Genomic DNA, 55,405 nt, shown 5'->3' on the forward strand with positions numbered 1-55,405 from the left:
CATCGGCCTGTCGGCCTCGCCCTGTGCCGAGCGCGTCAAGCGCATGGAGCGCGACGGCGTCATCACCGGCTACCACGCCCACGTCTCGCCCGAGGCGCTGGGCCGCACGCTGCTGGTGTTCGTGGAAATCAAGCTCTCGGCCAAGTCTGGCGACGTGTTCGACAAGGTCCGCAAGGAGCTGCTGCACATGCCCGAGGTGCTCGAATGCCATCTGGTGTCGGGCAGCTTCGACTACCTCGTGAAGGCGCGGCTGAGCGGCATGAGCGAATACCGGCACCTGCTGGGCGACATCCTCAAGAAGCTGCCGGTGGCGGCGGAGTCGCACAGCTACGTGGTGATGGAGGAAATCAAGGAAACGCTGATGCTGGCCGTGGACCGCTGAACCGATGAGAACCAACAACGACGTTCCCGACGTCACGATCCGGCCGTGGCGCCTCGAAGACTTCGACGCGGTGAAGGCCATCCTCGACGACACCTTCGCCGGCACCTGGCTGCCGCAGCTCACGCCGGATGCCGCAAAGGCCTACCGGGAGAGCGGTGCCCCCGTCGGCTACATCGACGAGAAGGGCCCGGACTTCTTCGTGGCCGAGATCGACGGCGAGGTGGTCGGCATGGTGCACTGGGAGCACGACTTCGTGCACGCCCTGCACGTACCGGCCAGACACCAGCGCAAGGGCATCGCGAGGGCGCTGATGGCCTTCGCGGAAGACTGCATGCGCGCCGATGGCGTGCAGCTCGCGCGGCTCGAGACCGACACCTTCAACATGCAGAGCCAGGGCTTCTACCTCGCGCTCGGCTACCGCGAGGCTGGCCGCTACCCCGACCTCGAATGGCACAGCGGCTTCACCACCATCCTTTACGTGAAGACGCTTTCTCCCCTCACCGCAACCACCTCCGCGAGGAAACACGCATGAGCATCACGATCCGCCGCGACGGCATTACCGGCACCCGCCACATCCTGAAGATCCGCAACCACGAGATCCCGGTCGATGCCTCGCCCGCCGGCGGCGGCAGCGACGCCGGTCCCGAGCCGCACGACCTGTACGACGCGTCGCTCGCAGCCTGCAAGGCGCTCACCGTGCTGATCTACGCGCGCCGCAAGGGCATCCCGGTGGAAGACATCGAGGTGGTGGTCGACCGTGACGACAGCGAGGAGCGCAAGGGCGTCTACCGCCTCAAGTCGGGCCTGCGCGTGAGCGGCAACCTGAGCGAGGCGCAGCGCGACGAACTTCTTCGCGTGGCCGGCAAGTGCCCGGTGCACAAGCTCATGACCGAGGTGAAGACCGAGATCGAGACCGGCTGGGCGGAGTGAGCCGGCTTCGGCCGGCCCATTACTTTGCGGACCCTGTCCGCGTGCGCGCGGCCTCCACGCGCTTCGCATGGCGGTCGCCCCAGTCGGCCAGCGGCGCGAGCGACGCACTGAGCGTGGCGCCCAGCTTCGTTTCCGAGTACTCCACGCGCGGCGGCACCTCGTGGAACACCTCGCGGTGGACGATGCCGTCGGTCTCCATCTCGCGCAGCTGCTGGATCAGCATCTTCTCGCTGATGTCGGGGAGCGCCCGCTTCAGCTCGCCGAAGCGCAGCGGCTGCACGTGCAGCTCCCAAAGGATGACGGCTTTCCACTTGCCGCCGATCACGTCGAAGGCGGCGCAGATGCCGCTTCCGTTGGTCTTCTTCGATTTCATCTCGATTCGCTGGTGAATGCTTTTGTTCGGGCAGGCGGGTGGCCGCGCGCCCGCCATCGATCACGGCTCAGGCCCATGTCATGAACTGGATGGCGCGAAGCACCTCGGCTTCGCGTTCCATGATGAAGTCGCCGTGGCTGGCGTGGTCCAGGGTCAGGCGGTTCGGCGTGTCGAGCGCCGCCACGAGCTGGTTCGAATTCGTGATGGCCACGCGGCGGAACATGCGCAGGTAGTCGGCAGCGTCTTTCTGTGTCTTCGCGTCGAGCGGCAGCTCCAGCCACGGGAACATGTCGCGGTTGTCGGCGGCAAGGGCGGTCACGACCAGCGATGGCGCGCGCACGGCCTTGTAGTCGGGTGAGAACGAATGTGCAGCTGTATCCACGGCGGTCTCCACTTCATCGGGGGTATTGAGGCGCACGCTCCCGTCGGTGCGTATGTCGATGGCGTCGCGCAGGTTCGCTTCCAGCGCAGGCCACCAGTTCTTCGAGTTGCGCCGGAAGAAGGCGATGGCGGCATGCAGGGACCGGCCGTCGTCCGGCATCGGCCTGGGTTCGTGGAGCAGGCGGTTGTCCGGCACGGTCTCGCCTTCGCTGTCGCCTTCGACGGTGTAGTCGAAGGTGGTGTCCAGGTAGACGAGGCCCTGCGTCCGTTCCGGATGCAGTCCCGCGAATCTGGTGAGCTCGTTGCCCGCGATCGAATGACCGGCCAGCACCGCGCGCTGCACGCCCAGCGCATCGAGCACCGCCTTCAGGTCCGCGACCAGCGTGTCTACCTCGTAGTACTGCGTGGCGGTCTTCACCGGCAGGGGCTTGTCCGAAAGCCCGTAGCCGCGCCGGCTGATGGCGATCACGCGTGATCTCGCCGCCAGTGCGGGCGCGAGGCTGTCGAAGTAGCGTGCGTTGCCGCCCAGCCCGGCCAGCAGCACGATGACGGGGCCGGTGCTCCCGGGTGGCTGCCAGTCGCGCACCTGCAGCGAGACCTCGGGCGAGGCAGAGACCTTGACCCGGCGATCGATGACGATGGGCTTGCCGCCGCCGTTGCCCGCCCCACCGACCTCGCCGGCCCGGACGCCGCCACGGTTGCCGCCGCAGGCTGCAAGGCCCGCGGCGCCGGTCAGTGCCATGGCATGGAGGACATCGCGTCGGCGCAGGCCGTAGTCGTCTGTTCGGGCAGTACGTGCGTCGAGCGAGGGCAGGCCATTCACCGGGTTGTTCCGTTTCCGTTTGCAGGGATGGCGCCAGTGTCCCGGCCGCACCTGAAGGCCTGCTTCGGTGTTCATGAAGATTTCCTGAAGTGCGCCCTGGGCGCTTGGCAGATACTTCCGCCACATTCCGGGGACGGAGTGTTCAGTTCACGTGGAGGCTCATGAATCTCTTGCTTGTTGAGGACGACCTTGACCTCGGCAACGGCGTGCGCATCGCGCTGGCCAATCAAGGCATGGACGTGGTGTGGGTGCGCAGGCTCGAGGACGCTCTGCGCACGCTCGAAGGCGGCACCTTCGACATGGTGCTGCTCGATCTCGGCCTTCCCGACGGCGACGGGCTCGACCTGCTGTTCCGCCTGCGCCGCGACCGCCAGATGCTGCCGGTGCTGGTGCTCAGCGCGCGCGATGCGCTCAACGACAGGCTGCGCAGCCTGGACGACGGGGCCGACGACTACCTGGTGAAGCCCTTCGCGCTGGCCGAGCTGCTGTCGCGTGTGCGTGCGCTCGCGCGCCGCAGCTACGGCTTCAACGACGAGACCATCCGCATGCGCGGCCTGGCGCTGCACGAGCCCACGCGCGGCGTGATCGTCGACGGCGAGCCCGTCGAGCTCTCGCGCTGCGAGTTCGACCTGCTCGCGCTCCTGCTCAAGCGCACCGGCCGCGTGGTCACGCGCCGCGTGATGGAAGAGCAGGTGCTGCCCGGCGGGCAGGCCAACGGCAGCAACTCGCTCGAGGTGCACATCTCCAACCTGCGCAAGAAGATCGGCCAGGGCTACATCCGCACGGTGCGCGGCATCGGCTACGTGATCGACGTGCAATCGCTAGCGCGGAGCACGCAGAAATGATCGAGGCGCTGGCGCGGCGCTGGAAGAACTGGAAACAACCTTCCCTGATGCGGCGCCTGCTGCTTGCGCAGATGGGCGTGGTCGCGCTGCTGTGGACCATGGCCATCGCGCTGCTGCTGTACGACTCCTACGAAGACCCCGAGCTGCTGAAGTTCGACAAGATCTTCCAGACGGTGATGGCCATCGCGAAGAACACGGCCGATCGGCCGGACAAGCAGCAGGAGACCATCGCGGCCTTCGATGCCGCACTGCTGGAGGCCATCGGCGACGGCGACGGGAGCTCCGACGGTTCGCCGGTCCTGCAGGTCTGGCAGGCCGACAGGCTGGTCTATCGCTCGACGGCCGGTACGCCCGTCATCCTCAATACCCAGCCGAATCGCATCGAAACCGTGAAGGCAGGAGGCCGCGAATGGCGCGCACGCACGCTGGCCTCGCCTGAAGGCGATATCCGCGTCATGCTGGCCGAGCCCAGCGTCTGGCGGCTCACTGTGACGGTGGTGTCCCGCGGCTACTACCTGCTGCCGTTGGTCATCAGCCTGCCGTTCCTGGTGTTTCCGGCCTGGCTTTCGGTGCGTCTCGCGCTGCGGCCATGGCGGCGGGTGAGCCAGGAGACCGCCGAGCGCGGGCCGGCCGACCTCACGCCGCTGTCGTACATGCCGCCGCACAAGGAGCTGCAGCCGCTGGTGCAGAGCATCAACAGCCTGCTGCAGCGCGTGCGCGACAGCACCTCGCGCGAGCGCAGCCTGATCGCCGATGCCGCGCACGAGCTGCGCACGCCGCTGGCCGCGATGCGGGTGAACGTGGAGGCGCTGAAGGAGCAGAGCACCGACGAGCGCCAGCGCGAGCTCATGGGCAACCTGCTGCGCAGCAACGACCGCGCGGCGCGGCTGGTCGGGCAGCTGCTGCAGCTGATGCGCAGCGACGCGGTGTCCGACAGCGCGCTGCCCATCATGCTGTCGCTCGACGGACTGGTGCAGGACCGCTTGGCCATGATCGAGAGCCTGGCCAGTGCCCGCGGTATAGAGCTGGAACTCGAGTGCGAGGACCGCGTGCCGGTGCTCGGCGAGCGCGAGAGCCTGGTCTCGATGATCGACAACCTCATCAACAACGCGATCAAGTACAGCCCGCCCGGCGGCACGGTGGCCGTGCACGTGTCGCGCGACGGCACGCACGCCGTGCTGACCGTGGCGGACCAGGGCCCCGGCGTGCCGGCGGCGCTGCGCGAGCGGGTGTTCGACCGCTTCTTCCGCAATCCCGACCAGAGCCAGAGCGGCAGCGGGCTGGGGCTGGCCATCGTCAAGTCCGTGGTCGACCGGCATGGCGGGGAGGTGAGGCTCGGCGCGACCGCGAGCGGCGGCCTGCTGGCCACCGTGCGCCTGCCGCTGGCCGCGGCCGATGTGCCGCAGCCGATGCTGTGCAGCTGAGGAAACCTCGTCGGACGCACGGCCAAAGGGCGAAATGGCCTGGTCAGGTCCGGATCGGGGCTACGAATTACACTATCCGGCGCTGTTTACAGGACTCTTTCCCATGAAGTGGGTCATTCTTGCCATCTTCGCGCTCAGCGCGCTCTACGTTCATTTCCGCGGCCAGGTTCGGCACCGTTTCTTCAGGCAGCTCTCGGATCACTCGACCTTCCTGGCGCCGCTGAACGTCTTCATGTACCTCTTCTCGAAGGTACCGAGCACGCCCTACCTGTCGCCTGCCGAGTTCCCCGAGATGCGCGTGCTCGAGGAAAACTGGGAAGTGATCCGCGAGGAAGCCCTGGCCATGCGCAACGGCGGCAGCATCAAGGCCTCCAGCCAGTTCAACGACGTGGGCTTCAACTCCTTCTTCAAGAGCGGCTGGAAGCGCTTCTACCTGAAGTGGTACGATGATGCGCATCCCTCGGCCGCCGTGCTGTGCCCGCGCACCACCGAGCTGCTGAAGGGCATCGGCACCATCAAGGCCGCGATGTTCGCCGAGCTGCCGCCGGGCAGCCGCCTCGTGCGCCACCGCGACCCCTTCGCCGGCTCGCTGCGCTACCACCTGGGCCTGTGGACGCCGGGCGTCGAGGGCTGCTACATCGACGTGGACGGCCAGCGCTACCACTGGCGCGACGGCGAGGCCGTGGTGTTCGACGAAACCTACATCCACTACGCCGAGAACACGACCGACCACGACCGCGTGATCCTGTTCTGTGACATCGAACGCCCGCTGAAGTACCGCTGGGCCAGCGCTGTGAACCGCTGGTTCGCGAAGAACCTGCTGGCCGCGGCCGCATCGCCCAACGATGCCGGCGACAAGACCGGCGGCATCAACCGCGCCTTCAAGTACATCTACCAGATCCGCGTGGTCGGCAAGCGCCTCAAGGCCTGGGACAAGCGGGTGTACTACCTCGTGAAGTGGGCCATCTTCGGCGGCCTGGCGCTCTGGATCTTCTGGTAGCCGCCCGAAGAGCGGCGCGCCACGCCGCTGCCTTCAGCGCAGGCGCCCGGCGCTGTCGCCGACCATCTCCGCCAGCGCGTCGGCCACGGCCCTGACGCGCGGCGAGCGCCTCACGTCGGGGTGCACCACGCTCCACACTTCTCGCATCACGGGCCTGCCTTCGCCGGGCACTTCGACGAGCGCGGCGTCGCCGCGCGCCATGAAGTCCGGCAGCATCGCGAGGCCCAGCCCTCCACGGCAGGCGTTGTGCAAGGCAGCCAGGTCGTTGCTGCGCAGCACGAAGGGGCGTGCGCCGGCGATGTCCGCAAGCAGCTGCTGGTGCGGCACGTTGCCAGGCGGATCGCTGTAGCCGAGAAACCGCCAGTCGGCCTGAGGGCGTGCGAGCCACGCCGGCGCGGCATAGAGGCGAAAGGCCAGTTCGCCGAGCTTGCGGGCAGCAAGGCCCGGCTCGGTGGGGCGCATGAAGCGGATGGCGATGTCCGCGTCGCGCCTTTGCAGGTTGGCGCTGCGCAGTTCGCCGACGATGTCCAGCTCGATGCCCGGCCATCGATGGGCGTTCGCAGTCCACAGCGGCACGATGAAGTGGCTCGCGAAGGCCGGTGGCGCCGATACGCGGACCGTTCCCTGGCTCGCGGTGTTCGCGGCGGCGGCGCGTGCGAAGGCCAGCACCTCCTGCTCCATCCGTTCGGCGGGCACGAGCAGCGCCTCGCCTTCGGGTGTCAGCGTCCAGCTTCGCGGCAGGCGGTCGAAAAGACGCACGCCGATGTGCGACTCCAGCGCGCCCACCCGTCTTGCGACCGTCGAATGCTCCACGCGCAGCTGCCGCGCCGCACCCGAGAGACTGCCCCCGCGCGCGACGGCCACGAAGAAGCGGACGTCGTCCCAGGAGAGGGAAGCGTGCCCGCCGGGGCAGGGAGCTGGCGATTCATGCACAACGGATGCGAATTTCTGGGGAATGGGCAGGCATTCTGCCCGCCACTATCGTCCGGTGCATCGTTCATCACTTCAAGGAATTCGCACCATGAGCACCCCGTCGATCCCGCAGCAGCACCCCGTCATCGCCTACGGGCCACCCGTCTCGCTCGAAGTCGCGCGCCGTGTGGCGGCCGCCGCCGAGGCCGAGGCCCGGGCCCACGGCTGGCCGATGGTCATCGCGGTGATGGACAGCGCGGCCAACCTCGTGGTGCTGCACAAGATGGATGACGCGCAGACCGGCAGCGTCGAGATCGCGCAGGCCAAGGCGCGCAGCACCGTGCGCTTCAAGCGGCCGACGCGCGTGTTCGAGGAGGCGCTGGCCGCGGGCGGCCTGAACCTGCGCCTGCTGGCCACCGAAGGCGCATGCCCGCTCGAGGGTGGCCTGCCGTTGATGCACGAGGGCCGCCTGGTCGGCGCCATCGGCGTGTCGGGCATGCAGTCGACGCAGGACGCCCAGGTGGCTGCCGCGGGCGCGCAAGCCGCCTGACTCGACCCGCTGCCTCTCAGGCCCCGGCCAGCACCAGCCGTTCGCGCGTGCTGCGGGCCCAGCAGACGAGCGCCGCGAGCAGCGTGCCGCCGGCCACGTCGATCAGCACATGCTGTCGCGTGGCCAGCGTCGAATAGACGATGCCGAAGGCCCACAGCAGATTGAGCATGCGCACCCATGCCGGGGCACGCACCTCGCGCAACTGGCGCTCCATCAGCACGGCGGTGAAGACGGCGAACGCGACGTGCAGCGAGGGGAAGGCATTGCCGCCCGCGTCGGCGGTCTTCAGGAACTGCAGCGACGGGTACTGGCTCCAGTCGACCGAGAACGCGGGCACCGTCGTCGGGAAGAGCCAGAACACGGCGAGGCCTGCGCCTGCAATCAGAGCGGCATCGCGAGCGCAGGTCCACAGCTGCGCCTTGTCCTTCGCGAGGGCCGGCGCGAGCGAGATGTAGAACCACAGCGAGCCATAGAGCAGCATCGCGTCGTCGCTCACGCCCACCCAGTGGTCGAGCATCGTGAGCGGCATCACGGTCGGCTCCGAAGACGGGTTGTGCATCACCCAGAAGTAGATGGCGAAGAAGCCCGAGATGCCGACGGTGGTGCCGATCATCTTGACCACCCAGAGCGTGGCGATGCGCCGGCCCAAAGCCTGATACCAGGGAATGCAAGTTGCGGGGGAGGTAGTCGCCGTGCGGGAGTTCATTGGCGTCCCAGCTTATGCAACTGCATTGCGTGAACATTGCGACGCCCGCGAGGGGGCCTCTCCTAGAATGGCCGGCCTTGCTTTCCTCCGCACCCCCATGAGAATCCTGCTCGTCGAAGACGAAGTCGACCTCGCGCAAGCCCTGGCCTCGGCGTTGCGGCAGAACCAGGCGGTGGTCGACGTGGCGGGCTCGCTGCGCGAGGCCGAGGACGCGGCGCTGTCGGCGCAGCACGACGTGATCGTGCTCGACCGTGGCCTGCCCGACGGCGACGGCCTTTCGCTGGTGGCCTTCCTGCGCCAGAACGACATTCCCGCCGCGGTGCTGGTGCTCACCGCGATGACCGACGTGGCCGAGCGCGTGCTGAGCCTGGACGGCGGCGCGGACGACTATCTCGCCAAGCCCTTCTCCATGGACGAGCTCATGGCACGCGTGCGTGCGCTGGCACGGCGTCCCGCGGTGCGCGCGAACCTCGTCATGACGCTGGGGCAGCTGCGCTTCGACCATCACACGCGGCAGGTCCACGTGGGCGACGAGTGCCTCACGCTGCCGCGCCGCGAACTGCTGGTGCTGGAGACATTGCTCGAGCACCGCGGCCGCACCGTGCTGCGCGAGGCCATGCAGGACCGCGTCTACGGCCACGCGGACGACATCCAGTCGAACGCGCTCGACACGCACATCTCGCGGCTGCGCTCCAAGCTCGACAAGGCCGGCGCGCAGGTCGAGATCCACGCCATCCGCGGCGTGGGCTACCTGATCTGCGCGGCGCGTCCGGCGGCATGACGACCGCATGAAACAGGGCCGTCTCTCGCTGCTCTCGCTGCGCTGGCAGCTGATCTGGAGCCTGATCCTGCTGCAGGTGGTGGTCGGTGCGCTGGTGATGGGCGGTTTTCTGGGGCTCGCCTGGGTGCTGGGACGCGTGGTCGACGAGACCGGGCAGGAGACCATCAAGGCCATCCAGCGCGCACTGGTGCATGCGCCCGACGGCAAGCTGGCGATAGAGCCCACGCCGGAAGTGCAGCGCCTGCGCGAGGCCGACCCGCCGTTCTGGTTCGTCGCGCGTGACGCGAAGGGCTCCGAGGTGCGCAACGGCGAGGTGCCGGCCATCTACGCCAGGCTCTTCGATTCTCTCGACGGCATGGAGCGCATGGCCGTCGACCCCGAGAGCGACAACACGCGCCCCAAGGCCCGCTTCGAGCGCGTGGAGACGCGAGCGGGCATGGTGGCCGTGATGACGCAGACCGGCAGCCCGCTGACCGTGAAGAACACGCTCAAGGGCACCGCCATCGCCTTCCTGTTCCTGGTGGCGCCGATGGCGCTGGTGACCTGCCTCGGCGTGATCCTGGCCACGCCTTTCGTCGTCAAGCGCGGCCTCAAGGGCGTGGTGGCCACCGCCGAGCATGCCGAGAGCATCGACGTGCACGAGCGCACCACGCGGCTGCCGCTGGCCAACGTGGCCAGCGAGATCCGTCCGCTGGTCAACGCGGTGAACCGCGCCTTCGACCGGCTCAACGAAGGCTACGACCGGCAGGAGCGCTTCCTGGCCGATGCTGCGCACGAGCTGCGCACGCCCATCACCACGCTGCAGATCCATCTCGAGGGCCTGCAGGAGGGGCCGCTCAAGGTCAAGCTCATGCAGGCCTCGGCGCGCCTGGCCACGCTGGCCGAGCAGCTGCTCGACCTGCAGCGGCTGGACCACGTCGCGGTGCACGACCGGCAGCAGGTCGACCTGAAGGCGCTGTGCGAACGCGTGGCAGGCGACATCGCGCCGCTGGCCATCATGAACCGCTGCACGCTGTCGGTGGAGGCGCCCAAGCCGCTGTGGGTGCGCGGCGATGCGCCTTCGCTGGAGCGCGCGCTGAGCAACCTGATCCAGAACGCCATCGAGCACGGCGGGCAGGGCTGCGACATCCAGGTGCGGCTGTGGGAGCCTTCGGGCTTCGAGGTGCTCGACTCCGGCCCCGGCATTCCCGAGGCCGACCGCGAGCGCGTGGTGGCACCGTTCCACCGGCTGGTGCCGCGCGGGCGCGGCGCTGGGCTGGGCCTGCATCTGGTGGCCGAAGTGGCGCGCCTGCATGGCGGCCAGCTCACCATCGGGTCGAGCGAGTCGGGCGGGGCGAAGATGCGGCTCGAACTGAACCTGCTGGCCTGACGACCTCTGCACCATGAACCCCATCGACCAGCTCCCGGAACCCTCCAACCTCGCCGGCGCGCAAGCGCTGATCGTGCGTGTGCAGGCCCTGCTCGACGCCCAAGGCCTCAGGCTGCGCCCACCTCCGCCCGAGCCCACCACCTGCTGCGGCCGCGGCTGCAATGGCTGCGTGTGGGAGGGGTGGCTGGCGGCGGTGAACTACTGGCGCGACGAAGCGTCCCTGATGCTCGACGACGGCGTGCCCGAAGCCGAGGCACGCCGCGCCGACTTGCGGTGAGCGAGCTCCGCCGCCTGAGCCCCGATCAGCCGCGCTCTTTCATGCATCTGCGCCACGACGGTCTCGACCCGCGCATCGGGCAGGCGCTCGGTGATGGTCGCGATGGCCAGACCGGCCACGGTGCGGCCGTCGGCCAGGCGGACAGGCACCGCCACAGCGCGCGAGCCGGGCACCACGCCCACGGGCGCATAGGCATAACCGTCGCGGCTCACGCGTACGGCCCGCGCCAGCAGTTCCGCGGGATCGATGCGCAGCGCTTCGAGTCGCCGCACGTTGCGTTCCACCACCTCGGCGGCCTCGGCGGGCGGCAGCGACGCGAGCAGCACGAGGCCACTCACACCCACGCCCAGCGGGCGCCGGGCGCCGATCTCGATCGACAGCACCTTCACCGGAAAGCTGCCTGCCCGCCGGTCGATGCACACCGAGTCGGTGCCGTTGCGGATGGTGAGGAAGGCCGTGTCGCCCAGGCTTTCGCTCAGGTGGCGAAGGTGCGGCTCGGCGATCGCGCGGATGGGAAAGCGGCTCGAGCGCGCCAGCCCCAGCAGCGAGACCTCGCCGCCGACCAGGTAGCGGCGCGTGGCGGGGTCCTGCTCGACAGCGCCTTCTTCCACCAGCACGCGCAGGATGCGGTGCACTGTCGGCCGGTTGAGGCCGGTGTGCGCCACCACGTCGGTCAGGCGCACGCCGCGCTCCTGGCCGGTAGCCAGCACGCGCAGCACCGCGAGCGCGCGGCGCACGCTCTGCGCGCCGGCCGTGCCGGCGTCGGTGCCGTCGATCGAGCTAGACGGCGCCGCCATCCATGACCGCCTTGGGCGTCTGCTGCATGCCGCGCAGCGTGACGATCTCGCCCAGCGTGGCGTAGTTCGGGCCGCCGATGCGGCACACCGGGTCGAGGGCGCGGGTGTCGACCTTGCCGTCGTGCAGCAGGCCGTCGCGGATGTGGAAGGCCGTGACCTCGCCGACGATGAACTCCGCGCCGGTCCGGCCGAAGGAGATCACCTGCTCCAGCCGGCATTCCATGCTGATGGGCGCATCGGCCAGGCGCGGCACCCGCACCGTGGTGCACGGCAGCGTGCCTAGGCCGAGCAGTTCGGTTTCGCTCACGTCGGGCGCGTGCTCCGCGCTGCTCTCGTGGATGGCGACCATCTGCGAGGCGTCTCCGATGTTCACCACGAACTCGCCCAGCGCGTGGATGTTGGCGCCGGTGTCCTTGCGCCGGCCGGCCTTGCGGCCGACGTTCACGCCCAGCATCGGCGGCTTGTTCGACACGAAGGTGAAGCATGAGAACGGTGCGAGGTTGACCACGCCGGCGTCCGACAGCGTGGTGATCCAGGCGATGGGACGCGGCACGACGATGCCGCTCATCAGGCGGTAGGTGGCTTCGGGCGACAGGTCGCCGGCATCGAGAAACATGAGGGAGGCCTTCCTTGGTGGCTGAGGCTGCATTGTCCGCAGCGCGTCGAAGCCGGCGGGCGCGGACTTCTCGAAAACGTCCATCATATGGAACAACGAGGACATATTGCGTTGCAGCATCCGCACCCGGATTCTTAGAGTGCATGGGTGGCCGGTGCACAGCGCAACACACTTGCGGGGCCGGCACGCAAGCAGGAGACAAGACCTTGAAAGAACTCATCGCCACCGCAGCCGTGGCCGTGTGCGCGGCCTTCGCGCCCGCAATCGCATCGGCTCAGGCCGGCTGGCCCGACAAACCCGTGAAGCTGGTGTTGCCCTACCCGCCGGGAGGCAACGTCGATGGCGCCGCGCGCATCATCAGCGAGCAGCTGCAGGCTGCGTTCAAGCAGCCTTTCATCGTGGACAACCGACCGGGTGCGGGCGGCATGATCGCCGCCGAGTACGTGGCCAAGTCCGCGCCCGACGGCTACACCTTCTTCATGGGCGCGAACGGCCCGATCCTGTTCTCGCCGACCATCTTCAAGCGCAACGCCTACGACTGGAAGAAGGATTTCACGCCGGTCAGCTCTGTGTCGTTCACGCCGCTGGTGCTGCAGGTGCATCCCTCGACCCCCTACAAGACGGTGGCCGATCTGGTCGCGGAAGGGAAGAAGCCCGGCAACACGCTGACCATGGCTTCGCCCGGCGCCGGCACGCAGAACCATCTGGTGAGCGAGTACCTGCAGCGCGAAAGCGGCGCGCACTGGACCACCGTGCACTACAAGGGCAATGCGCCCGCCACCACCGACCTGCTGGGCGGGCAGGTGCAGTTCAACTTCGACCAGATCTCGGTGGCCGGCCCGTTCATCCAGCAGGGCCGCACGCGCGCGCTCGCGGTGACGTCGCCCAAGCGGCTGCCGCAGCTGCCCGACGTGCCGACGCTGCAGGAGGCCGGCTTCAAGGACTTCAGCACCGAAACTTTTACCGGCGTTCTCGCGCCGCAGGGCACGCCGAAGGAGATCGTCGCGCGGCTGTCGGCCGCGCTGCAGAAGATCCTGGCCGACGAGGCTGTGCGCGCGCGCTTCCAGACGCTTGGCTCCGAGGCCCGCGGCAGTTCGCCCGAGCAGTTCGCGCGCTTCCTGGCCAAGGAAGACGCGCGCTGGATGCCGGTCATCAAGCAATCCAACATTTCCGCCGAATGAGCACGCCCAACTCACCCACCGCCGCCCTCGGGCGCGCCGCCCCCGCCGCGCGCACCAGCGTGTATGTCGACGGCTTCGGCCACAAGAACCCGATTCCCGCGGCCTGCCGCGTGGGGCCGCTGCTCGAGAGCGGCAGCATCCAGGGCAACGACCCGGCCACCGGCAAGCCCGCCGAGACCATCGAGGCGCAGTGCCGCTTCATGCTCGACAACGTCCGCCGCATCGTGGAGGCGGCCGGCGGCGGCACGCAGGACATCGTCAAGCTCACCGTGTGGATGAAGGACCGCAGCCAGCGGCCCGCACTCAACGTGCCCTGGCTCGAGATGTTCCCCGATGCCGCCTCGCGGCCGGCGCGCCACGCCATCGTCGCGCCCGAGCTCGACATGGGCAAGCTCATCGAATGCAGCTTCACCGCCTGGATCGCCTGAGCGCCTGCCTCTCCTGTTTCCACGCCCCGAAGAACCATGCCCGACTACCTTCCTTTCGACCCCCATCCGCGCGCGCCCGTGCCGCTGCCGCCGCCGCTGGCATGCGACAGCCAGTTCCACGTCTTCGGCTCGCGCGAGCAATATCCGGTGCGGCCCAATGCCGCCTATGAAATGCCCACCGCCACCTGGCAGGTGGCGCAGCGGCTGCACGCCACGCTCGGCATCGCACGTGGCGTGATCGTGCAGGCCACCACCTATGGCGCCGACCACACGGTGGTGCTCGATGCGCTCGAGGGCCTCAACGCCGGCGGCCCGCGCCGCTACATGGGCTGTGCCAACGCGGCAGTGCTGACCGAGCGCGACGACGCCTACCTGCAGAAGCTGCACGACACCGGCGTGCGCGGCGCGCGCTTCACCCGCGGCGGCCTCGGCATCAGCCTGAGCGCGGCCGAGCAGGCGCGTGCCTTCGCCCGAGTCAAGGAGCTCGGCTGGTATGTCAAGGTGCAGCCCGAGCCCGACGGCATCGCGGCACAGCTCGCGACCTTCGAGGCGCTCGACGTGCCGGTGCTGCTCGACCACATGGGCCGCGCCGACCCTTCGCGCGGCGACGGCGACCCGAGCCTCGCGCGCATGCTCGAGCTTTTCGAGCGCGGCAACTTCTGGGTGATGCTGTCGCTGTCCGAGAAGATCTCCAAGACCGGCGCGCCCTGGGACGACGTGGTGCCGCTGGCGCGCCGCCTGATCGAGGCCGCGCCCGATCGCTGCGTCTGGGGCAGCGACTGGCCGCACCCCGTGTCGATGAAGCAGCCGCCCAACGAGGGCGCGCTGCTCGAGCTGCTCTACCGCTTCACGCCCGACGCCGCCACGCGGCAGAAGGTTCTTGTCGACAACCCCGCCCGCTTCTTCGGATTCGAGACCGCATGAAACTCATCAGCTATCTGCACGGCGGCTCTTCCCGCTGGGGCTGCGTCGTCGGCGACGGCGTGATCGACCTGGGCCGGCGCCTGCCGGCCTTCGCGTCGGTATCCGCGCTGCTGGCCGGCGGCGAAGCCGCGCTGGCCCAGGCCCGCGCCGCGGTCGAAGGAGCCATGGCCGACCACGCGCTGGCCGACGTGCGCTTCGAACTGCCCATCGCCCGGCCGCGCCGCGTGTTCTGCATCGGCGTGAACTACGCGCACCGCAACGCCGAATACAAGGACGGCAGCGACTTGCCGAAGTACCCCAGCATCTTCATGCGCGTGGCCGAATCCTTCGCGGGCCACGGCGAGCCGCTGCTGCAGCCGCTCGAATCGACGCAGCTCGACTACGAGGGCGAGATCGCCATCGTCATCGGCCGCCGCGCGCGCCGCGTGAACGGCGACGAGGCCCTCGCCTGCATCGCCGGTGTGACCTGCATGAACGAAGGCACCATCCGCGACTGGGTGCACCACGCCAAGTTCAACGTGACGCAAGGCAAGAACTTCAACGCCTCCGGCAGCATCGGCCCCTGGATCGTCACCGCCGACGAATTCCCGCAGGGCTTCGGCGCGCTGCGCGTGAGCACACGCGTCAACGGCGAGCAGCGCCAGGACGACACCACCGAGAACCTGATGTTCGACTTCGCCTACCTGGTGCACTACCTGTCGACCTTCACCACCCTGGAGCCCGGCGACATCATCGCCACCGGCACGCCGACCGGTGCGGGCATCCGCTTCGACCCACCCCGGTTCCTCAAGCCGGGCGACGTGGTCGAGGTCGAAGTCAGCGGCGTGGGCGTGCTGCGCAACGTGGTGCGCGCAGAGGAGGCGGTGCAATGAGCCTCGATGCCACCACCCTGTCTCAGGCCGCCGAGCGGCTGGAGCAGGCGCAACTCTCGCGCCGGGCTTGCCGCCAGTTCTCGCTCGACCACCCAGACATGACCATCGACGACGCCTACGCCATCCAGCACGCATGGATGCAGCTCAAGCTGCGCAATGGCCGCACGCTCAAGGGCCACAAGATCGGACTCACCTCCAAGGCCATGCAGCGCGCGGTGAACATCGCCGAGCCCGACTACGGCGCGCTGCTCGACGACATGTTCTACCGCGACGGCGCGGTGATCCCGACCGAGCGCTTCCTGCAGCTGAAGATCGAGGCCGAGCTGGCCTTCGTGCTGGCGCGTCCGCTGACGGGGCCCGACTGCACGCTGTTCGACGTGCTCGACGCCACGGCCTACGTGACGCCCGCCCTGGAGATCCTCGACGCGCGCATCCAGCGCGTCGACCCCGACACCGGGCGCACGCGCAACGTGCTCGACACCATTTCCGACAACGCCGCCAATGCCGCGCTGGTGCTGGGCGGGCGGCCGTTCAAGCCCGCGCTGGTCGATGCCGACATGCGGCGCATCGGCGCCATCGTGAGCCGCAATGGCGAGGTGGAGGAGACCGGCCTGGCCGCCGGCGTGCTCAACCATCCAGCCCACGGCGTCGCATGGCTGGCCAATCGGCTGCATCGCTTCGGCGTGTCGCTGGAAGCGGGCCAGGTGATCCTGGCGGGCTCTTTCATCCGGCCGATCGAGGTCGGCAAGGGCGATACGGTGGTGGCCGACTATGGCGAATTCGGCACCGTGTCGTGCCACTTCGGATGAACGCCATGCCGGTGCTTCCCAATCACTTCAAGCGCGCGCTCGCGGCCGGCGTGCCGCAGATCGGGCTGTGGTCCACGCTGCCCGACCCGTACGTATCGGAGATCGTCGCGGGCGCGGGCTTCGACTGGGTGCTGCTCGACACCGAGCACACGCCCACCGACGTGCCCCACATGCTGCACCAGCTGCAGGCGGTGAGCGCCGCGGTGCCGGCCGACGCCGCGCGGCGCACGTCGGCGGTGGTGCGGCCCGACTGGAACGACACCGTGCTCATCAAGCGCTACCTCGACATCGGCGCGCAGAGCCTGCTGCTGCCCTTCGTGCAGGACGCGGAGCAGGCGCGCTCGGCGGTGCGCGCCACGCGCTATGCCCCGGGCGGCGTGCGCGGCATGGGCGGCTCGACGCGGGCGTCGAACTTCGGGCGCATCGGCGACTATGTGAAGACCGCGCAGGACGAACTGTGCGTGCTGGTGCAGGTGGAAACCGGCGAGGCGCTCGATCAGTTGGACGCGATCCTCGAGGTCGAAGGCATCGACGGCGTCTTCATCGGGCCGGCCGACCTGTCGGCGAGCCTGGGCCACCCAGGCGACCCCGGCCATCCGACGGTGAAGCGCGCCATCGACGATGCGATCCGCCGCATCCGTGCCGCCGGCAAGGCGCCCGGCATCCTGATGCTCGACGACGCGCGGGCGCGCGAGTGCCTGGACCTGGGCGCGCTCTTCGTGGCGGTGGCTATGGACCTGCAGATCCTGGCGCGCGGCGCCGAAGGGGCGGCCGCGCGTTTCCGCGACGGCGCGCAGGCGGCACGCGCGGCGCGGCCGGCATACTGAAGGCGCGGCGGCACGGGGCCGCCCGCCGCTCACTGGTTCTGCGACCCGCGGTGCGCCCAGCCGGTGGTGTGCTTCTCGACCACGCTGAAGAGTTCATACATCAGCATCGCCATCGCGCCCACCACCATCAGGCCCGCGAATGCCAGGCCCATCTGCATGGCCGAGCCGGCCGAGATCAGCAGGTAGCCGATGCCTTCGTTGGCCGCCGTCATCTCGCTGACGGTGGTGCCCACGAAAGCCAGCGTGATCGCCACCTTCAGCGAGCCGAAGAAGTAGGGCATGGAGCGCGGCAGGCCGATCTTCATGAGCACGTCCCAGCGCTTCGCGCCGAGCACGCGCAGCACGTCTTCGAGCTCAGGCTCGAGCGTGGCGAGGCCGGTCGCGATGTTGACCATGATGGGGAAGAAGCTGATCAGGAAGGCCGTGAGGATCGCCGGCCCGATGCCGATGCCGAACCAGACGACCAGGATCGGCACGAAGGCCGCCTTGGGCAGCGCGTTGAAGGCCGTCATCAGCGGGTAGATCGCCGCGTACGCGATGCGCGAGCTGCCGATCACGAAGCCCAGCAGCACACCCACCACGATCGCGAGGCCGAAGCCCGCCATGGTGACCCAGAAGGTGCGCCACGCGTGGCCGGCGATGACTTCCTTGAATTCCCAGAACTGGTTCCAGATGCGCCACGGGCTCGGGAAGATGAAGTCCGAGACCTCGAAGGCCGAGCAGATGATCTGCCACAGCAGGATCACCGCCACGAGCAGCAGCCAGGGCGACCAGCGTTCGATTTGCTTGGTGTTTCTCATGTGGTCCCGTGCGCCCTCAGTGGGAAACAGCCGCGGCCGACTGGGCGGCGCTCGCGCCGGTGTTCCGGATCGCGCCGATGTGCCCGCGCAGCTCCAGCACGATGTCGGTGAACTCCTTCGTGTAGGTGAGTTCGAGCTCGCGCGGGCGCGGCAGGTCGATCTCGCGCTTGACAACGAAGCGACCCGGGCTCTTGCTCATCACGTACACCGTGTCGGCCAGGAACACCGATTCGCGCAGGTCGTGCGTGACCAGGATCACGTTGAACTGCTGCTCGGTCCAGAGGTCGCGCAGGATGCACCACAGCTCCTCGCGCGTGAAGGCGTCGAGCGCGCCGAAGGGCTCGTCGAGCAGCAGCATCTTGGGCTCGTGGATGAGCGCGCGGCAGATGCTCGCGCGCTGCTGCATGCCGCCCGAGAGCTGCCACGGGAACTTGTCCTCGTAGCCGCCCAGGCCCACCTTCTGCAGCAGGCGGCGGGCGCGCTCCTCGTATTCCTTGCGCCTGGCCTTGAAGCTGGAACGGTAGGGCTCGACGATCTCCAGCGGCAGCAGCACGTTGTCGACCGTGGTGCGCCACGGCAGCAGCGAGGGCGCCTGGAAGGCCATGCCCGAGATCTTCAGCGGCCCCGTCACCGGCTGGCCGTCGATGCGGATCTTGCCCATCGACGGCATCTTCAGCCCGGTGGTGAGCTTCATGAAGGTCGACTTGCCGCAGCCCGAAGGCCCGACGATGGCAATGAATTCGCCGCGCTTCACCTTGAGGTCGATGGCCTCGACCGCGAAGTGGTTGGCGCGCAGCAGCTCCTCGTTGTAGGCGAGCCAGACGTCCTGGAAGTCGACGAAGGGTGCGACGAAGGGAGCTGCGGCCGCGTCCTGCGATGCGGCTGCCATCACTTCTTCAGGATGTTCAGTTCGGCCGCGGGCGGCAGCAGCGCGGCGGTCCACACCGCGTCGGGGCTCACGCGCGTCTTGGTGTTGAAGGCGTCCGACACCTGCGAGGCCATCAGCGACATGCGGCCCGCGTTGACCGCGCCGAAGCCCTCGGCGCGCGCGTCGGCGCTGTTGATGACGGTGTCGATGGCCAGCTGCAGGCGGCGCGTCTCGAGCTTGCTGTCGATGATGCCGTCGCGCGCCTTCACCGACTCGATGGCCACCGCGGGGTTGGCGATGACTTCCTTCGCGCCCTTGGCGAAGGCCGAGAGGAATTTCTTCACCGCCTCGGGGTTCTCCTTGATGAGCTTGGGCGAGGCGATGATGACGTTGCCGTACAGCTTCACGCCGTAGTCGGGATAGGGGAGGATCACCACGTCGGCCGTCTTGGCGCCGCGTGCTTCCAGGTTGAGCAGCGAGGTGAAGGTGAAGCCGGTGATGGCGTCGATGTCGCCGCGCATCAGCATGGTCTCGCGCAGCGTCGGGTCCATGGCGGTCCAGTTGACGGCGCCGATGTTGTTGGCCTTGGCGAAGATCGGGAAGGCGCGGCGGCCCGCGTCGAACACCGGCGCGCCGAGCTTCTTGCCGGTGAGGTCGGAAGGCTTGGTGATGCCGCTCTTCTTGAGCGTCATGACCGAGGCCGGCGTGTTGTTGTAGACCATCATCACCGCGACCGGCTTGTTGGGGCTGTCGGGGTTGTTGGCGTGGAACTCCATCAGCGCCGCGAGGTCGGCGAAGCCCATGTCGTAGGCGCCCGAGGCCACGCGCGTGACCGTGCCGCCCGAGCCGTTGCCCGCGTCGATGGTCACGTCGAGGCCCGCGGCCTTGAAGTAGCCCTTGGCGGCTGGATGCAGGAACAGCGCCGCCGGTCCCTCGAAGCGCCAGTCGAGCTGGAACTTGATCGGCGTCGGGCTCTGTGCAAAGGCCGGTGCGAGGCTGAAGCTGATGGCCGAGGCGGCGAGGAAGGACTGGAGCAGTTGGCGCTTGTTCATGCGGAGATCGATCCGTTGGATGAAAGGGGATTGAATGCTTCTGCATTCAAGCAAAAACGGTGCCCGCACGTGATTGGTGCGAACCCTTCCTGTGGATCAAGCTGGTGCGTCGCGCCTGAATTCCGCACCGTCAGAGGGAAATCCCTTCGCTTTCAGGGGACGCTTGCACCGAATGCGAGCCAGTACGGATCGCCGACACGCTTGCCGACACTCGCGGCGGCGTCGCGCACGACGGTGCCGAAGCGCTCGACCAGCGCGTCCGTCAGCAGCTCCGAGGGCAGCGCGATGCCGAAGGCGTAGGCCTGCCGCGTGGCCGGGTCGAACACGGCGGCAGAGATGCCCGCCACGTTGGTCACGTACTCGCCGCGCGAGAGGGCCCAGCCGGTTTCGCGGATGACGGCAAGGCGCGCGAGCAGGTCCTTGCGCGTGCGCGGCGCGTCGCCGCGTCCCTGGTCGAGCCGGCCGCCGAGCAGCGCCGTCACTTCGGCGTCGCTCATGCGCGCCAGAAGGGCGCGGCCCATGGCGCTCGAGTAGGCAGGTGCGCGGCTGCCAGGCGGCGTGTAGATCTGCAGCGCGCCTGCGCCCGCGCGCATCTGGATCACCAGCGTGTCGGTGCCGTCGAGCACGTTGATGTAGCCGGTGAAGCGGGTCTCGGCCACCAGCGAATCGAGTGCATCCTCCACCAGCGAGGCGGCGTTGCGCGAGGCGCGGAAGTGGTACGAGGCTTCCATGATCACGCCGCCCGGCCGGTAGGCGCGCGTGGCCGCATCGCGGTCCAGAAAGCCGTAGCTCGCCATCATGCTGAGGGTGCGCGAGGCCGAGCTCTTCGGCAGTCCCAGTTCCGTCACCACATCCGTCACCGTGATGTCGCGGCGCAGCCGCGCGATCAGCTTCAGGACGTCCATGGCGTTGGCAAGGGTGCTCATAGTTCAGATGGGTTGGCGGGTGGGAATCATAGGTTCGGCGCGCAACGCGTCCGCCGGCTCGGGTGAACCAGCCTTGACAGCGATCCGGCCGGTTCTATCATTCAGTTCAATTTTATTGGACTAAGTTCCAAAAAATGGAACTTCAAGAGATGACCATGAACCACGACGCAACCGCGGCGATGCCGCTGGAGGAGGGCGCAGCCGCCCACTCGTCACCGCAGCTGCACCCGAAGGCACTGGCTCCGGCCAACCTGATCCTCACGGTGGTGCTGAGCGTGTTCGGCGCCATCGTCGGCATCCAGATGCTGGCGAGCCTGGGCATCACGCCGAGCACCTCGCTGATCGGCGCGCTCGCAGCCATGACGCTGGCGCGTGTGCCGCTGGCCGTGTTCCGGGGCTTTCGCTCGGTGCATGCGCAGAACCTCGCGCAGACCAGCATCTCGTCGGCCACCTTCGGCGCCGCCAACAGCCTGTTCCTGCCGATCGGCATCCCTTTCCTGTTCGGGCTGCCCGACATGGTGGTGCCGATGCTCGTCGGCGTGAGCCTGGCGATGCTGCTCGATGCATGGTTGCTCTATCGCATGTTCGACACGCCCGCGTTCCCGGCGAAGAACCCCTGGCCGCTGGGCATCGCCGCCGCCGAGGCCATCAAGGCGGGCGACGGCGGCGGCAAGCAGGCCTGGCTGCTGCTGGGCGGGCTGGCGACCGGCGTGGCGGGCGCGGTGTTCAAGCTGCCGATGTCGGCATTCGGCGTGGCGCTGATCGGCGGGCTCGGCGCGATGATCGCCTTCGGCGTCGGCCTGCTGGTGCGCGGCTACTCGATGCCGCTCTTCGGGCTGGATATCGGCGCGCTTTACGTGCCCCACGGAATGATGATCGGCGCCGGCATCGTGGCGCTGGGGCAGGTGGGCCGCGTGGTGCTCGGCAGGCGCCGGGCCCCGTCCGGCGCTTCCGCCCCGCAGAAGGAAGAAGACGTGCGCGGCGCCAGCACGCTCGGCCGCTCGCTGCGCCTGGGCGGCGCCGGCTATCTCGCCATCATGGTGGTGCTGGCCGCGGGCACGGGCGTGTACACCGGCATGTCGCCGGGCATGCTCGTGTGCTTCGTCGTCTACGGCACCTTCGCGGCTTTCGTGCACGAGCTGATCGTGGGCATCGCGGCCATGCACTCGGGCTGGTTCCCGGCTTTCGCGGTGGCGCTGATCTCGCTGCTGATCGGCATCCTCATCGGCTTTCCGCCCGAGGCACTGGTGGTGCTGGCTGGCTTCTCGGCGGCCACCGGGCCGGCCTTCGCCGACATGGGCTACGACCTCAAGGCCGGGCACCTGCTGCGCGGCGAGACATCGGGCACGCCCTTCGAGATGGCCGGCCGGCGCGAACAGATGATCGCGGGCATGGTGGGCTTCGCCGTGGCCATCGTGGTCGTGGCCTGCAGCTACAGACTGTTCTTTGCCAACCATCAGACGGCACCCATCAACGCGGCCTACGTGGCGGCCATCAAGGCCGGCATCTCGGGCGACACGGCGCGCAACCTTGCGCTGTGGGCGCTGCCCGGTGCGCTGCTGCAGATCCTGGGCGGCGCGCGGCAGCAGCTCGGGGTGCTGTTCGCCACGGGCCTGCTCATCGCGAGCCCGATGGCGGGCTGGATGGTCGCTGCCGGCATCGCCTGTCGGCTGGTCGTGCATCGCGTTCTCGGTGCCTCGGCGCGCGAGCGGCTCGAAGTGTTCGCGGGCGGCGTCATCGCGGGTGACGCGCTCTACAGCTTCTTCTCCGGCGCGGTGAAGAGCCTGCGCAGGTAGCGACTGCGTCACGCCTTCTCTCTTTCCTCCCTTCTTCCCTTCACCACACAGGAACCACGAATCCATGAAACGCAATCTGACAAGCGACGACGTCCGCGCGGCCATCTGGGGCGGCGCCATCCTCGGCGGCGGCGGCGGCGGGCTGATCGAGTCCGGCGAACGTGCCGCAAAGCTCGCGCTGCAGGTCGGTACGCCGCAGCTCTGGAGCGCCGACGAGTTCGAAGACTCGGCGCTCACCGCCACCATGGCGCTGGTCGGTGCCCCGGCCGCGCCCGATCCGCATGTGCAGCCGGCGCACCTGCTGCGCACGCTGGAATTGCTGCGCCGCGAACTGCCGGCGGGCCAGAAGCTGGTCGGTCTGCATGCCAACGAGAACGGAGCCGAGACCACGGTCAACGGCTGGTTCCATGCCGCCATGAGCGGATTGCCCGTGATCGACCTGGCCTGCAACGGCCGCGCACATCCGTCGAGCGTGATGGGCGCGCTGGGCCTGCATACCGAGCCCGACTACCTTTCGGTGCAGGCCTACGCGGGCGGCGAGCCGCATCGCTATGTCGAAGGCGTCGTGTCGGGCCGCCTGGAGCAGACCTCCGCCGTGGTGCGCCGCGCCTCCGTCGAGGCGGGCGGCCTCGTGGCGGTGGCGCGCAATCCGGTCAGCGTCGGCTATGCGCGCCGGCACGGGGCGCCGGGCGCCATCAGCCATGCCATCGCGCTGGGCCAGACCTACCTCGATGGCGGCGTGGATGCAGTCGCCCGTTCGCTTGAGGGCCGCATCGTGGCCGAGGGCGAGGTGCGCACCTACCGCTGCGAACAGCAGGAGGGGCTGGACGTGGGCATCGTCGAGCTCGACGACGCCGCGCGCACTACGCTGCGCTTCATCAACGAATACATGCTGCTGGAGCAGGAAGGAAAGCGCATCGCGCGCTTTCCCGATCTCGTGATGACCTTCTCGGACGACGGCAAGCCGGTGGTGTCGGCCCACGTGCGCCAGGGCGCGCGGCTGCGCGTGCTGGTCGCGCCGCGCGCGCGGCTGCTGCTGTCGCGCACGATGTTCATGCCCGAGCTGTACCGCCCGCTCGAGAAGTCGCTGGGCGAGGCCTTCGCGCCCGCCGAAGAAGCTCTGGCCTGAGCACACGCAAGGAGCCGCCATGACGCTGCGCGTGAGATGGATCCGGACGGTCGGCAACGACACCTACAACGAGCGCTTCGCTCGTGAATTCGCCGAGGTGAAGAACCCCGGCACCGAGGTGCAGGTGGTTTCGCTGCGCAACGCCTCGGTGCGCCACCACGTCGAGTACCAGAGCTACGAGGCGCTGCTGGGCGCCGACATCGTTCGCGTGGTGCGAGACGCAGCGGTGAAGAAGTTCGACGCGGTGGTGCTCGGCTGCTTCTACGACCCGGTGCTGGTGGAGGCCCGCGAGATCTCGGGCGATACGGTGGTGGTCGCGCCCTGTCAGGCCTCGTTCGAGGTGGCGGCGAACCTGGCGCAGAAGGTGTCGGTCATCGTCGGGCGCCGCAAGTGGGTGCCGCGCATCGAGTCGCGCGTGCGCGAGTACGGGCACGGCCACCTGCTGGCTTCGTGCCGCGCGCTGCAGCTCGGGGTGGAGGACTTCCAGCGCGACCGCGAGGAAACCGCGCGCCGCATGGTCGAGCAGGGCCGCCGCGCGATCGAGGAGGACGGCGCCGAGGCGCTGATCCTCGGCTGCACCCTGGAGTTCGGGTTCTATCGCCAGCTGCAGGACGTGCTGGGCGTCCCGGTCATCGATTCGGCGCTGGCCGCCTTCAAGCGCGCCGAGGCACTGGCCGATACGCGGCAGCGCTTTGGCTGGAAGCCCAGCCGCGTCGGCGGCTGCGAGCCGCCGCCGGAGGAAGAGGAACTGCTGGCGTGGAAGGTGTTCGACCCGGCTAATGTGCCGGTCGCGTCACCGTTCCACGCCTGAACGGTCTTACTTGTCGACCGTCACCTTCGCCACCGCCAGCGCCGTCATGTTGATGATGCGGCGCACCGTCGACGAAGGCGTGAGCACGTGGGCCGAGCTCGCGGCGCCCAGCAGCACCGGGCCGACCGTGATGCCGTTGGCGCCGGTCATCTTCAGCACGTTGTAGAGGATGTGGGCCGAGTCGAGGTTGGGGCACACGAGCAGGTTGGCCTCGCCGCTGAGCGTGGTCTCGGGCAGGGCGGTGCGGCGGATTTCCTCCGACAGCGCCGCGTCGCCGTGCATCTCGCCGTCGCATTCGATGTCGGGTGCCATCTGCGCGAACAGGTCGCGCGCCAGCCGCATCTTGCGGGCCGACGAGCGGCTCGACGTGCCGTAGTTCGAGTGCGACAGGAAGGCCACCTTCGGCGGCAGGCCGAAGCGGCGCACTTCCTCGGCGGCCATCATCGCGATGCTGGCGAGCAGCTCGGCGCTGGGGTCTTCGTTGACGTTGGTGTCGGTGATGAACACCGTGCGCTTGTCGAGCGTGAGGGCGTTCAGCGTCGCGAAGCCCGGCGCGCCGCGCTTCAGGCCGATCAGGTTGCGGATGTGCTCCAGGTGCACATCGAAGCGTCCGACCAGGCCGCAGATCATGGCGTCGGCGTCGCCCAGGTGCATCATGAGCGCGGCGATGGTGGTGTTCGAGCGGCGCACCATGGTCTTGGCGGCCTCCGGCGTCACGCCGCGGCGGCCCATGATCTTGTGGAAGCTCTCCCAGTAGGTGCGGAAGCGCGGATCGTCCTCGGGGTTGACGATCTCGAAGTCGACGCCTGCGCGGATGTGCAGGCCGGCCTTCTTGATGCGCGCCTCGATCACCGCGGGGCGGCCCACCAGGATCGGCTTGGCCAGGCCTTCGTCCACGGCCCATTGGGCGGCGCGCAGCACGCGCTCGTCCTCGCCCTCGGCGTACGCCACGCGCTTGGCGGTGGCGATCTTGGCGGCGCTGAACACCGGGCGCATGAACATGCCGGTCTGGTAGACGAAGCGCGTCAGGTGCTGGCGGTAGGCGTCCATGTCCTCGATCGGGCGCGTGGCCACGCCCGAGGCTGCGGCCGCCTTGGCCACGGCCGGCGCGATGCGCAGGATCAGGCGCGAGTCGAAGGGCTTGGGAATGATGTAGTCGGGGCCGAAGGCCAGCTCCTGGCCGGCGTAGGCGGTAGCCACCTCCTCGCTGATGTCGGCCTTGGTGAGCTCGGCGATCTCGCGCACGCAGGCCAGCTTCATTTCTTCGGTGATCTTGCTCGCGCCGCAGTCGAGCGCGCCGCGGAAGATGTACGGGAAGCACAGGACGTTGTTGACCTGGTTCGGGTAGTCCGAACGGCCGGTGGCGATGATGCAGTCGGGCCGCACGGCCTTGGCCAGCTCGGGGCGGATCTCGGGCTCGGGGTTGGCCAGCGCCAGGATGATGGGCTGGGCGGCCATGGTCTTGACCATCTCGGCGGTCATCACGCCCGGGGCCGAGCAGCCCAGGAACACATCGGCGTCCTTCACCACGTCGGCCAGGGTGCGGGCGCCGGTGTCTTTCTGGGCGTAGCGTGCCTTGGATTCGTCGAAACCGCCCGCGCGGCCCATGTAGATCAGGCCCTTGGAGTCGCAGGCGTGGATGTTGGCGGGCTTGGCGCCCAGGCCGACCATCACGTCGAGGCAGGCGATGGCTGCGGCACCCGCGCCCGAGACGGCGATCTTCACTTCCTCGATCTTCTTGCCCACCAGCTCCAGGCCGTTGATGAGCGCGGCGGCCGAGATGATGGCCGTGCCGTGCTGGTCGTCGTGGAACACGGGGATGTTCATGCGCTCGCGCAGCTTCTTCTCGATGTAGAAGCACTCGGGCGCCTTGATGTCCTCGAGATTGATGCCGCCCAGCGTGGGCTCCAGCGCCGCGATGATGTCGACCAGCTTGTCGGGGTCGCGCTCTGCCAGCTCGATGTCGAACACGTCGATGCCGGCGAATTTCTTGAACAGGCAGCCCTTGCCTTCCATCACCGGCTTGGCGGCCAGCGGGCCGATGTCGCCCAGGCCGAGCACGGCGGTGCCGTTGGTGACGACGCCCACGAGGTTGCCGCGGGCGGTGTATTCGGAGGCCGTCGCCGGGTCGGCGGCGATGTCGAGGCAGGGATAGGCCACGCCGGGCGAGTAGGCCAGCGACAGGTCGCGCTGGTTCAGCAGGGGCTTGGTCGGGGTGATCGAGATCTTGCCCTTGACGGGCGATCGGTGGTATTCGCGCGCTGCCTCGCGAAGTGCTTCTTCTGCGGGGGAAAGGGGTGCAGCCATGAAGGTCTCCTTGTTTCTGACGGGCAATGAGGCTACCGCAAAAGCAGTGCCTCTTCTTACTGGGGAAATGCCGAAAACGCCTGAATCCATAGCTTCTGGCGGATATGGCGGGGTTCGGGCGGATGGGAGCGGGCTGGCGGGTTCGCTAAACTGCCGTTCGTTACCAACTGGTTAACAGGCCGGCCGTCCAGCCGGAATCCCGCCGGGGTAGCGCCGACAACGACAACACCGCGAAAAGAGGGGCAACACGCATGGCATCCGGACCTTTCAACAGCAACGAACCCGACGTCGTCGTCATCGGAGGCGGCCCCTCGGGCTCCACGGTGGCCGCGCTGCTCGCGGACAAGGGGCACGACGTGGTGCTGATCGAGAAGGCGCAGCACCCGCGCTTCCACATCGGGGAATCGCTGCTGCCGATGAACATGCCGCTGTTCGACCGCCTGGGCGTGCGCACCGAGGTCGAGGCCATCGGCATCCGCAAGCACGGGGCCGAGTTCGTCTCGCCCTGGCACGACCACTCCAGCCAGTTCCACTTCGCCGAGGCGATGGACAAGAGCTTTCCCTACGCGGTGCACGTGCGCCGCTCCGAATTCGACGAGCTGCTCTTCCGCCATGCCGGCAAGCGCGGCGCGCGCACCTTCGAGGGGCAGCGCGTCACCGGCGTGGACATGGACGCCGGCAAGGGCACGCCCGACAACCGTCCGACGGTGAAGGTCAAGGGCGACGACGGCACCGAGACCACCTGGCGTCCGCGCTTCGTGATCGACGCCAGCGGGCGCGACACCCTGCTGTCGAACCAGTTCGACGCCAAGCGCCGCAACCGCAAGCACGCCAGCGCGGCGCTGTTCGGCCACTTCGCCAACGCCGAGCGCAAGCCGGGCCGCTTCGAGGGCAACATCACGCTGTTCTGGTTCGACCACGGCTGGTTCTGGTACATCCCGCTGAAGGACGGCACGGTGAGCGTCGGCGCGGTGGCGTCTCCGGCCTACTTCAAGCGCCGCAAGGGCTCGCTGGAGGAGTTCCTGATGGAAACCATCGCGCTCGCGCCCAAGCTGGCCGCGCGGCTGAAGAACGCCACGCTGATGGAGGGCGCCACCTCCACCGGCAACTACGCCTACGACTCCAAGTTCTGCCGCGGCGACCGCTTCATGATGGTGGGCGACGCCTACGCCTTCGTCGACCCGATGTTCTCCTCTGGCGTGTACCTGGCGATGAACAGCGGCTTCGAGGCCGCCACCGCGGCCGACTTCTGGCTAAAGGGCGAGGCGAAGGAAGCCGAGAAGGCCTTCCGCCACTACGAGAAGGTGATGAAGCACGGGCCGAAGATGTTCTCGTGGTTCATCTACCGCATCACCTCGCCGGCCATCCGGCGCCTGTTCATGGCGCCGCGCAACATCTGGCGCATGCAGGAGGCGCTGCTGTCCATCCTGGCCGGCGACCTGTTCCGCAACACGCCCATCGGCCCGCGCTTCTGGGGCTTCAAGGTGACCTACTACGCCTCGTGCCTGGGCATCCTGCCGCAGGCCGTGAAGACCTGGGCCTGGCGCCGACGCAACCTGAAGGAATCGCTCGAGTCTGCGCAGTGAAGCGGGGGCGCAGGGGCGGGAACGAGAAGTCGGACGCAGAGTACGCGGAAGGCGCGAAGATTTCGCGCAGAGCGCAAGAGAACGGCCAGTAGGAATCTCCTGGCCCTTCTTTCGCGTCCTACGCGGAACCTGCGCGCCCTCAGCGTCCGGGAATCCGCCTTCGACGAACCTCAATCAGGCGTCACGGTGTGCTGCGCCAGCGCCTCCAGCGCGCGGACCAGCGCCGAGTGGTCGAGCTGGCCGTAGCCCAGCGCCGCGCAGGCGTTCATGAGCTGCGCCGCGCCGGCCGTCTGCGGCAGCGAGACGCCCAATGAGCGGGCGCTCTGCATCGCGAGGTTCAGGTCCTTCTGGTGCAGCCCGATGCGGAAGCCCGGCGCGAAGGTGCGCTTGATCATCCGCTCGCCGTGCACTTCGAGGATGCGCGAACTCGCGAAGCCGCCCATCAGCGCCTGGCGCACCTTGGCCGGATCGGCGCCGGCCTTCGATGCGAACACCAGCGCCTCGCCCACGGCCGCGATGTTCAGCGCCACGATGATCTGGTTGGCCACCTTGCAGACCTGGCCGTCGCCGGCGCCGCCCACGAGCGTGACGTTCTTGCCCATCCTGTCGAGCAGCGGCTTCACGCGCTCGAAGGTGCCTTCGTCGCCGCCGCACATGATCGTGAGGCTCGCGGCCTTGGCACCCACCTCGCCGCCGGAGACCGGCGCGTCGATGTAGCCGGCGCCCAGCGCGGTGATGCGGCGTGCGAAGTCCTTGGTGGCGATCGGGTCGATGGAGCTGCAGTCGACCACGATCTTGCCGCTGGAGCCCTTCAGGCCCGATGCCACGCCTTCGGCACCGGGCGCGCCGAAGAGCACCTTCTCCACGTCGGGCGTGTCCGGCACCATGATGAAGACCACGTCGGACTGGCGCGTCACTTCCGCCGCCGAGGCGCAGATGGTGGCCTTCGACAAGAAGGGCTCGGGCGTGTTGCCGTGCGTGTTCACGAAGAGCTGGTGGCCCGCTTCGAGCAGGTGGCCCGCCATGGGCGCGCCCATGATGCCGAGGCCGATGAATCCGATCTTTTGTTGGGTTGTCATGAGAAGTTCCTTGTTATCGATGAGTTGGCCGTGCGTTGCCGGCGGGCGCCGCGGAACCGGCTTTGCCGGGCCGCAGGCAGTGCCCCCTGCAAGGGGGGGATCGGCCGCACGAAGTGGGCAAGCCCGGGGGCTGGCCTATGGTCTCCATCCGAGGCCTTCGGCTGTCGTGGCGCGGGGCTTGTACTCGCAGCCGATCCAGCCGTCGTAGCCCAGCGAGTCGATGTGCCTGAAGAGCCAGGGGTAGTTGATCTCGCCCGTGCCCGGCTCGCCGCGCCCCGGGTTGTCGGCCAGCTGGATGTGGCCGATCTGCGCGAAGTGCTTCGTTAGCGTGTTGCCCAGCTCGCCTTCCATGCGCTGCGCGTGATAGATGTCGTACTGCACGCGCAGGTTGGACGAGCCGACCTCGTCGATCAGCGCCAGCGCCTGGTCCGTTCGCGTGAGGAAGAAGCCCGGGATGTCGAAGGTGTTGATGGGCTCGATCAGCAGGCGCAGGCCCGCGGCCTCCAGTTCGCGCGCGGCCAGGCGCAGGTTGGCGACCACAGTCTTCTGGGCCGCATCCCTGTCGACGCCCGCGGGCACCTTGCCCACGAGGCAGTTGACCTGCGGGCAGCCGAGAGCCGTTGCGTAGTCGATCGCCATGCCGATGCCTTCGGCGAACTCGCCGGTGCGGTCGGGATGGCAGGCGATGCCGCGCTCGCCCTTGTCCCAGTCGCCGGCCGGCAGGTTGTGCAGCACCTGCTGCAGGCCGTTGGCGCGCAGCGCGGCAGCGAGCTCCTTCTTCTCGAAGGGGTAGGGGAAGAGGTATTCCACAGCCTCGAAGCCGGCCTTGGCGGCGGCCTCGAAGCGTTGCATGAAGGGCAGCTCGGTGAAGAGCATCGTGAGGTTGGCTGCGAACTTGGGCATGTCTTTTCTCTTCCTTCTTCTCAGTCGAGCAGCGCAGCCACGGCGGTGGGCGCATCGGCCGGCGTCTCGGCCAGCGGCTCGAACTCAGTGATGTTGTCGATCTCGGTGCCCATCGCGATGTTGGTCACGCGCTCCAGCATCACCTCGATCACCACCGGCACGCTGAACTCGGCCATCAGGGCCTCGGCGCGGCGGATGGCCGGTGCGATCTCTTCCTGGCGGTTGACGCGCAGTGCCTTGCAGCCCAGGCCCTCGACCACCTTCATGTGGTCCACGCCGTAGCTGCTCTCGATGCCTGCGTCGGGCGCCGCGTTGATGTTGTCGAACGCGAGCTGCACACAGTAGTCCATCTCGAAGCCGCGCTGCGCCTGGCGGATCAGGCCGAGGTAGGAGTTGTTGACCACGATGTGGATGTACGGCAGCTTGAACTGCGCGCCCACGGCCAGTTCCTCGATCATGAACTGGAAGTCGTAGTCGCCAGAGAGCGCGACGATCTTGCGCGCAGGGTCTGCGGCGCGCACGCCCAGGGCCGCGGGAATGGTCCAGCCCAGCGGGCCGGCCTGGCCGCAGTTGATCCAGTGGCGCGGGTTGTACACGTGCAGGAACTGCGCGGCCGCGATCTGCGACAGGCCGATGGTGCTCACGTAGCAGGTGTCGTTGCCGAAGTTGTTGTTCATGCACTGGTACACGCGCTGCGGCTTCATCGGCACTTCGTCGAAGTTGGTCTTGCGCAGCATCGTCTTCTTGCGCTCGATGCAGGCCTTGGCCCAGTCTCGGCGGTCGGGCAGGCGGCCCGCGGCCTTCATCTCCTCGGCCACCTCGACGAAGAGCTGCAGCGCGGCCTTGGCATCCGACACGATGCCGAAGTCGGGCGTGAACACGCGGCCGATCTGCGTGGGCTCGATGTCGACGTGCACGAAGGTGCGGCCCTTGGTGTAGACGTCGATGGAGCCCGTGTGGCGGTTGGCCCAGCGGTTGCCGATGCCCAGCACGAAATCGCTCGCGAGCATCGTGGCGTTGCCGTAGCGGTGGCTGGTCTGCAGGCCGCACATGCCGGCCATCAGCGGATGGTTGTCGGGAATGGAGCCCCAGCCCATGAGCGTGGGAATCACCGGCACGCCGGTGGCTTCGGCAAAGCGCACCAGCAGCTCGGAGGCATCGGCGTTGATGATGCCGCCGCCGGCCACGATCAACGGGCGCTCGGCCGCGTTGAGCATGGCGATGGCCTTCTCGATCTGGGCGCGCGTGGCGGCCGGCTTGTAGGGCTTGAGCGGCTCGTAGCTGTCGATGTCGAACTCGATCTGCGCCATCTGCACGTCGAAGGGCAGGTCGATCAGCACCGGCCCCGGGCGGCCCGAGCGCATCAGGTGGAAGGCCTGCTGGAACACCTGCGGCACCTGGCCCGGCTCGCGCACCGTGACCGACCACTTGGTGACGGGCTTGGAGATCGACTCGATGTCCACCGCCTGGAAGTCTTCCTTGTAGAGCCGCGCGCGAGGTGCCTGGCCGGTGATGCAGAGGATCGGGATCGAATCGGCCCAGGCCGAGTACAGGCCCGTGATCATGTCGGTGCCCGCCGGGCCCGAGGTGCCGATGCACACGCCGATGTTGCCGGCCACCGCGCGGGTGTAGCCCTCGGCCATGTGCGAGGCGCCTTCCACGTGCCGCGCGAGGATGTGCGCGATGCTGCCGCGCTGGCGCAGCGCCGAGTACATCGGGTTGATCGCCGCACCGGGCACGCCGAAGGCCTGCGTCACGCCTTCCTTCTCCATCACCAGAACCGCGGCCTGGACCGCTGTCATCTTTGCCATCTGAGTCTCCAGAAATGAATAAACCCCCAGGCTTCGCGCACTTCGTGTCGCTTCGCCAACCCCCTTGACGGGGGCGACACCGGAGGCCCGGCGGGGCCGGTTCCTCGGTGTTCTCGGATCGGTAGGCTGAATGTAGGAAGCGGGTCTGTTTCCAAGAAGACGGCTGCGGACCATAAAACCTATTCCAGTCTGGAATAAGTGACTACCATCCGGCCCATGGACAGATTGCTGGCAATGGAAATGTTCGTGCGCGTGGTCGAGACGGGCAGCTTCTCGAAGGCCGCGCGCGAGTTCAACACCACGCAGCCCACGGTGACCAAGCAGATCGCCGCCACCGAGGAGCGGCTGAAGGTGCGCCTGCTCAACCGCAACACGCGCGGCGTGAGCCTCACCGAGCCGGGCGCGCTCTACTACGAAAAGTGCAAGACCATCGTGCGCGAGGCCGAGGAGGCCGACAGCATCGTGCAGCTGCGGCAGAACCAGGCGCAGGGGCTGCTGCGCGTGGGCACATCGGTGGCCTTCGGGCGGCGCGTGGTGGTGCCGCTGGCGCTCGAGTACATGCGCAGGCATCCGCAGGTGCAGCTCGACCTGAGTTTCGAGGACCGCTACGTCGACCTCATCGCGCAGGGCATCGACGTGGCCATCCGCATGGGCAAGCTGGCCGATTCGTCACTGGGCGCGCGCTACCTGGGCGCCAACCCGTGGGTCATGGTCGCCTCGCCCGCCTACCTGAAGAAGCACGGCACGCCGAAGCGCGCGCAAGACCTGAGCGCGCACGTGGCGCTGATCTACAGCAGCGTGGTGGGCGACGAGTTCTGGCGCATGCACACGCCGCGCGGCGAGCCGGTCACGGTGCCGGTGTCGGGCCGCTTCCGCTCGAACAACCTCTCGGCCGTGCTGGCGGCGGCGCGCGACGGCCTGGGCATCGCGCTCATGCCGCGCTACGTGGCCAGCGACTCGCTGGCGGCCGGAAAGGTGCGCGAGGTGCTCGGCGACCACGCGCTGCCCGAGCAGGAGATCCACGCCGTCTTCCCGTCGCCCAAGCTGGTGCCGGGCAAGGTGTCGGGCTTCGTGGCCTTCCTGCAGGGGCGTTTCGACGAAGGCTGGTGGGAGGCCTGAACACGGCCCCCCGCCACGGCCTCAGGCCGGCACGAAGGCGCCGTGAAGGCCCAGCGGCAGTGCGTAGGGCAGCGTGGCCTGCGCGACCGGCCCTGCCGCGAGGTTGTCGGCCGCGAAGCACGAGAGCAGCGTTTTCTGCCGCCCGAAGTCCAGCACAGTGCCCAGCACCCATCCGGGCTTCGCGCCGTCGGGCACGAAGACGTGCTCCTCCACCATCGTCTGCTGGCCGTAGACGAAGCGCTGGCTGCGGCCGGTCTCGACGTCGGTGCGTGCCACCGCGCCGAAGCCCGGCAGGTCGCGCCGGATCTGCGTGGCGTGCACCACCTGCCGATGACGCATGCCCACGCGGCGCGGATCGATGCGCGGAAACTCCGCCTCCTGGGCGAGCGCAGTCTGCGTGGCCCGGCCGGAAGCGAGGTTCAGCGTGGCGACCGTCAGGTGCGGCTCGGTGGTCTTCACGCGGCGGGCACGCATCACTTCGCGGTTGCTGATGAACACCGAATCGGCGTTGTCCGAGTGCACGTAGTCGATGTGGATCTGCGTGCCGCGCGGCGTGTCTTCCTCCCAGGCGTTGCCGACGTGGAACAGGAAGCCGGCCGGCAGCGCGAGCATCTGGCGCCGCTCCCAGTTCTGCTTGTCGATGACCAGCGCGCGCATGCCGAGCTCGGGCCGCCAGACGTGCGCGTCGAGAAAGCTCTCTCCGGTGCCCTTGCGCCTGCCGTCGTAGACCAGCGGCGGCAGCAGGAACACCAGGTGCCGCTCGGTCACTGCGAAGTCGTGGACCATCGGCATGTCGGCCACCGGCACCACGCCCGCGCGCCGCAGCGTGCCTTCGGGTGCGATCTCGTACAGCGCGAGCAGCCCCTGGGTGGAGCCCACGCCGAAGTTCCACACCGTGCCGTCCGGGTCCACCTTGGGGTGGGCCGAGAAGGGCATGCCCGCGAGATCGGCGCGCCAGGTCTTCAGGCCCAGCGTGTCCAGCGTGCCCGCGTCGATGCGCGTGGCCGAGCCGCCTTCCCACAGCGCCAGCACCTCGCCCTGCAGCGGCAGCACGCTGGTGTTGGCGACATTGATGCTGTCGGCCGAAGTCGGCGGCTCGGCGCCCGGCGGCGTGGTCGCGAAGGTCTCGAAGAGGCGGCGGCCGGCCCTGGCCTCGGCCGTGCGCTTCGAGGTGGCCACGTAGCGGCCCTGGTGCCGCACGTCGGCGCCCTCGATCACGAAGCGGTGCACCATGCCGTCGCCGTCGAACCAGTGGTGGTAGCGCTCGCCGCCCAGGTCATGGCCGGCCGGGCCGATGCGGAACAGAGTGCCGGCCACTGCATCGGGAAAGCGTCCGCGCACCGCGGCGCGGGTCAGCGGGAAGTCGCCCGGCGGCGTGGCGAAGCCGATCTTCCAGGGGGCGCTCGAAGCCTCGAACTGGGCTTGCCAGTCGTCAGCCGTGCCGCCCGTCTGTGCCAGCGACGCCAGCGGTGCCAGCAGCGGCAGCGCGCCGGCCGAAGCCAGCAGGCGCAGGAGTTCGCGTCGTTCCATGGCGTCCTGCTCCTCAGCGCAAGTGGATGACGGTCTGTATGTCGGCTTCGAGGCTGATGGCCGCGGCCTCGAAGTCGGGTGCCGCGCGATTGCCCTTGGCGTCGTTGGAGAAGCCGTAGCGCTCGGTGGGCATGCCCATGAGGTTGGTGTCGAGCTTGCCGTTGCCGTTCTCGTCGGCGAACACGCGCAGCGCGTAGCGCCCGGGTGCCAGGCCAGCGAACAGCAGGCGGGCCTTGCCCTCGCGCATCGGCACGGTCTGCGAGGCCACGGGCTTGCCGTCGGCGTAGCTGGCGGCGTCGCCGTACACAGCGACGTAGAGGGTGGCGTCCGCAGCCGTGCCGTCGGCGACGCTCAGGCTCAGGTCGGCGGCGAGGGCGCCCAGCGGCGCGAGGATCGCAGCCGCGCACAGGGCGCGCACGGCCGGGCGGAACGGAAGAAGGCGGAGTTGCATGACGGGCCTCGTTGGTGGTTGGAGGCCCGACGATCCCGCAGCCCGGGCGCGGCGCCCAGTGTCATGCGACGGAATGCAGGATTGCGCGTGCGAAATGCGCGCGCGGGGTGCGGATGGCGTCGGTCTCAGGCCTTGTCTTCCGGGGCGCCGTGCTTGCCTTGCTGCGTGCCGTCGGCCCGGTCGTGCCCGGGGCCCACGTGGCCGGAGTCGGCAAAAAGGCTCCATGCCGCCATGAACAGCGCCGCGATCACCGGCCCGATCACGAAGCCGTTGATGCCGAAGATCGCCATGCCGCCGATGGTCGACATCAGCACGATGTAGTCGGGCATCTGCGTGTCCTTGCCCACCAGCACGGGGCGCAGGATGTTGTCGACCAGGCCGATCACGAACACGCCCACGAAGATCAGCGTGCCGCCCTGCCAGAAATGCCCCGTGGCGAGGAAGTAGATGGCCACAGGCCCCCAGATCAGCGCCGCGCCCACGGCCGGCAGCAGCGACAGGAAGGCCATCAGCACCGCCCACAGCAGCGCGCCCTGCACGCCGAGGAACCAGAAGGCGAGCCCGCCGATCGAGCCCTGCGCGACCGCCACGGCCACGTTGCCCTTGACGGTGGCGCGGATCACGGTGGTGAACTTGTTCAGCAGGTAGTGGGTGTGCGGCTTGGCCAGCGGCAGCGCGTCGCGCACCTTCTTCGAGAGATCGGAGCCGTCGCGCACCAGGAAGTAAAGCAGGTACAGCATCACGAAGAAGCTGACGATGAAGTCGAAGGTGTTCTGCCCGATGGTCAGCGCCTGGCTCGCGATGATCTGGCTGGCCTGCCCGGCGGCGGCCGAGATGCGCGCCTGCCAGGCCGCCATGTCGCCGAGGTTGAAGCGCTCGACCAGGTTCAGCAGCCACTGCGGCGAGGCATCGAGGATCTGCTGGAAGTAGGCCGCGAAGTTGATCTGCCCCGACCGGATGTTCTGCGTGACCAGCGCGACCTCCTGCACCAGCGAAACCCCCACCATGGCCAGCGGCAGGATCACGATGAACAGGCAGATCGCCAGCGTGGACAGCGCCGCCGCATTGGGCTTGCCGCGCATCCTCCTCAGCAGCTTCTTGTAGAGCGGCGTGAACAGGATCGCCAGCGCCACGCCCCACAGCACCGCGCCGAAGAACGGCATCAGCACCCAGAGGAAGGCGGCAGTCACGGCGGCGAGAAGGGCGAGGAACACGCCGCGCTGGAGTTGGGGTGAGTTCATAAGTGTCTCGGACTGTAGCCGAGCGCGGCGACGGCAGGCCCCATCGGCCGGCTGCAATTCACGCGATCGATCCGGGGGCTGCTTTCTTGCATTGCGAATATCGAGATTAATCGCACCAAAGCCCGCTCGTTATTCCAGGGTGGCCGTATTTGCGCCGGCTCGCTTCCTAGAATTATTTGCAACAAACAAAAAGAGGGAGGTGGGCGTGAGCTCAATTTGCAATTGTTATTCGTGTGCGGCCATTGCTTGGCGGGCCGTGGATGTTTTGCGGTGCTTGCACGCATCGGTACATCACATGATCAGACGCACCCGAATTCGGGTCACGTCGGCAGAGGCGCCGTAATTCCGCAGGTCGGCAGCCCGGTTACATAGCCATAGCCACTTTCGCCGCCGGTACCGCAGCCGGTTCGGTGCGGCAGGCGCTGCCACGCCTCTTTCTTTCCCAATTGATTTTCGCCACGCAAACAGACGCAGTCAGGGAGACTGGACAATGGGAACAGGCACGCCCCAGCGGCCACCATCGGGCATACCTCAAGGCCAGCCCGCATCGAAATCGAATGCCGAGCGAGAACCTCAGACGGCCGTCGCCCCGCTGAACACCATCGCCAAGGAAGATATCGCCGCCGCGAGCAAGGTGGTGGACGAATGGCTGCGGTCCTTCACCGGCGGTTATGTCACGCTCGAGCGGCTGACCACGGTGCTGGGCAGCATCCCGATCGTGGGCAACATCATGGCGCTGGTGGATGTTTTTCTCGACATCGTCACCATCCTCGAGAAGAAGTCGACCGATGCCGCCACCAGGTTCCTGAACTGGGCCAGCCTGGGCATCAATCTCATCGGCCTGATTCCCGCACCACCCACCATGGCCGCAGCGCGCATGAGCCTGCGACCCACGCTGCATCTGGTCAAGCAGGAGCTCCTGCATGGGGCCAGGAACCTCGGCGGGACCATCGTCACCATGCTCGTGGGGCACCTGAATGCATCCATCGTTGGTGAGCTGGAAACCTTCATCGACGGGGCCATCGCAAGGCTCTCGGGCATTCTGGAAGATTGCGCGAGGCTCTCCGACAGCGTCCTGGACAACCTGATCGGCATCCTTCAGCGCGTGCTCGGCGGCCAGGACCTCTTCACCGTCGCCAGGCCGGGCGCGGCGGAAGCCAACGACTACGACCCCAAGGCCCAAAGCACGTGGAGCGGCATGTGGCGCCGGGCGGTGAAGTATTCCGAAGGCACGGCCAAGCGCGCCGCCAACTACGCCGCCAGGAAGGCCGCCGCCTATCTGCCCGAAAGCGTCAGGGCCAGGGTCAACGAGGTGATCGATAGCCTGGGTGCCCTGAAGGCGGACTTCCGCAGGCAACTGGCGGACCTAGCCAACCAGGAACTGCAGGGCAGCATCATGTGGCTGCTGCGCCAGCTGCTGTCGGCCATGGCGCAGAAGAAGAGCCTGCGTGCGGCCATGGTGCCGCCCGGTGCAGGTGCCGAAGCAAGAAGAAGCAGGCCCGACACCCAGGTCGAGCACCTCCGCGTGCAGGCGCCCGTCAAGGGTGATCCCGGTTGCAAGAACTGTCCGCTTTCCGGCGCACAGGTTCCCTCTTCAAGCAAGTTCGCCATCAGCCTTGCGACCGGCTGCGAAAGCTTCACCCATGTCGACTTCGCGCTGGTTGCGCCGTTGCCGATCACCTGGGCGCGCACCTACCGCAGCAATCTTGGCGCTTTCGACGAGGGCAGCCTCGGCGCAAGATGGCTCACGCCCTACAGCACTCGCGTGGACATCGCCACGCCGGCTCAAGGTCTGCGGGCCGGCGAGCTCAGCCTGATCTACCACGGCGCAGACGGTCGCAGCCATGCCTACCCGTTGCTGGCCGTGGGTCAGAGCTACCGCGATGCCATCGAAGAAGCGACGCTCACGCGGCTGAGCGAGACACTGTTGAGCGTGGATTTCGGCAAGGCCGCACCGGCGGGGGAGGCCGGCGACTGGCGCGAGATCTACGAGCTGGTGGATACGGCGGCTCGCAAGGTCGCTACGCAAGGCAGGCAGCACTTCCGGCTCGTCTCGCAGCATGCCGGCAAGGAAGCCAGCATCGGCCTGCGCTACGACCACGTGATCGCATCCACCGGCGAACAGGTCTTGAGCGACATCGTCAGCAAGCAGGGCGATGTCACGGTGGCCCATGTGGGCACTCGTCCCGATGCGCGAAGCGGGTTGATCACCAGCCTGTGGGAGATCAAGGGCGGCCAGGTCGTGCGCGAGCTCGCCGCCTATGTGCACGACGCCGAAGGCGACCTTGTCTCGGCTCAGGACGAAAACGGCGAGACCTGGAACTACCGCTACAGCCATCACCTCGTGACCCGATACACCGACCGCACGGGCCGGGGCATGAACCTCGAATACGACGGCACCGGCGTCGATGCCCGGGCGGTGCGCGAATGGAGCGATGACGGGAGCTTCGCCCTCAGGCTGGAGTGGGACAGGAACATCCGCTTGACCTATGCGACCGACGCGCTCGGCGCAGAGACCTGGTACTACTACGACATCCTTGGCTACACCTACCGGATCATCCATCCCGACAAGCGCCAGGAGTGGTTCTTTCGCGATGAAGCGAAGAACATCACGCGGCATGTCCGTACCGACGGCAGCACCGACGACTTCAGCTACGACGCCGACGGCAACCTGCGCGCCCATACGCGGGCCGACGGCAGCCAGGTGCACTTTGCGCACGACAGTCGCGGACGCATGACGGGCCTGCGCGACGCCGAGGGTGGCGTCTGGACGCGCGACTACGACGCCGGCGGCAACCTCGTCGAAGAGATCGACCCGCTGGGACACAAGACCGCGTACGCCTACGACAAGGCCGGCCGGCCCGTGCGAATCACCGATGCGAAGGGCGGCATCAAGACGCTGACCTACACCCCTGCGGGCCAACTTGCCAGCCACACCGATTGCTCGGGCAAGACCACGCGGTGGGAATACGACGAGCAGGGACGCCTGGTCAAGGCGACCGATGCCATGGGCCACAGCACGCGCTATCGCTATACGAGCGCGAACGAGCAGGGGAAGGCGGCTGCCGCAGCGGACGCCAACCGTCCGGGTCGACTCGAGGAAATCATCCTGCCGGACAACAGCAGCGAGCATTTCGTTCACGATGCCGAAGGGCGCCTGCTCGCGCACACCGATGCGCTGGGGCGCAGGACGCGCTATGACTACACGCGGTCCGGCCTCGTGTCCCAGCGCACCGACGCGGCAGGGCACACGCTCAAGTACCGCTGGGATCTTCTGGGACGTTTGAGCGAACTGCACAACGAAAACGGCAGCCGTTACGACTTCCGCTACGACCCCGTGGGGCGCTTGCTCGAAGAAGTGGGCTTCGACCGCAAGACCACAAGCTACATCTATGACGACTCCACTGGGGTGCTGACGGAAGTGGTCGACGGCGGTCAAACCACGCATCTGCAATTCGACCCGATCGGCCGCCTCATCGAGCGCAGCGCCGACGGTGCTGCCGAGAGCTTTGCCTACGACCGGAACGGCCGATTGGTCAAAGCCGGCAATAGCGACGCGAAGCTTCAATGGTTCTACGACCCCGCGGGCAACCTGACGCGCGAGCACCAGCACTACCTGGAGGGCGCCCGCACCGCGGTCTGGCAGCACGGCTACGACGAACTCAACCAGCGCGTCGCGACCATCCGCCCAGACGGTCATGTGACTCAGTGGCTCACCTATGGCTCCGGCCACGTGCACGGATTGCTCGTCGACGGGCAGGAGATTCTGGGCTTCGAGCGCGACGACCTTCACCGAGAGATTGCGCGCGAACAGGGCAACGGGCTCCTGCAAAAGCAGAGCTACGACCCGGCCGGCCGATTGCTGGAGCAGCAGATCTCCCAGACCAGGCGCGACGCGCTTCAGCCCACCGGCATCCGCCGCAGCTACCAGTACGACAGGGCCGGCCAGTTGATCTCCATCGGCGACAGCCGGCGCGGCAACCTGAGCTACCGCTATGACCCCGTAGGGCGGCTGCTCGAAGCCAACAGCCGATTGGGACGGGAGACCTTCGCGTTCGATCCGGCGGGGAACATCGGCAACCCTTCTTCAGAAGCCGAAGGCACAGCGGAGCCGGCAGGCCGCATCACCCATCGCGTCCCCGTTCGCGGGGGCGCTGACGGTCGCGGCTCGGTCGGCAAGCTGATGGACAACCTCCTGAAGGACTACGCCGGCACCCGCTACAAGTGGGACGAGCGCGGCAACCTCGTCGAGCGCAGCCGCAAAGGCGAGAAGACCGTGTTCACCTGGGACGGCTACAACCGAATGCGCAGCGCCGAGACCTTCGGCGAAACCACGACCTTTAGCTACGACCCCCTGGGCCGGCGCATCGCCAAGCGCACGCGGCATGCCTGCACCTTGTTCGGCTGGGACGGCGACACGCTGGCGTTCGAGAGCACGCAGAGCACGGAAGGTTGGCAGGAGCATGCGTGGCGAGGAGACAGCATCCACTACATCCATGAACCTGGCTCGTTCGTGCCGCTGGTACAGATCCGGCAGGCCCAGGCAGTCGTGTTGAGCCAGACGACGGATGTGAAGTCGCTGATGGCCGACAACGGCGGTCGCTACGACATCGAGCTCGACCCGCTATGGAATGGCGAACAAAGTCGAACGCCTGCACCGTTCATCAAGGAAGAAATCGCCTTCTACCAATGCGACCACCTGGGCACACCACAGGAGCTGACGGATCATGAGGGGCGTGTGGCGTGGTCGGCGAGCTACAAGGCTTGGGGGGAGGCGCGGCAGGCGATCAGTGAGGCGGGACGGCGGGCTGGTTTTCGAAACTCCATCCGCTTTCAAGGGCAGTACTGGGATGAAGAGACGGGGCTGCATTACAACCGGTATCGCTATTACGACCCCTTCTGCGGTAGGTACGTAAGTCGAGATCCGATCGGCCTGGATGGCGGGAATAATATTTACCAATATGCGCCAAACCCTTGTCAATGGGTGGATCCGCTAGGCCTAGCCAGAAATGATCAGAAAAAACAAAAACCATGTCAAAGCAAGAAAAACTCTACTGAACCGAAGTTGCCTGAAAAAGTCATTGCACAAGATGGCGCGCTACGTTTGGAGCACTACGTTCGAAGCGGCGATCATGCGCCCGCTCATTTTCATTTGAGAGGTGAGGGAGGTTTGAACATTCAGATCGGACAAAATGGAAAGCCAATAAATCGATCCGAAGAGTTGACCGCCGTACAGCGGGATTTTATTCAAAACAATAAACCTAAATTAAGATCGTCTGTTGATAAAATCCAGCGATGGCATCGATATGGAAATTTGCCTGAGGAATGTGAATGACTGATATTAAGGAAGTTTGGGTTTTTAATGGGGTTAATGCGAAATTTCCTTCGGCAGTATTTGCGATCAAGGAGGATGCTTTGGGTTGGATAAAAAAGTATCAATTAACTGGAGTTTTAACTAAATACCCACTGGGTGTTTCGGCTTATGATTGGGCGATTGAAAGTGGTAATTTCAAAATCAGGTCGGAGAGGGATTCAACGCCGGAGTTCATAGGAAGGTTCTCGAGCGCAGCGCAAGAACACATGCATTTCGAAGATGGAAATTCGGATTAATTTGGGCTGAGTTTGAGTTTCAATTTAAATTCGTAAAATTGAATTTCCCAATGATCCCGTCTGCTTGAAATTCGACTCCCTTCCCTGATGAAAATCTTCCCCCGCTACATCCGTGAGCTGGATTACTTTCTTCTGGCCATGAGTGATGATGATCTGGATGACTTTCACATCAACGAAGAGAACTGTCGTTCCAGACTCTTCGATGCAATGAAAGCAGACTTTGATCGCTTTGGTCCATTGAGCAAACAGAGGGTTCTGGAAGCCATCGGGTTCATCTTGTCGTCCGGCAAATTCGAACAGTTCTGGGGCTACGTGGTCCCACAGTCCGTATCCTTGGACGAAGTCGAAGATAAGCCTGCTTACCTTCGAGCTCTGTACGAGAGGCTGTCGGGCCAGGTGCCGCCGAGATACGACTTCGGCTCTGATGTGGAGGTGGTTTCGGCCATCAACCCGCCTGGCATCGACATACGCGAGTAGCCCCAGCTACGAGACTCGACTTGGATGTGAAGTTTGTCGATACCGCTGGGCCGCATGGGGCCCACATCAGCAATGGGAACCCGACGTTCGATTCGGTGTGGGGGAAGCCCAGGCCATTAGCAGCCCATCTCTTCAGCGAGCGTGTATCTGACTGCTGCCGCCGTAGAGCGACGGATCACCAAAGGCGCATTTCCTGACGGGACACGGATCACTGCAAGCCGAGCGGCTATATCAACTGCACCAGCGTTGCGGGGCGCAAACCCCCGCGACTCACCGCCGCGCCCGCGGCAACGCCACCGGCGCCAGCGTAGCCCTCAGCCTGCTGGTCGCATCCGGCTCCGCCGCCGCATCCACCTCCAGGGCCCGCTCGACATTGCCGATGTGCTCCAGCATCAGCCGCCGCGCCCCGGCCGTGTCCCCGGCCTCGAGCGCCGCGACGATCGCGCCGTGCTCCGCGCAGGACTGCCCGGCCTCGTGCTTCGATTGGTAGAGCGTGGCCGCCAGCGTGGTCCGCGCGGTGAGGTCGCGCAGCACGTCGACGAGCAGCTGGTGCCCCATCTGCTCGGCCAGGCAGACGTGGAAGTCGGCCAGCAGGAAGGCGCGGGTGGCGGCGTCGGCACCCTCGATGGCGCGCTGTTCGTCGGCGATGTGGTCGCGCAGCTTGCGGATCACCTTCGCGAGCGGCCGGCCTTCGCTGGCCTCGAGGATGCCGGCCTCGACGATGCGCCGGGCCGAGAACGCGTCGCGCGCTTCCTCCGCGGAAGGCTCCACCACGTACCAGCCGCGGCGCGACTGCACTTCGACGAAGCCGCGCGCCTGCAGTTGCATCAGCGCCTCGCGCACCATGGTGCGGCTCACCGAGAAGTTCTCCGCAAGCGCCTGCTCGCCGAGCCGTTCGCCCGGCGCGAGCTTCTGCGCGAGGATGGCCTCGACGACGCGTTCGGCGATGACGGTGGGGCTGACGTCGGGGGCGGGCATGAGGCGGTCCGGTCTTTCCTGTGGTGGTCTCTTCAGTGGCTCGCGGTGTTTACCACGGCCCCGGCTTCGGCCAGCGGCTCGTCGTCGGGCGAGTAGTTGCCGTCGAGCACCGCATGGGCGCGTTCGCGGTCGATGTCGCCCTCCCAGGCGGCGATGGCCACGGTCGCCACGCAGTTGCCGATCAGGTTGCCCAGCGCGCGGGCGATGCCCATGAACCAGTCGACCGACAGCACCAGCACCAGCCCGATGGCGGGAATCGCCGGAATGGCGTGCAGCGTGGCCGCCAGCACGACGATGGCCGAGCCCGGCACGCCGTGCGCGCCCTTGGAGGTGACCAGCGCGATCGCCAGGATCGTCAGCAGGTCGGCCATCGAGATCGGCGTGTTGGTGGCCTGCGCGATGAACACGGCCGCCAGCGTGATGTAGATCGAGAACGCGTCGAGGTTGAACGAGTAGCCGGTGGGAATGACAAGGCCCACCGTCGAATCGCGGATGCCCATGCGGCGCAGCTTGGCCATGACCTGCGGCAGCACGCTGTCGGAAGAGGTGGTGGCGAAGACGATGGTGAGCTCCTCGCGCAGGTAGCGCAGCAGCTTGATGAGGCTGAAGCCCGACATGCGCATCACCACGCCCAGCACCACGAACACGAAGACCAGCACCGCGCCGTAGAAGAGGGCGACCAGCATCCCCAACTGCTTGAGCGAGCCGATGCCGTACTGGCCCACCGTGAACGCGATGGCACCCAGCACGCCCAGCGGCGCCAGCTTGATGATGATGCCCATGATCTTGAAGAGCACCAGCGAGAGCGCATCCACCACCACGGCCACCGGCTTGCCGCGCTCGCCCAGCAGCGTGAGCGCGCAGCCGAAAAGCACCGCGAACAGCAGCACCTGCAGCACGTCGCCAGTCGCGAAGGCGTTCACCACCGTCGTGGGGATCAGCTTCATCAGGAACTCGACCGTGCCGCCGCTCGTGAGCTTGTCGGCGTTCGAGGCATAGGCGCTCATCGCGGCCGGGTCGAGCTTGGACGGGTCGACGTTCATGCCCGCGCCCGGCTGGAACACGAAGCCCAGCACCAGCCCCATGGCCAGCGCGATGGTGGTCAGCACCTCGAAGTAGATGAGCGACTTCACGCCCACCCGGCCCACGCGCTTCAGGTCTCCCGCGCCGGCGATGCCGTGCACCACCACGCAGAACACCAGCACCGGGATGATCATCTTGATCAGCTTGATGAAACCGTCACCGAGCGGCTTGAGCTTTGCGGCGAACTCGGGAGCGACCAGCCCCACGAGCACGCCGAGCACCAGCGCGATGACCACCTGACCGAAAAGCGATTTGGCGAAGCGGGGCATGAGGAAGATCTCCTGTCAGTCTGTCTTGTCGAGGTTTTGCATGCAAGGCTTGCCATTTCTTGCATGCAAGAAATGTAGGCAAGAAGACTTCGAGGCGATCAGAGGGTATTCCCGGGCATCGCCGGGAGCGCACTGCCGCGTTCGCCGGAAGATCGGGCGCACGCAGCGGCTCGTTCAGAAAGAGGGCTGAGGAGTCGCTTGGAGCCGCGGAACGCAGTGCCATGGCAGCGCCTCGGCAGCGGTTTGGCGAGGCCGTGGCGGGTCAGGGCCGACGGCACGCCGGACAGCAAGCGGGCGCCAGACGAACCCTGGCTCCCGGCTTCCGGCTTCCGGCTCAGGCGGCAACCGGCTGCGAAATGCCGCAGAGTGCGTCTGTCACCGGCCTGGTGCTTCGCTGCTTCACTGCCACGTCGGCGAGAGAGAGGATGCCCACGAGCCGCTTGTCGCGGTTGACGATCGGAAGGCGCCTGATCTGGTGGGCAGCCATGATCTGCGCTGCGTGGTCGAGGCGATCGTCTTCGTACGCCCAGCGGATGCCGGCGGACATCACGTCGCGCACCTTGGCCTTTGCGCCGCGGCCCTCCGCGATGCCGCGAACCGCGATGTCGCGGTCCGAGATCGCGCCCACCATGCGGTCGTTCTCGCCCACCGGCATCATCCCGAAGTCGCCGTCGCGCATGCGCTGTGCGGCTTCCTCGACGGTCGCATCGGGGCTGATGACCTCGACTTCGCGGGTCATCACTTCGTGGATCTTTCGCATCTGGGGGGCCCTTTCCTGAGAGTCATGGCTTGCGTGAGGCTGCGACTGCGTACAGCCCGGGTCTATTCCGTTGCAGCGGCGAATGTGTAGGAGAAGCTCGGCAAAGGTGGTGGTGTCGAGGGCGACGTGAAGAAGCTATCTGCTGCGAGGCGCACCCGGGGCCTGCTCGCCCGGTGGCAGGGGCGCCGTTGGCGTGGCGGGCAGTTCCACCGGCACTTCGAATCGCTTCTGCAGCACGTGGAAGTAGGCACCCGCCGCCAGCAGCGCGACCACTGCCGCCACGATGCCCCAGGCGAACACCCGGCGGTCTTCGCGCCGGGCACCTGCAGAGCCGCGCTCCTGCTGCATGTCGTGCATGTCGTTCACGTCGCTGGGCGCCTTCTCGTTCGCTCGTTGTTCTTCCATCGCATCACTTCGTCGTCGCCTGGAAGTCGGCCTTGCCCTTTTGCTCTTCGATGGCCTCGCATGAGCTCCAACCAGCCTTGCATTCGGAACCTGCAGCATCGCCCGAGGGCGTCGCCGGAACATTCATCTGCCGACGTATCGAGAGTGCCTTGGGGCAAGAAGCGGCAGCGTTACTGTGGTTGAGTTTCTTCATGTCGATCTTCTTGGGACGCCGGCTCTCGTTGCACCCAGGGGGAACCTAGGAACAGATCGGCTCCTCATTCGCCCGGCCCGATCAGTTCGCGATCAGTTTGCGGCGCACGAAACCCAGGCTAGAAAGCGCCAGGGGTGCGTCGATAGGACGTGCGGCGATGCAGCCGTCAGTCCACGCCGACGCACCGCCGCGCTGCCGGACGGGTCTCACGCCAGGCTGCTGCCGATTCCCACCGAAGCCACCCATACGCGGCGCAACATGGTTGCGCACGGGAAAGGAAGCTTTCATGCAGATGCTGCAGTTATCCAGCGAGCGGCGCGCACGCCTGCTGTCGCACGGCCTCCTGGCCATCAACGCGAGAAGCCAGGAGGTTCTTCAAGGGCTCACGTTCGAGGAGTCGCAGTTCCTGATCGATTTCGACGATGGCGGACATGGCGCGGGCGACGCCGCTTCGATGGAGCGCCGCGAAGAACTTGCGCTGCGGCACGAGCAGGCGCGGCTTCGCATCGCGAGGGCTGACGACGAGAGCAGTGCGGCCGAGGAGCCGCGGCCGAGCGTGGCTTCGAAGTTCTGAGGCGCTCAGGGCACGCGCTTGTTCGGCGATGCGCCGCCGGGGTTGGTGGGCGGGGCGGGCCGTTGATCCTGAATGACGGTGTCGTTGCCGGCGTAGTCCTTCTCGGCCTGTGCGCTGCATGCCGCTCGCGCCGCCGCAGCCTGAAGCTCGTCGCACTTCTTCAGGGCCACGCGGTAGTCGGACTCTTTCCGAGCCTGCTGCGCTGCGTTGCGCGCGTTGCCTTCGCCCTTGGGCTTGCCCGGGCCGCTCGCGTCGATTTCGGCGGGCAGGGGCAAGGGCGCCTGCTGCGCTGCAGCCTGGGCCGCAGCCAGGCAGAGCGCTGCGATGGCGGCGAATATCCTGAGGTCGGGTCCGTCCATGGCGGCCTCCGCAAAGAAACCAATCTGGGCCGCGGTTGCGGGACGCCATGTCGGACGACTGCCCCTCGCGCCGACGGAAGTGATGCGGAGCGCCGGGAACACGCTGGGCGCGCTAGCGCCGCACGAACACCTCGATCTCGACGCGGCGGTTCGGCGCGAGGCAGTCGATCAGTTCGGCCCGCTTCGCGGGCTGCGTGCACTGCACCTTCGGTTCCGTCTCGCCCTTGCCCTGCACGTGGATGGCCTGCGCGGGGACGCCCGAGCGCACGAGGTAGTCGCGAACGGTCTCGGCACGCGCCAGCGAGAGCGCCTGGTTGTAGGCGGCGCTGCCGAGCCGGTCGGTGTGTCCGGTGATGCCGATCGACTCCACCGGGCCGGCGCTGCGGATGTCGCTCGCCAGCGCTTCGAGCCTGCGCCGGCCCTCGGGCAGCAGGTCGGACAGCGAGCGGCCGTCGAAGCGGAACAGGCCGTCGGCGCCGAGGGTGGTCCTCGTGGCCGGGGCCGCCGACGGAGTGGTGGCAACGGGCGCGGCCGCCACGCGCGGCGGCCGCAGCAGGTCGGCACAGCCGAGGCCCTTCCAGTACATGCCGTTCGTCAGCACGTCCGCGTTGAAGCGCACCATGTACTGGCAGGTGAGGTACTCGGGGCCGGCGCCCGTGCGGAAATGGAAGATGTAGTTCCACTCGCGCACGCCGCCCAGCCCCTCGCTGAAGTGCGGAAAGCCCAGCAGCTCGCGTACCTGGTCCTTGCCCATCCCGGTGCGCATCGCGCGCAGGGCCTCGAGGTTCGGGAAGGTGCCTTGCTTCCACGTGGCCGAGCCCGGCGCGGGGAAGTCGTCGTCCCTCGGCGGTGCCGGGTTCTCCGCGGCGGCCCGGGCCTGCATCTCAGGGGTGATCGAGTAGCTGGCGCAGCCGCCGGCCAGCAGCGCGGCCATGCAGATCGCGGAAGCGGTGAAAAGGGCCCTGGTGCGAAGAGGCTTGTTCATGATGGAGTTCGTCCGGTTCATCTGTGTCGCCTTCCCTTCAGTTGAAGACCCATTCCGCGCCGACGGTGGCGCCCACGCCGGCACGGCTGGTGGCCACGCCGCCGGTGATGCTCCAGGCGTTGTTGTCCGCGGTGCGGCGGAAGCTCACCCCCACTGCGCTCTGGCCCTTGAAGGAGCCCGCGCCGATGCGCATGACCGTCTTGCCCGGCACGTAGCTGCCGGGCATCTGCAGCGCCATCGCGGCGGCGACACCGGCGTAGGCGTTCTTCTCCACGCCGTCAAGTCGGTCGCCCAGGGCGTTGATGCGGTTGTTCAGGCCGGCGCTGGTCGCGTTGAGCTGGTTGACGTTGACGGCATCGGTGCCCGCCACGCCCGGCGCCACGTTGTGCACCGTCACCGGACCGGTGGCATTGCTGCCGCCCATGGTCACGCTGTTGTAGTTGGTCGAGCCGTCGGGGTTGGTGTCGTACTTGACCGTGGATTGGTCGATCACCGCCACCTGGCCCTGCACGCCCCGCAGCTGCGACACGTTGACGGCGTCGCTGTCGGCCGTGCCCGCGGCCACGCCGGTGATCTGGCGGAACTGGCCGCTGGCGGCATTGCCTACCGACACGGCCGCCAGCGTGCTGGTGGTCGCGCCGATGGCGATGCGCTGCGCGTCGGTCGCGGTGGGCGGAACGTAGCCGGCCACGCCCGCCGCGGTGGACGCCACCGAGCCCGCGCCCAGCGCCACGCCCCCGGCCTGCGTCACGCTGGTGCCCGCACCGAGCGCCACGCCCTGCACGGCGGCGGCGGACGACTGCGTGCCCAGCGCGATCGAGTCGGCCAGATGCGAGGTCGAGCCCTGGCCGATCGCGATGCCGCCCGGCGCGCTCTGCTGCACCACCGCGCCGTTGCCGATGCCGATGCCGTTGTTGCCGTTGACCACCGTCTGCGGACCGACCGCCACCGACTCCGCGCCGATCGCCAGCGAATCCGCCGCCGTGGAGTTGGCGTGGAAGTACTGGATCGGCGTGACCGCGAAGGACTGCAGCGCGCCGCTGAGCTGGCGCAAGGTGACCGCGTCCTGCGCCTGCGTGCCGTCGGCGACGTTGGTGATCTGGCGGTAGGTGGTGGCGCTGCCCACGGAGAGGGCGCCCAGCAGCGTGCGGTCTGCAGTGTTGAAGGGGATCAGCGAACTGCCCGCGGGGATGTTGCCGGTGCCGGCGGCGATCGCGCGGTCGGAGACGGAGCCCGAGCCGATGGCGACGGCGCTGTCGATGGTGGCGCTGGCATCCTTGCCCACAGCCACGGCGTCGGGCGCCTGTGCGCCGTTGTTGTTTTCGTTGCCGCCGCCGGTGGACTGGACGCTGAAGTACCTGATCTTGTTCGCGGTGACCGTGCTGCTCAGATTCTCGATCGACTGATTGGTGGCGAACAGCTGCGAGCCATTGATCGCATCGGTCGAGGAACCGGAAATCCTGCCGGCCGCCACGTTGGTGATCGTGCGTTCGCCGCCCACGGTGCCGACGCTGACCGTGCTTGCCGGCGTGGTGCCGGCGAAGTTGTAGGTCGTGCCGTTGATCACCGTGTTCGCGGTGCCGACCGCCACGTCCGTCACAGAACCGGAGCCGAGCGCGACTGCCCCGGCGTTGTTGGCCACGGCGTTCGGACCGATGGCCACGGAATCCGTCCCCAGCGCCTGCGAGTCGGGTTGAGTCGAGTTCGCGTGGAAGTACTTGATGCCTGCACCGGCGTTGATGTTCGTGATGTCTGTCGTGTTCTTCGTGACCTGAAGGTTCGTGGCGTACAACTGCGAGCCGTTGACGGCATCGGTCGAGGTGTCGGAGAGCCGGCCGGCAGCCACGTTGGTGATCGTGCGCTCGGCGCCGGGAGCACCGATGCTGACCGTGCTGCCCGGAGCAGCGCCGGCGAACTTGTACGTGGTGCCGCCGATCACCGTGTTCGCGGTGCCGACTGCCACGTCCGTCACCGAACCGGAGCCCAGCGCCACGGCGCCGGCGTTGTTGGCCACGGCGTTCGGGCCGATGGCGACGGATTCCGCTCCCACCGCCTGCGAGTCGGGCTGGGTCGAGTTGGCGTGGAAGTACTTGATGCCGCCGCCGGCGTTGATGTTGGTGATGTCGGCCGTGTTCTTCGTGACCTGCAGGTTCGTGGCGTTCAGCTGCGAGCCGTTGATGGCATCGGTCGAGGTGTCGGAGATCCGGCCGGCCGCCACGTTGGTGATCGTGCGCTCGGCACCCACGCTGCCCACGCTCACGGTGCTCGCCGGCGTGGTGCCCTTGAAGTTGTAGACCGTGCCGCCGATGGTCGCGCTGGGCGTTCCCACCGCTGTTGCGGTGACCGAACCGGAGCCCAGGGCGACGTCACCCGCATTGGCCGCCGCCGTCGCCGCATCGCCGACAGCCACGCTGCCCGCCTTGCCGACGGCACCAGCGGTGGAGCCATTGCCCAGTGCCACCGACCCTTGGCCGATCGCCTTGTTGCCATTGCCGATGGCGACCGCGCCGTTGGCCTGGTTGGCGGCAGTCGCCGAGGCCGTGCCGTCGCTGTTGGCGATGTTGTCCGCGCCGCCGACGTACGCGCCCGTGCCGCTCGCGAAGCTCGGGTCGCCGATGGCCACGGCGCCGTTGCCGTAGGCCGTGTTGCCGGAGCCGATCGAGACCGCCTTGCCGCCTGTGGCGGTGGCGTTGGTGCCGATCGAAACCGCCTGGGCCGAATCCGCCCGGGCGTTGCTGCCGACGGCGATGGTGTTCAGCGCCGAGGCGGTGGCTTGGCGGCCGACGGCAATCGCTTCCGTCTGCGTGGCGGAAGACTCTCCGCCGACGGCGATGGCATTGGTTCCCGCCGCATTGGCGCCTGCCGTCGCATTGCCGCCAAGCGCCAGCGATCCGGTTCCCGAGGCGCGTACGGCGTTAGCTGCGGTGGCTCCGCCCGAGCCGAGCGCGGTGGCGTAGTCGGCACCGGCGTTGGCCCGGGTGCCGAGCGCGAGCGCGTCGACGCCGGCAGCCCGGGTGGCTACGCCCATCGCGACAGCGCGCGTCTGGGACGCTTCGACATCGGTGCCGACGGCAATGGCGGCCTCGGCCGTGGCACCCGTTCCCGGCACCGTGCGCGCGCCCAGGTTGATGGAGTTGATCTGGGAGGCGACCGCCTGGAAGCCGATCGCGATGGCGTTGCGGCCGCCCGCGCTGGCGCTGCTGCCCTGGGCGACGGCATCCAGCGCCGAAGCGCTTGCCGCCGTACCGACGGCGATCGCGTTGTCCACGCTCGCTTTGGCGTTCAGCCCGATCGACGTCGTTGCGTTGCTCGCGACACCGATACCAGCATTGGTGCCGATGGCCACGTTGTCGTTGCCGCTGACCAGGTTGCCTGCCGAGGCCTTCAGGGTGGCATCGTAGGCAACGGTGCTGTCGCCGACGCCCAAGGCGATGTTGCGCGTCCCCGTGACGCCCGAGCCCGCGCCCCGCATCACGCTCGCAATGCCGCCGCCCACGGCGGTGTTCTGTGCGCCGGTGACCAGCGTGCCTGCAGCGATGCCCACTGCGGCCGAACCCGTGTTAGCGGCCGTCGAGCCCGCACCCGCGCCCTGGCCGACTGCGACCGTGCTGGCGCCGGTTGCCACCGCCTGGGCTCCGAGCGCGAGCGAACTGTTCCCCAGCGCCCGGGAGGCGTTCCCTAGGGCAGTGGCCGCTTCGTCGGTCGCCCGTGCCGTGGAGCCGATGGCGGTTGCCGTTTGCGCGGTCGCGGCGGATTGCACGCCGATGGCAACGGCAGCGTTGCCGCTTGTGGTCACGTCCGTACCGATCGCGATCGAACCCTCGCTCAGTGCGCCGGTTCCCGGAGCGGTACGTGCGCCCAGGTAAAGGGCATTGACCGCGGAAGCAATGGCACCGTAACCGAGAGTCACGGCATTCAATCCACTACTGTTGGCGCCGTACCCCAGGGCCGTGGCGCCGCCTGCGGTCGCTTGAGATTGCTGGCCAGCGCATGTGGCTGAGCCGCTGTAGTAGTTGTACGGCGCCGTGGTGCAGATCGCCGACTGCGCTTGCGCCCAGGAGCCCCATCCCAAACCGCCCATCGCCAGCAGGGTGGCCACCACCCCTCTGACCAGGCGTTGCGGCGGAAGGGTGGCAGATGCCCCGTCTCGGGGGGGCACCGCTCTACCAGCCCTGCTGCGTTTTCCTCCGGCGGAAGTGATCTCGGACGCCGCTACCCAGGCGCCGAGCGATTCGTTCCACAACGAACGATAAGTATTGTTCATGAGCCCCGTCCCATCCATTTAAAGGTCGATGAATAGCCAAAAGCCATTCGGGCTCCCTGTGTAATTTGAATTATTTTTTGCAGGCAAATCTTATGAAATGAAATGGCGGCGGCCGTCTTTGCTGTCTCATTTTGGAGTCATTTTGTCGAAGTTATTCGAAAATTAAATCGAGCTGAATATGCGCATAGTAGTATGAAGATACTCAATGAATTATTTTTTACAATCTTAATTATTTCGGATATTAGCTATAAGTTGTAATCAATATTTTTTAAAATGAACGATTTATGAATATATTGATTTTTCATTGAAGTACTGATTCGCCTAGGGGCAGCGGCTCGTCATGAGAACGAGTGGGCATCGAAGATTGGCTGGTTTTGGTGGGTCCCGTGGCATGCCGCGATAATCCTGGCCGTTCTGAAATGGCGATGCCTTTTCAGATCCTCACTACTTTTTTTGCTCTCTCGTCATGTCTTTCCACTTTGCATTTGGGGCATCCGCAGCTCTCGCATTCGGCCTGGCGCTGACCCTGCCCGCCATGGCTCAAATCAGTGCATTGGCGCCGCGTATGCAGTCCGACCTGAAAGACATCCGAATGAAAGCGATCACCAGCCTGCCCAGGGCCGGCGGCAGCGCCGGCGACCGCGACGGCTGCCCTTTGAGCGTGATCGAGCCCAGGTCGACAGCGGCGAAGCTGGTGGCAGCGCAGGGCTGGGCGGTGATGGCGGACGTGCCGCTGGGCGCCTATCGCGCCGTCAGCTTTGCCGGCCGGATGAAGGCCGGCACGAGCGGCACCTGCAGCATCACCCAGGGCAACGTGGCCGTGTTCGACGGCGACAGGCTCCTTGCGCTGGCCTACGGCAAGTCGGACGAAGACACCGCCATCGGCAACCTGACGCCGCTCGAGGGCGGCAGCGTGCGCGTATGGAGCGGCGGCATCGTCGGCTCGCCCGCGGGCGACCTGCGCGTGGAGGCCGACGGCACCGTACGGCTGGGCAGGGTGGCCGACGAGGAGACCGTCTGCCGCGGCCGTGCCAGCGTGCCGAACGTCTACGGCATGCCGATCGACAAGGCCCGCAAGGCGCTGGCCGACAAGGGCTGGAAGCCCGTTCGCGTCAAGCCCGACGGCGAATCGCGGCAGGCCGGGTTGATCAGGCGTGGCATCGTCGAGGTCGAGTCCTGCGCGGGTACTGGCCTGGCCTATTGCAGCTTCAGATACACCGGCGCGGCGGGCACGCTGTCGCTCGTCACCGCAGGCGAAGAGGGCCTTCCGCACACCGTCGGCTACGACGTCAAGTGCCGCTGAACACGATGAAGAAGATGAACATGACCAAGACCCGGTGCTTCTCCCTGCACGTCGCGTGCGTCGCCCTGCTGCTTGCCGCCGCAGGCCCCGCCCACGCCATCGATTGCAGGAAGGCCGGCAACCGCGTCGAGCACATGATCTGCGCCGATGCCAGGCTCAAGGCCGCCGACGCGGAAATGGGCAAGGCCTATGCAGCCCTCGTGCAGCAGGCCGGCAACGACGCCGAACTGCGCGCGATGCTGGTGCGCAGCCAGAAGCGCTGGATCGAAGCGCGCGACATGCGTTTCGACTCGCCCATGGACTACCCCGGCGCGCCCGACGCCGCCGCCTTGCCCCGCAACCTTCTGCAGGAAATGCGCCGCCGCACCCGCACGTTGAGCGAGCCCGGCAAGACCGACCGCGCCGTGCCGCGCCTGCTCGAAGCCGCGCAGGCGCAGCGCAAGTTCCTTGCGCAGTTCACAGGCGGCCCCTTCGCTGGCTTCGCGACCTCGTGCGACTTCCTGCCCGGCGGCCAGCAACTGAGCTACGGCTGCTTCAGCGACCGCAGCTACCAGCACCACGAGCGCGTCTGCACGCTGCGTGACGACTGGGCCAGCGGCAGCTACTACCAGACGCGGCTCGTCGGCAATGTCGTTCAGGGCCGCCTGCAGACCGTCGCTGCATGCGGCGACGGATCCGAGGGCGGCAGCCCGTGCCCCGAGGCGGACGGCAGCGGCAGGCCGGGCGCGCGCTGGAACCTCCAGCCGGGCATTGCGGCATCGATGCCGAAGCCTTCGCCCAAGCTCGATGCGGAAGCCAAACTCGAGGCCGACGACACCGCCTGGCTGCGTGCCTGCCTGACCGACGCACGCTATCCGCAGGGCGCGGCGCGCTGACGCCAGACGCCGCCAGCCGCCAGGCAGCGCGGCGTTTCGGGGCGGGCCTTGCCTGCGCACCTACATCGGCTGTCCTGCCGTTCCCACATCCATTGCGATGGCAGCGCAAAAGCATGGGTCCCGGATCGACCACCGCCCCGGAGCGCAGCCTTGCCGACATCGTCCACCCGCACCAGCAACCGCAAGCGCTCGCCGGCGGCCAGCGGAGCGCGGGGCGACATCCGCATCGGAATCTCCGGCTGGCGCTATGCGCCCTGGCGCGGGCGCTTCTATCCGGCAGGGCTGACGCAGCGCAACGAGCTCGCCTTCGCCTCGCGCATGCTGCCCAGCATCGAGCTCAACGGCTCTTTCTATTCGCTGCAGCGCCCCGAGTCGTACGAAGCTTGGCGCGACCAGACGCCCGACGGATTCGTGTTCGCGGTCAAGGGCTCGCGCTACATCACGCACATGCTGCAGCTCAAGGACGTGCGCCCGGCTCTCGCCAACTTCTTCGCCTCGGGCGTGCTCGCGTTGGGCGCCAAGCTCGGTCCCATCCTCTGGCAGCTGCCGCCGAGCATGCGCTACGACCCGGAGCGCATCGACGCATTCCTGTCGTTGCTGCCGCGCGACGCCAAGGCCGCCGTCGCGCTTGCCCGCGAGCATGACGAGCGCATG

53 protein-coding genes and 1 pseudogene (2 of these 54 cut by a window edge) are annotated in these 55,405 nt (G+C 67.5%); 28 read left to right on the plus strand and 26 right to left on the minus strand.

Annotated elements, in window-relative coordinates:
- The 3 genes in view from FHY06_RS22430 to FHY06_RS22440 are tightly spaced (at most 4 nt apart) and all read left to right on the plus strand, a layout consistent with a single transcriptional unit that may run on beyond the window.
- On the plus strand, window positions 1–382 hold the 3' portion of the coding sequence (locus FHY06_RS22430; RefSeq protein ID WP_019656974.1) for an Lrp/AsnC ligand binding domain-containing protein. Its footprint begins 86 nt before the window's first position; the window shows 382 of its 468 coding nt (coding positions 87–468); the start codon falls outside the window, past its left edge; the stop codon is at window positions 380–382.
- Between the two features lie 4 nt (window positions 383–386).
- Entirely contained in the window at window positions 387–914 is a 528-nt protein-coding gene (locus FHY06_RS22435) for a GNAT family N-acetyltransferase (RefSeq protein WP_184606332.1), read from the plus strand.
- The gene (locus FHY06_RS22440; protein WP_019656976.1) at window positions 911–1,312 is read left to right on the plus strand and encodes an OsmC family protein; all 402 of its coding nucleotides are present in this window, start codon (window positions 911–913) and stop codon (window positions 1,310–1,312) included. The genes FHY06_RS22435 and FHY06_RS22440 overlap by 4 nt, the downstream gene beginning before the upstream one ends.
- Window positions 1,313–1,331: 19 nt before the next feature.
- Here FHY06_RS22440 and FHY06_RS22445 read toward each other — a convergent pair whose 3' ends face one another.
- Both FHY06_RS22445 and FHY06_RS22450 read right to left on the minus strand, forming a co-directional pair.
- Entirely contained in the window at window positions 1,332–1,685 is a 354-nt protein-coding gene (locus tag FHY06_RS22445) for a winged helix-turn-helix transcriptional regulator (protein WP_019656977.1), read from the minus strand.
- A gap of 67 nt (window positions 1,686–1,752) precedes the next feature.
- A complete protein-coding gene (locus tag FHY06_RS22450; RefSeq protein WP_184606333.1) occupies window positions 1,753–2,889 on the minus strand; it encodes an alpha/beta fold hydrolase in 1,137 nt (378 codons plus the stop codon).
- 161 nt (window positions 2,890–3,050) lie between these two features.
- On the opposite strand from FHY06_RS22450, the gene FHY06_RS22455 reads away from it, so the two are divergent.
- From FHY06_RS22455 to lpxO, 3 genes are all read left to right on the plus strand, one after another.
- Window positions 3,051–3,734, plus strand: a complete 684-nt coding sequence (locus tag FHY06_RS22455; protein WP_019656979.1) for a response regulator — start codon at window positions 3,051–3,053, stop codon at window positions 3,732–3,734.
- On the plus strand, window positions 3,731–5,158 hold the full coding sequence (locus tag FHY06_RS22460; protein ID WP_126183274.1) for a sensor histidine kinase: 1,428 nt from the start codon (window positions 3,731–3,733) through the stop codon (window positions 5,156–5,158). Before FHY06_RS22455 ends, FHY06_RS22460 begins: the two co-directional genes overlap by 4 nt.
- Before the next feature lie 103 nt (window positions 5,159–5,261).
- Complete coding sequence (gene lpxO, locus FHY06_RS22465) at window positions 5,262–6,158, plus strand: lipid A hydroxylase LpxO (RefSeq protein ID WP_019656981.1); 897 nt, start codon at window positions 5,262–5,264, stop codon at window positions 6,156–6,158.
- Window positions 6,159–6,191: 33 nt separating this feature from the next.
- On the opposite strand, the gene FHY06_RS22470 is transcribed toward lpxO, so the two are convergent.
- On the minus strand, window positions 6,192–7,091 hold the full coding sequence (locus tag FHY06_RS22470; protein WP_145761952.1) for a LysR family transcriptional regulator: 900 nt from the start codon (window positions 7,089–7,091) through the stop codon (window positions 6,192–6,194).
- Between the two features lie 88 nt (window positions 7,092–7,179).
- Between FHY06_RS22470 and FHY06_RS22475 the strand changes: the two genes are divergently transcribed.
- Window positions 7,180–7,620 carry a GlcG/HbpS family heme-binding protein gene (locus FHY06_RS22475; RefSeq protein ID WP_184606334.1) on the plus strand — a complete coding sequence of 147 codons (441 nt, stop codon included), beginning with the start codon at window positions 7,180–7,182 and terminating at the stop codon, window positions 7,618–7,620.
- 16 nt (window positions 7,621–7,636) lie between these two features.
- Here the strand turns inward: FHY06_RS22475 and FHY06_RS22480 are convergent, their stop codons facing one another.
- Window positions 7,637–8,326: a phosphatase PAP2 family protein gene (locus tag FHY06_RS22480; protein ID WP_260310588.1), complete on the minus strand. Its 690-nt coding sequence runs from the start codon at window positions 8,324–8,326 to the stop codon at window positions 7,637–7,639.
- Between the two features lie 97 nt (window positions 8,327–8,423).
- Between FHY06_RS22480 and FHY06_RS22485 the strand changes: the two genes are divergently transcribed.
- The 3 genes from FHY06_RS22485 to FHY06_RS22495 are packed head-to-tail and all read left to right on the plus strand — an operon-like array spanning window position 8,424 to window position 10,753.
- Window positions 8,424–9,107 (plus strand): response regulator, encoded by a 684-nt coding sequence (locus FHY06_RS22485; RefSeq protein ID WP_126183277.1) that lies wholly within the window; start codon window positions 8,424–8,426, stop codon window positions 9,105–9,107.
- Window positions 9,108–9,114: 7 nt separating this feature from the next.
- Window positions 9,115–10,476, plus strand: coding sequence for a sensor histidine kinase (locus tag FHY06_RS22490; protein WP_019656986.1), 1,362 nt, complete (start codon window positions 9,115–9,117; stop codon window positions 10,474–10,476).
- A gap of 13 nt (window positions 10,477–10,489) precedes the next feature.
- Window positions 10,490–10,753, plus strand: coding sequence for an oxidoreductase-like domain-containing protein (locus tag FHY06_RS22495; RefSeq protein ID WP_184606335.1), 264 nt, complete (start codon window positions 10,490–10,492; stop codon window positions 10,751–10,753).
- On the opposite strand, the gene FHY06_RS22500 is transcribed toward FHY06_RS22495, so the two are convergent.
- Both FHY06_RS22500 and FHY06_RS22505 read right to left on the minus strand, forming a co-directional pair.
- Window positions 10,675–11,550, minus strand: coding sequence for an IclR family transcriptional regulator (locus FHY06_RS22500; protein WP_126183279.1), 876 nt, complete (start codon window positions 11,548–11,550; stop codon window positions 10,675–10,677). The two genes, FHY06_RS22495 and FHY06_RS22500, sit on opposite strands and share 79 nt — an antisense overlap.
- The gene (locus FHY06_RS22505; RefSeq protein ID WP_126183280.1) at window positions 11,534–12,166 is read right to left on the minus strand and encodes a flavin reductase family protein; all 633 of its coding nucleotides are present in this window, start codon (window positions 12,164–12,166) and stop codon (window positions 11,534–11,536) included. The genes FHY06_RS22500 and FHY06_RS22505 overlap by 17 nt, the downstream gene beginning before the upstream one ends.
- A gap of 206 nt (window positions 12,167–12,372) precedes the next feature.
- Here FHY06_RS22505 and FHY06_RS22510 point away from each other — a divergent pair, with 206 nt between their 5' ends.
- The 6 genes from FHY06_RS22510 to FHY06_RS22535 are packed head-to-tail and all read left to right on the plus strand — an operon-like array spanning window position 12,373 to window position 17,207.
- Entirely contained in the window at window positions 12,373–13,347 is a 975-nt protein-coding gene (locus FHY06_RS22510) for a Bug family tripartite tricarboxylate transporter substrate binding protein (protein WP_019656990.1), read from the plus strand.
- Complete coding sequence (locus tag FHY06_RS22515; protein ID WP_019656991.1) at window positions 13,344–13,775, plus strand: RidA family protein; 432 nt, start codon at window positions 13,344–13,346, stop codon at window positions 13,773–13,775. The genes FHY06_RS22510 and FHY06_RS22515 overlap by 4 nt, the downstream gene beginning before the upstream one ends.
- A gap of 36 nt (window positions 13,776–13,811) precedes the next feature.
- Window positions 13,812–14,699, plus strand: a complete 888-nt coding sequence (locus tag FHY06_RS22520; protein ID WP_184606336.1) for an amidohydrolase family protein — start codon at window positions 13,812–13,814, stop codon at window positions 14,697–14,699.
- Window positions 14,696–15,571 (plus strand): fumarylacetoacetate hydrolase family protein, encoded by an 876-nt coding sequence (locus tag FHY06_RS22525; RefSeq protein ID WP_019656993.1) that lies wholly within the window; start codon window positions 14,696–14,698, stop codon window positions 15,569–15,571. The genes FHY06_RS22520 and FHY06_RS22525 overlap by 4 nt, the downstream gene beginning before the upstream one ends.
- The gene (gene hpaH, locus FHY06_RS22530; RefSeq protein WP_019656994.1) at window positions 15,568–16,380 is read left to right on the plus strand and encodes a 2-oxo-hept-4-ene-1,7-dioate hydratase; all 813 of its coding nucleotides are present in this window, start codon (window positions 15,568–15,570) and stop codon (window positions 16,378–16,380) included. The genes FHY06_RS22525 and hpaH overlap by 4 nt, the downstream gene beginning before the upstream one ends.
- Window positions 16,381–16,385: 5 nt before the next feature.
- On the plus strand, window positions 16,386–17,207 hold the full coding sequence (locus tag FHY06_RS22535; protein ID WP_184606337.1) for an HpcH/HpaI aldolase family protein: 822 nt from the start codon (window positions 16,386–16,388) through the stop codon (window positions 17,205–17,207).
- Window positions 17,208–17,236: 29 nt separating this feature from the next.
- Here the strand turns inward: FHY06_RS22535 and FHY06_RS22540 are convergent, their stop codons facing one another.
- The 4 genes from FHY06_RS22540 to FHY06_RS22555 form a co-directional block, all read right to left on the minus strand.
- Complete coding sequence (locus FHY06_RS22540) at window positions 17,237–18,007, minus strand: ABC transporter permease (protein WP_019656996.1); 771 nt, start codon at window positions 18,005–18,007, stop codon at window positions 17,237–17,239.
- Between the two features lie 16 nt (window positions 18,008–18,023).
- Window positions 18,024–18,896: an ABC transporter ATP-binding protein gene (locus tag FHY06_RS22545; RefSeq protein ID WP_093301839.1), complete on the minus strand. Its 873-nt coding sequence runs from the start codon at window positions 18,894–18,896 to the stop codon at window positions 18,024–18,026.
- Window positions 18,896–19,927: an ABC transporter substrate-binding protein gene (locus tag FHY06_RS22550; RefSeq protein WP_184606338.1), complete on the minus strand. Its 1,032-nt coding sequence runs from the start codon at window positions 19,925–19,927 to the stop codon at window positions 18,896–18,898. Before FHY06_RS22550 ends, FHY06_RS22545 begins: the two co-directional genes overlap by 1 nt.
- Before the next feature lie 152 nt (window positions 19,928–20,079).
- On the minus strand, window positions 20,080–20,853 hold the full coding sequence (locus tag FHY06_RS22555; protein WP_132754913.1) for an IclR family transcriptional regulator: 774 nt from the start codon (window positions 20,851–20,853) through the stop codon (window positions 20,080–20,082).
- Between the two features lie 155 nt (window positions 20,854–21,008).
- Here FHY06_RS22555 and FHY06_RS22560 point away from each other — a divergent pair, with 155 nt between their 5' ends.
- The 3 genes from FHY06_RS22560 to FHY06_RS22570 all read left to right on the plus strand — a co-directional run bounded on the left by FHY06_RS22560 (window position 21,009) and on the right by FHY06_RS22570 (window position 24,589).
- On the plus strand, window positions 21,009–22,649 hold the full coding sequence (locus FHY06_RS22560; RefSeq protein WP_260310589.1) for an OPT/YSL family transporter: 1,641 nt from the start codon (window positions 21,009–21,011) through the stop codon (window positions 22,647–22,649).
- A 64-nt stretch (window positions 22,650–22,713) separates the two neighbouring features.
- Window positions 22,714–23,778: an S-methyl thiohydantoin desulfurase domain-containing protein gene (locus FHY06_RS22565; RefSeq protein ID WP_184606340.1), complete on the plus strand. Its 1,065-nt coding sequence runs from the start codon at window positions 22,714–22,716 to the stop codon at window positions 23,776–23,778.
- A 19-nt stretch (window positions 23,779–23,797) separates the two neighbouring features.
- Complete coding sequence (locus FHY06_RS22570; RefSeq protein ID WP_184606341.1) at window positions 23,798–24,589, plus strand: aspartate/glutamate racemase family protein; 792 nt, start codon at window positions 23,798–23,800, stop codon at window positions 24,587–24,589.
- Between the two features lie 6 nt (window positions 24,590–24,595).
- Here FHY06_RS22570 and FHY06_RS22575 read toward each other — a convergent pair whose 3' ends face one another.
- Window positions 24,596–26,896: an NADP-dependent malic enzyme gene (locus tag FHY06_RS22575; protein ID WP_019656999.1), complete on the minus strand. Its 2,301-nt coding sequence runs from the start codon at window positions 26,894–26,896 to the stop codon at window positions 24,596–24,598.
- 251 nt (window positions 26,897–27,147) lie between these two features.
- Between FHY06_RS22575 and FHY06_RS22580 the strand changes: the two genes are divergently transcribed.
- Window positions 27,148–28,482: an NAD(P)/FAD-dependent oxidoreductase gene (locus FHY06_RS22580; RefSeq protein WP_184606342.1), complete on the plus strand. Its 1,335-nt coding sequence runs from the start codon at window positions 27,148–27,150 to the stop codon at window positions 28,480–28,482.
- Window positions 28,483–28,652: 170 nt separating this feature from the next.
- Here the strand turns inward: FHY06_RS22580 and FHY06_RS22585 are convergent, their stop codons facing one another.
- The 3 genes from FHY06_RS22585 to gcl form a co-directional block, all read right to left on the minus strand.
- Window positions 28,653–29,561, minus strand: coding sequence for a 2-hydroxy-3-oxopropionate reductase (locus FHY06_RS22585; protein WP_019657001.1), 909 nt, complete (start codon window positions 29,559–29,561; stop codon window positions 28,653–28,655).
- Window positions 29,562–29,696: 135 nt separating this feature from the next.
- A complete protein-coding gene (gene hyi / locus FHY06_RS22590) occupies window positions 29,697–30,464 on the minus strand; it encodes a hydroxypyruvate isomerase (RefSeq protein ID WP_184606343.1) in 768 nt (255 codons plus the stop codon).
- Window positions 30,465–30,484: 20 nt separating this feature from the next.
- Complete coding sequence (gcl, locus tag FHY06_RS22595; RefSeq protein ID WP_184606344.1) at window positions 30,485–32,275, minus strand: glyoxylate carboligase; 1,791 nt, start codon at window positions 32,273–32,275, stop codon at window positions 30,485–30,487.
- 216 nt (window positions 32,276–32,491) lie between these two features.
- Between gcl and FHY06_RS22600 the strand changes: the two genes are divergently transcribed.
- Window positions 32,492–33,394, plus strand: a complete 903-nt coding sequence (locus FHY06_RS22600; protein WP_019657004.1) for a LysR family transcriptional regulator — start codon at window positions 32,492–32,494, stop codon at window positions 33,392–33,394.
- Window positions 33,395–33,415: 21 nt separating this feature from the next.
- On the opposite strand, the gene FHY06_RS22605 is transcribed toward FHY06_RS22600, so the two are convergent.
- The 3 genes from FHY06_RS22605 to FHY06_RS22615 form a co-directional block, all read right to left on the minus strand.
- On the minus strand, window positions 33,416–34,924 hold the full coding sequence (locus FHY06_RS22605) for a carotenoid oxygenase family protein (protein ID WP_184606345.1): 1,509 nt from the start codon (window positions 34,922–34,924) through the stop codon (window positions 33,416–33,418).
- Between the two features lie 13 nt (window positions 34,925–34,937).
- On the minus strand, window positions 34,938–35,375 hold the full coding sequence (locus FHY06_RS22610; protein WP_184606346.1) for a DUF2141 domain-containing protein: 438 nt from the start codon (window positions 35,373–35,375) through the stop codon (window positions 34,938–34,940).
- A 125-nt stretch (window positions 35,376–35,500) separates the two neighbouring features.
- On the minus strand, window positions 35,501–36,616 hold the full coding sequence (locus FHY06_RS22615) for an AI-2E family transporter (RefSeq protein ID WP_126183289.1): 1,116 nt from the start codon (window positions 36,614–36,616) through the stop codon (window positions 35,501–35,503).
- Between the two features lie 490 nt (window positions 36,617–37,106).
- Here FHY06_RS22615 and FHY06_RS22620 point away from each other — a divergent pair, with 490 nt between their 5' ends.
- From FHY06_RS22620 to FHY06_RS22630, 3 genes are all read left to right on the plus strand, one after another.
- Window positions 37,107–41,951: an RHS repeat-associated core domain-containing protein gene (locus tag FHY06_RS22620; RefSeq protein WP_260310590.1), complete on the plus strand. Its 4,845-nt coding sequence runs from the start codon at window positions 37,107–37,109 to the stop codon at window positions 41,949–41,951.
- Window positions 41,948–42,226: a DUF7710 domain-containing protein gene (locus FHY06_RS22625; protein WP_132801065.1), complete on the plus strand. Its 279-nt coding sequence runs from the start codon at window positions 41,948–41,950 to the stop codon at window positions 42,224–42,226. Before FHY06_RS22620 ends, FHY06_RS22625 begins: the two co-directional genes overlap by 4 nt.
- 87 nt (window positions 42,227–42,313) lie before the next feature.
- On the plus strand, window positions 42,314–42,703 hold the full coding sequence (locus FHY06_RS22630) for a hypothetical protein (protein WP_132801068.1): 390 nt from the start codon (window positions 42,314–42,316) through the stop codon (window positions 42,701–42,703).
- A gap of 270 nt (window positions 42,704–42,973) precedes the next feature.
- Here FHY06_RS22630 and FHY06_RS22635 read toward each other — a convergent pair whose 3' ends face one another.
- From FHY06_RS22635 to FHY06_RS22655, 5 genes are all read right to left on the minus strand, one after another.
- Complete coding sequence (locus FHY06_RS22635; protein WP_019657009.1) at window positions 42,974–43,681, minus strand: GntR family transcriptional regulator; 708 nt, start codon at window positions 43,679–43,681, stop codon at window positions 42,974–42,976.
- Window positions 43,682–43,713: 32 nt separating this feature from the next.
- Entirely contained in the window at window positions 43,714–45,033 is a 1,320-nt protein-coding gene (locus FHY06_RS22640; RefSeq protein WP_132801071.1) for a C4-dicarboxylate transporter DctA, read from the minus strand.
- 334 nt (window positions 45,034–45,367) lie between these two features.
- Window positions 45,368–45,793, minus strand: coding sequence for a CBS domain-containing protein (locus FHY06_RS22645; RefSeq protein WP_019657011.1), 426 nt, complete (start codon window positions 45,791–45,793; stop codon window positions 45,368–45,370).
- A gap of 135 nt (window positions 45,794–45,928) precedes the next feature.
- Window positions 45,929–46,198 carry a hypothetical protein gene (locus FHY06_RS22650; RefSeq protein ID WP_019657012.1) on the minus strand — a complete coding sequence of 90 codons (270 nt, stop codon included), beginning with the start codon at window positions 46,196–46,198 and terminating at the stop codon, window positions 45,929–45,931.
- A 4-nt stretch (window positions 46,199–46,202) separates the two neighbouring features.
- Window positions 46,203–46,391, minus strand: coding sequence for a hypothetical protein (locus FHY06_RS22655; protein WP_184606347.1), 189 nt, complete (start codon window positions 46,389–46,391; stop codon window positions 46,203–46,205).
- Window positions 46,392–46,677: 286 nt separating this feature from the next.
- Here FHY06_RS22655 and FHY06_RS22660 point away from each other — a divergent pair, with 286 nt between their 5' ends.
- Window positions 46,678–46,965: a hypothetical protein gene (locus tag FHY06_RS22660; protein WP_019657014.1), complete on the plus strand. Its 288-nt coding sequence runs from the start codon at window positions 46,678–46,680 to the stop codon at window positions 46,963–46,965.
- Between the two features lie 5 nt (window positions 46,966–46,970).
- Here FHY06_RS22660 and FHY06_RS22665 read toward each other — a convergent pair whose 3' ends face one another.
- The 4 genes and pseudogenes from FHY06_RS22665 to FHY06_RS35165 form a co-directional block, all read right to left on the minus strand.
- A complete protein-coding gene (locus FHY06_RS22665) occupies window positions 46,971–47,324 on the minus strand; it encodes a hypothetical protein (protein WP_184606348.1) in 354 nt (117 codons plus the stop codon).
- Window positions 47,325–47,436: 112 nt separating this feature from the next.
- On the minus strand, window positions 47,437–48,309 hold the full coding sequence (locus tag FHY06_RS22670; RefSeq protein ID WP_260310591.1) for an OmpA family protein: 873 nt from the start codon (window positions 48,307–48,309) through the stop codon (window positions 47,437–47,439).
- 37 nt (window positions 48,310–48,346) lie between these two features.
- Window positions 48,347–52,219 carry a beta strand repeat-containing protein gene (locus FHY06_RS22675; RefSeq protein ID WP_409327465.1) on the minus strand — a complete coding sequence of 1,291 codons (3,873 nt, stop codon included), beginning with the start codon at window positions 52,217–52,219 and terminating at the stop codon, window positions 48,347–48,349.
- A gap of 258 nt (window positions 52,220–52,477) precedes the next feature.
- Window positions 52,478–52,591, minus strand: a pseudogene (locus FHY06_RS35165) (ESPR domain-containing protein); the annotation flags it as partial.
- Window positions 52,592–53,165: 574 nt separating this feature from the next.
- On the opposite strand from FHY06_RS35165, the gene FHY06_RS22680 reads away from it, so the two are divergent.
- The 3 genes from FHY06_RS22680 to FHY06_RS22690 all read left to right on the plus strand — a co-directional run.
- Window positions 53,166–53,876, plus strand: a complete 711-nt coding sequence (locus FHY06_RS22680) for a PASTA domain-containing protein (RefSeq protein ID WP_221404335.1) — start codon at window positions 53,166–53,168, stop codon at window positions 53,874–53,876.
- Between the two features lie 20 nt (window positions 53,877–53,896).
- A complete protein-coding gene (locus tag FHY06_RS22685; protein WP_184606352.1) occupies window positions 53,897–54,751 on the plus strand; it encodes a lysozyme inhibitor LprI family protein in 855 nt (284 codons plus the stop codon).
- Between the two features lie 150 nt (window positions 54,752–54,901).
- Window positions 54,902–55,405, plus strand: the beginning of a protein-coding gene (locus tag FHY06_RS22690) for a DUF72 domain-containing protein (RefSeq protein ID WP_221404336.1). 504 nt of this gene lie beyond the right edge of the window; 504 of the gene's 1,008 nt are visible here — the first part of the coding sequence; it begins with the start codon at window positions 54,902–54,904; its stop codon lies beyond the right edge, outside the window.

This window comes from Variovorax atrisoli, assembly GCF_014195185.1.
Classification (GTDB): Bacteria; Pseudomonadota; Gammaproteobacteria; order Burkholderiales; family Burkholderiaceae_C; genus Variovorax; species Variovorax atrisoli.

Coding starts and splice junctions, on each gene's coding strand:
- FHY06_RS22435 (WP_184606332.1), top strand. CDS start 387: ATGAGAACCAACAACGACGTTCCCGACGTCACGATCCGGCCGTGGCGC.
- FHY06_RS22440 (WP_019656976.1), top strand. CDS start 911: ATGAGCATCACGATCCGCCGCGACGGCATTACCGGCACCCGCCACATC.
- FHY06_RS22445 (WP_019656977.1), bottom strand. CDS start 1,685: ATGAAATCGAAGAAGACCAACGGAAGCGGCATCTGCGCCGCCTTCGAC.
- FHY06_RS22455 (WP_019656979.1), top strand. CDS start 3,051: ATGAATCTCTTGCTTGTTGAGGACGACCTTGACCTCGGCAACGGCGTG.
- FHY06_RS22460 (WP_126183274.1), top strand. CDS start 3,731: ATGATCGAGGCGCTGGCGCGGCGCTGGAAGAACTGGAAACAACCTTCC.
- lpxO (WP_019656981.1), top strand. CDS start 5,262: ATGAAGTGGGTCATTCTTGCCATCTTCGCGCTCAGCGCGCTCTACGTT.
- FHY06_RS22475 (WP_184606334.1), top strand. CDS start 7,180: ATGAGCACCCCGTCGATCCCGCAGCAGCACCCCGTCATCGCCTACGGG.
- FHY06_RS22480 (WP_260310588.1), bottom strand. CDS start 8,326: ATGAACTCCCGCACGGCGACTACCTCCCCCGCAACTTGCATTCCCTGG.
- FHY06_RS22485 (WP_126183277.1), top strand. CDS start 8,424: ATGAGAATCCTGCTCGTCGAAGACGAAGTCGACCTCGCGCAAGCCCTG.
- FHY06_RS22490 (WP_019656986.1), top strand. CDS start 9,115: ATGAAACAGGGCCGTCTCTCGCTGCTCTCGCTGCGCTGGCAGCTGATC.
- FHY06_RS22495 (WP_184606335.1), top strand. CDS start 10,490: ATGAACCCCATCGACCAGCTCCCGGAACCCTCCAACCTCGCCGGCGCG.
- FHY06_RS22500 (WP_126183279.1), bottom strand. CDS start 11,550: ATGGCGGCGCCGTCTAGCTCGATCGACGGCACCGACGCCGGCACGGCC.
- FHY06_RS22505 (WP_126183280.1), bottom strand. CDS start 12,166: ATGTTTCTCGATGCCGGCGACCTGTCGCCCGAAGCCACCTACCGCCTG.
- FHY06_RS22515 (WP_019656991.1), top strand. CDS start 13,344: ATGAGCACGCCCAACTCACCCACCGCCGCCCTCGGGCGCGCCGCCCCC.
- FHY06_RS22520 (WP_184606336.1), top strand. CDS start 13,812: ATGCCCGACTACCTTCCTTTCGACCCCCATCCGCGCGCGCCCGTGCCG.
- FHY06_RS22525 (WP_019656993.1), top strand. CDS start 14,696: ATGAAACTCATCAGCTATCTGCACGGCGGCTCTTCCCGCTGGGGCTGC.
- hpaH (WP_019656994.1), top strand. CDS start 15,568: ATGAGCCTCGATGCCACCACCCTGTCTCAGGCCGCCGAGCGGCTGGAG.
- FHY06_RS22535 (WP_184606337.1), top strand. CDS start 16,386: ATGCCGGTGCTTCCCAATCACTTCAAGCGCGCGCTCGCGGCCGGCGTG.
- FHY06_RS22540 (WP_019656996.1), bottom strand. CDS start 18,007: ATGAGAAACACCAAGCAAATCGAACGCTGGTCGCCCTGGCTGCTGCTC.
- FHY06_RS22545 (WP_093301839.1), bottom strand. CDS start 18,896: ATGGCAGCCGCATCGCAGGACGCGGCCGCAGCTCCCTTCGTCGCACCC.
- FHY06_RS22550 (WP_184606338.1), bottom strand. CDS start 19,927: ATGAACAAGCGCCAACTGCTCCAGTCCTTCCTCGCCGCCTCGGCCATC.
- FHY06_RS22555 (WP_132754913.1), bottom strand. CDS start 20,853: ATGAGCACCCTTGCCAACGCCATGGACGTCCTGAAGCTGATCGCGCGG.
- FHY06_RS22560 (WP_260310589.1), top strand. CDS start 21,009: ATGAACCACGACGCAACCGCGGCGATGCCGCTGGAGGAGGGCGCAGCC.
- FHY06_RS22565 (WP_184606340.1), top strand. CDS start 22,714: ATGAAACGCAATCTGACAAGCGACGACGTCCGCGCGGCCATCTGGGGC.
- FHY06_RS22570 (WP_184606341.1), top strand. CDS start 23,798: ATGACGCTGCGCGTGAGATGGATCCGGACGGTCGGCAACGACACCTAC.
- FHY06_RS22575 (WP_019656999.1), bottom strand. CDS start 26,896: ATGGCTGCACCCCTTTCCCCCGCAGAAGAAGCACTTCGCGAGGCAGCG.
- FHY06_RS22580 (WP_184606342.1), top strand. CDS start 27,148: ATGGCATCCGGACCTTTCAACAGCAACGAACCCGACGTCGTCGTCATC.
- FHY06_RS22585 (WP_019657001.1), bottom strand. CDS start 29,561: ATGACAACCCAACAAAAGATCGGATTCATCGGCCTCGGCATCATGGGC.
- hyi (WP_184606343.1), bottom strand. CDS start 30,464: ATGCCCAAGTTCGCAGCCAACCTCACGATGCTCTTCACCGAGCTGCCC.
- gcl (WP_184606344.1), bottom strand. CDS start 32,275: ATGGCAAAGATGACAGCGGTCCAGGCCGCGGTTCTGGTGATGGAGAAG.
- FHY06_RS22600 (WP_019657004.1), top strand. CDS start 32,492: ATGGACAGATTGCTGGCAATGGAAATGTTCGTGCGCGTGGTCGAGACG.
- FHY06_RS22605 (WP_184606345.1), bottom strand. CDS start 34,924: ATGGAACGACGCGAACTCCTGCGCCTGCTGGCTTCGGCCGGCGCGCTG.
- FHY06_RS22610 (WP_184606346.1), bottom strand. CDS start 35,375: ATGCAACTCCGCCTTCTTCCGTTCCGCCCGGCCGTGCGCGCCCTGTGC.
- FHY06_RS22615 (WP_126183289.1), bottom strand. CDS start 36,616: ATGAACTCACCCCAACTCCAGCGCGGCGTGTTCCTCGCCCTTCTCGCC.
- FHY06_RS22620 (WP_260310590.1), top strand. CDS start 37,107: ATGGGAACAGGCACGCCCCAGCGGCCACCATCGGGCATACCTCAAGGC.
- FHY06_RS22625 (WP_132801065.1), top strand. CDS start 41,948: ATGACTGATATTAAGGAAGTTTGGGTTTTTAATGGGGTTAATGCGAAA.
- FHY06_RS22630 (WP_132801068.1), top strand. CDS start 42,314: ATGAAAATCTTCCCCCGCTACATCCGTGAGCTGGATTACTTTCTTCTG.
- FHY06_RS22635 (WP_019657009.1), bottom strand. CDS start 43,681: ATGCCCGCCCCCGACGTCAGCCCCACCGTCATCGCCGAACGCGTCGTC.
- FHY06_RS22640 (WP_132801071.1), bottom strand. CDS start 45,033: ATGCCCCGCTTCGCCAAATCGCTTTTCGGTCAGGTGGTCATCGCGCTG.
- FHY06_RS22645 (WP_019657011.1), bottom strand. CDS start 45,793: ATGCGAAAGATCCACGAAGTGATGACCCGCGAAGTCGAGGTCATCAGC.
- FHY06_RS22650 (WP_019657012.1), bottom strand. CDS start 46,198: ATGGAAGAACAACGAGCGAACGAGAAGGCGCCCAGCGACGTGAACGAC.
- FHY06_RS22655 (WP_184606347.1), bottom strand. CDS start 46,391: ATGAAGAAACTCAACCACAGTAACGCTGCCGCTTCTTGCCCCAAGGCA.
- FHY06_RS22660 (WP_019657014.1), top strand. CDS start 46,678: ATGCAGATGCTGCAGTTATCCAGCGAGCGGCGCGCACGCCTGCTGTCG.
- FHY06_RS22665 (WP_184606348.1), bottom strand. CDS start 47,324: ATGGACGGACCCGACCTCAGGATATTCGCCGCCATCGCAGCGCTCTGC.
- FHY06_RS22670 (WP_260310591.1), bottom strand. CDS start 48,309: ATGAACAAGCCTCTTCGCACCAGGGCCCTTTTCACCGCTTCCGCGATC.
- FHY06_RS22680 (WP_221404335.1), top strand. CDS start 53,166: ATGAAAGCGATCACCAGCCTGCCCAGGGCCGGCGGCAGCGCCGGCGAC.
- FHY06_RS22685 (WP_184606352.1), top strand. CDS start 53,897: ATGACCAAGACCCGGTGCTTCTCCCTGCACGTCGCGTGCGTCGCCCTG.